The sequence below is a fragment of the Aminobacter sp. HY435 genome, from assembly GCF_027568395.1.
Lineage (GTDB): Bacteria > Pseudomonadota > Alphaproteobacteria > Rhizobiales > Rhizobiaceae > Aminobacter.
Window position 1 is genome coordinate 113,283 of sequence record NZ_JANKZL010000002.1, and the last position, 51,018, is coordinate 164,300.

General features: G+C 62.6%; 62 protein-coding genes (1 of these 62 cut by a window edge). 3 read left to right on the forward strand and 59 right to left on the reverse strand.

Annotated features, from left to right (window positions below; all coding sequences use genetic code 11):
• Window positions 1-298, reverse strand: the 5' portion of a protein-coding gene (locus PCJ21_RS03090; protein WP_269929918.1) for an iron-sulfur cluster assembly scaffold protein. Its footprint begins 143 nt before the window's first position; only the first 298 of its 441 coding nucleotides appear in the window; the start codon lies at window positions 296-298; its stop codon lies off the left edge, out of view.
• Window positions 299-531: 233 nt separating this feature from the next.
• Between PCJ21_RS03090 and folE the strand changes: the two genes are divergently transcribed.
• The 3 genes from folE (at window position 532) to PCJ21_RS03105 (ending at window position 2,721) form a co-directional block, all read left to right on the forward strand.
• Entirely contained in the window at window positions 532-1,173 is a 642-nt protein-coding gene (gene folE, locus PCJ21_RS03095) for a GTP cyclohydrolase I FolE (RefSeq protein WP_269929919.1), read from the forward strand.
• Between the two features lie 36 nt (window positions 1,174-1,209).
• Complete coding sequence (hisI, locus tag PCJ21_RS03100) at window positions 1,210-1,665, forward strand: phosphoribosyl-AMP cyclohydrolase (RefSeq protein WP_269929920.1); 456 nt, start codon at window positions 1,210-1,212, stop codon at window positions 1,663-1,665.
• 84 nt (window positions 1,666-1,749) lie between these two features.
• Complete coding sequence (locus PCJ21_RS03105) at window positions 1,750-2,721, forward strand: patatin-like phospholipase family protein (RefSeq protein WP_269929921.1); 972 nt, start codon at window positions 1,750-1,752, stop codon at window positions 2,719-2,721.
• 21 nt (window positions 2,722-2,742) lie between these two features.
• Here PCJ21_RS03105 and recJ read toward each other — a convergent pair whose 3' ends face one another.
• The 58 genes from recJ to PCJ21_RS03390 form a co-directional block, all read right to left on the reverse strand.
• Window positions 2,743-4,533, reverse strand: coding sequence for a single-stranded-DNA-specific exonuclease RecJ (recJ, locus tag PCJ21_RS03110; RefSeq protein ID WP_269929922.1), 1,791 nt, complete (start codon window positions 4,531-4,533; stop codon window positions 2,743-2,745).
• A 56-nt stretch (window positions 4,534-4,589) separates the two neighbouring features.
• The gene (gene glpX, locus PCJ21_RS03115) at window positions 4,590-5,564 is read right to left on the reverse strand and encodes a class II fructose-bisphosphatase (protein ID WP_269929923.1); all 975 of its coding nucleotides are present in this window, start codon (window positions 5,562-5,564) and stop codon (window positions 4,590-4,592) included.
• Between the two features lie 191 nt (window positions 5,565-5,755).
• Window positions 5,756-7,072 carry a homoserine dehydrogenase gene (locus tag PCJ21_RS03120; RefSeq protein WP_269929924.1) on the reverse strand — a complete coding sequence of 439 codons (1,317 nt, stop codon included), beginning with the start codon at window positions 7,070-7,072 and terminating at the stop codon, window positions 5,756-5,758.
• Between the two features lie 48 nt (window positions 7,073-7,120).
• Window positions 7,121-8,338, reverse strand: a complete 1,218-nt coding sequence (locus tag PCJ21_RS03125) for an LL-diaminopimelate aminotransferase (protein WP_269929925.1) — start codon at window positions 8,336-8,338, stop codon at window positions 7,121-7,123.
• Between the two features lie 48 nt (window positions 8,339-8,386).
• Entirely contained in the window at window positions 8,387-8,734 is a 348-nt protein-coding gene (locus PCJ21_RS03130; RefSeq protein ID WP_269929926.1) for a hypothetical protein, read from the reverse strand.
• 185 nt (window positions 8,735-8,919) lie between these two features.
• Entirely contained in the window at window positions 8,920-9,192 is a 273-nt protein-coding gene (locus tag PCJ21_RS03135) for a hypothetical protein (RefSeq protein WP_269929927.1), read from the reverse strand.
• The gene (locus PCJ21_RS03140; RefSeq protein WP_269929928.1) at window positions 9,182-9,490 is read right to left on the reverse strand and encodes a hypothetical protein; all 309 of its coding nucleotides are present in this window, start codon (window positions 9,488-9,490) and stop codon (window positions 9,182-9,184) included. The genes PCJ21_RS03135 and PCJ21_RS03140 overlap by 11 nt, the downstream gene beginning before the upstream one ends.
• Window positions 9,491-9,605: 115 nt before the next feature.
• Complete coding sequence (locus PCJ21_RS03145) at window positions 9,606-9,968, reverse strand: hypothetical protein (RefSeq protein WP_269929929.1); 363 nt, start codon at window positions 9,966-9,968, stop codon at window positions 9,606-9,608.
• A 345-nt stretch (window positions 9,969-10,313) separates the two neighbouring features.
• Window positions 10,314-10,550, reverse strand: coding sequence for a hypothetical protein (locus PCJ21_RS03150; protein WP_269929930.1), 237 nt, complete (start codon window positions 10,548-10,550; stop codon window positions 10,314-10,316).
• 779 nt (window positions 10,551-11,329) lie between these two features.
• Entirely contained in the window at window positions 11,330-13,309 is a 1,980-nt protein-coding gene (terL, locus tag PCJ21_RS03155; protein ID WP_269929931.1) for a phage terminase large subunit, read from the reverse strand.
• A complete protein-coding gene (locus PCJ21_RS03160; RefSeq protein ID WP_269929932.1) occupies window positions 13,302-13,547 on the reverse strand; it encodes a hypothetical protein in 246 nt (81 codons plus the stop codon). The genes terL and PCJ21_RS03160 overlap by 8 nt, the downstream gene beginning before the upstream one ends.
• Window positions 13,544-13,723 (reverse strand): hypothetical protein, encoded by a 180-nt coding sequence (locus PCJ21_RS03165; RefSeq protein WP_269929933.1) that lies wholly within the window; start codon window positions 13,721-13,723, stop codon window positions 13,544-13,546. Before PCJ21_RS03165 ends, PCJ21_RS03160 begins: the two co-directional genes overlap by 4 nt.
• Complete coding sequence (locus PCJ21_RS03170) at window positions 13,720-13,914, reverse strand: hypothetical protein (RefSeq protein ID WP_269929934.1); 195 nt, start codon at window positions 13,912-13,914, stop codon at window positions 13,720-13,722. Before PCJ21_RS03170 ends, PCJ21_RS03165 begins: the two co-directional genes overlap by 4 nt.
• Window positions 13,902-14,129: a hypothetical protein gene (locus PCJ21_RS03175; RefSeq protein ID WP_269929935.1), complete on the reverse strand. Its 228-nt coding sequence runs from the start codon at window positions 14,127-14,129 to the stop codon at window positions 13,902-13,904. The genes PCJ21_RS03170 and PCJ21_RS03175 overlap by 13 nt, the downstream gene beginning before the upstream one ends.
• A gap of 50 nt (window positions 14,130-14,179) precedes the next feature.
• On the reverse strand, window positions 14,180-14,458 hold the full coding sequence (locus tag PCJ21_RS03180; RefSeq protein WP_269929936.1) for a hypothetical protein: 279 nt from the start codon (window positions 14,456-14,458) through the stop codon (window positions 14,180-14,182).
• 31 nt (window positions 14,459-14,489) lie between these two features.
• Window positions 14,490-14,888: a hypothetical protein gene (locus PCJ21_RS03185; RefSeq protein WP_269929937.1), complete on the reverse strand. Its 399-nt coding sequence runs from the start codon at window positions 14,886-14,888 to the stop codon at window positions 14,490-14,492.
• A 12-nt stretch (window positions 14,889-14,900) separates the two neighbouring features.
• Window positions 14,901-15,206 carry a hypothetical protein gene (locus PCJ21_RS03190; protein ID WP_269929938.1) on the reverse strand — a complete coding sequence of 102 codons (306 nt, stop codon included), beginning with the start codon at window positions 15,204-15,206 and terminating at the stop codon, window positions 14,901-14,903.
• 9 nt (window positions 15,207-15,215) lie between these two features.
• Window positions 15,216-15,755: a DUF4376 domain-containing protein gene (locus PCJ21_RS03195; RefSeq protein ID WP_269929939.1), complete on the reverse strand. Its 540-nt coding sequence runs from the start codon at window positions 15,753-15,755 to the stop codon at window positions 15,216-15,218.
• 1 nt (window position 15,756) lies between these two features.
• The gene (locus PCJ21_RS03200) at window positions 15,757-17,544 is read right to left on the reverse strand and encodes a phage tail fiber domain-containing protein (protein WP_269929940.1); all 1,788 of its coding nucleotides are present in this window, start codon (window positions 17,542-17,544) and stop codon (window positions 15,757-15,759) included.
• Between the two features lie 32 nt (window positions 17,545-17,576).
• On the reverse strand, window positions 17,577-21,287 hold the full coding sequence (locus PCJ21_RS03205; protein WP_269929941.1) for a hypothetical protein: 3,711 nt from the start codon (window positions 21,285-21,287) through the stop codon (window positions 17,577-17,579).
• Between the two features lie 15 nt (window positions 21,288-21,302).
• Entirely contained in the window at window positions 21,303-24,110 is a 2,808-nt protein-coding gene (locus PCJ21_RS03210) for a D-Ala-D-Ala carboxypeptidase family metallohydrolase (protein ID WP_269929942.1), read from the reverse strand.
• 38 nt (window positions 24,111-24,148) lie between these two features.
• A complete protein-coding gene (locus tag PCJ21_RS03215; RefSeq protein WP_269929943.1) occupies window positions 24,149-24,652 on the reverse strand; it encodes a virion core protein, T7 gp14 family in 504 nt (167 codons plus the stop codon).
• Window positions 24,653-25,102: 450 nt separating this feature from the next.
• A complete protein-coding gene (locus tag PCJ21_RS03220) occupies window positions 25,103-27,472 on the reverse strand; it encodes a phage nozzle protein (protein ID WP_269929944.1) in 2,370 nt (789 codons plus the stop codon).
• A 9-nt stretch (window positions 27,473-27,481) separates the two neighbouring features.
• Entirely contained in the window at window positions 27,482-28,078 is a 597-nt protein-coding gene (locus tag PCJ21_RS03225) for a hypothetical protein (protein WP_269929945.1), read from the reverse strand.
• Window positions 28,079-28,276: 198 nt separating this feature from the next.
• Window positions 28,277-29,257, reverse strand: a complete 981-nt coding sequence (locus PCJ21_RS03230) for a hypothetical protein (protein ID WP_269929946.1) — start codon at window positions 29,255-29,257, stop codon at window positions 28,277-28,279.
• Window positions 29,254-29,625, reverse strand: a complete 372-nt coding sequence (locus PCJ21_RS03235) for a hypothetical protein (RefSeq protein WP_269929947.1) — start codon at window positions 29,623-29,625, stop codon at window positions 29,254-29,256. The genes PCJ21_RS03230 and PCJ21_RS03235 overlap by 4 nt, the downstream gene beginning before the upstream one ends.
• Window positions 29,622-30,578, reverse strand: coding sequence for a hypothetical protein (locus PCJ21_RS03240; protein WP_269929948.1), 957 nt, complete (start codon window positions 30,576-30,578; stop codon window positions 29,622-29,624). The genes PCJ21_RS03235 and PCJ21_RS03240 overlap by 4 nt, the downstream gene beginning before the upstream one ends.
• Window positions 30,579-30,592: 14 nt before the next feature.
• Window positions 30,593-32,221: a portal protein gene (locus tag PCJ21_RS03245; protein ID WP_269929949.1), complete on the reverse strand. Its 1,629-nt coding sequence runs from the start codon at window positions 32,219-32,221 to the stop codon at window positions 30,593-30,595.
• 224 nt (window positions 32,222-32,445) lie between these two features.
• The gene (locus tag PCJ21_RS03250) at window positions 32,446-32,724 is read right to left on the reverse strand and encodes a hypothetical protein (RefSeq protein ID WP_269929950.1); all 279 of its coding nucleotides are present in this window, start codon (window positions 32,722-32,724) and stop codon (window positions 32,446-32,448) included.
• Window positions 32,724-32,999: a hypothetical protein gene (locus PCJ21_RS03255; RefSeq protein ID WP_269929951.1), complete on the reverse strand. Its 276-nt coding sequence runs from the start codon at window positions 32,997-32,999 to the stop codon at window positions 32,724-32,726. Before PCJ21_RS03255 ends, PCJ21_RS03250 begins: the two co-directional genes overlap by 1 nt.
• Before the next feature lie 95 nt (window positions 33,000-33,094).
• On the reverse strand, window positions 33,095-33,310 hold the full coding sequence (locus PCJ21_RS03260; RefSeq protein WP_269929952.1) for a hypothetical protein: 216 nt from the start codon (window positions 33,308-33,310) through the stop codon (window positions 33,095-33,097).
• Window positions 33,303-33,725 (reverse strand): DUF3310 domain-containing protein, encoded by a 423-nt coding sequence (locus PCJ21_RS03265; protein WP_269929953.1) that lies wholly within the window; start codon window positions 33,723-33,725, stop codon window positions 33,303-33,305. The genes PCJ21_RS03260 and PCJ21_RS03265 overlap by 8 nt, the downstream gene beginning before the upstream one ends.
• The gene (locus tag PCJ21_RS03270; RefSeq protein ID WP_269929954.1) at window positions 33,712-34,272 is read right to left on the reverse strand and encodes an AAA family ATPase; all 561 of its coding nucleotides are present in this window, start codon (window positions 34,270-34,272) and stop codon (window positions 33,712-33,714) included. The genes PCJ21_RS03265 and PCJ21_RS03270 overlap by 14 nt, the downstream gene beginning before the upstream one ends.
• The gene (locus tag PCJ21_RS22100) at window positions 34,259-34,744 is read right to left on the reverse strand and encodes an HNH endonuclease (RefSeq protein ID WP_442865949.1); all 486 of its coding nucleotides are present in this window, start codon (window positions 34,742-34,744) and stop codon (window positions 34,259-34,261) included. The genes PCJ21_RS03270 and PCJ21_RS22100 overlap by 14 nt, the downstream gene beginning before the upstream one ends.
• A complete protein-coding gene (locus tag PCJ21_RS03275; RefSeq protein ID WP_269929955.1) occupies window positions 34,714-35,577 on the reverse strand; it encodes a hypothetical protein in 864 nt (287 codons plus the stop codon). The genes PCJ21_RS22100 and PCJ21_RS03275 overlap by 31 nt, the downstream gene beginning before the upstream one ends.
• Entirely contained in the window at window positions 35,574-35,729 is a 156-nt protein-coding gene (locus tag PCJ21_RS03280; RefSeq protein WP_269929956.1) for a hypothetical protein, read from the reverse strand. The genes PCJ21_RS03275 and PCJ21_RS03280 overlap by 4 nt, the downstream gene beginning before the upstream one ends.
• A 250-nt stretch (window positions 35,730-35,979) precedes the next feature.
• The gene (locus tag PCJ21_RS03285) at window positions 35,980-36,717 is read right to left on the reverse strand and encodes a hypothetical protein (RefSeq protein WP_269929957.1); all 738 of its coding nucleotides are present in this window, start codon (window positions 36,715-36,717) and stop codon (window positions 35,980-35,982) included.
• Window positions 36,718-36,839: 122 nt separating this feature from the next.
• Window positions 36,840-39,020, reverse strand: a complete 2,181-nt coding sequence (locus tag PCJ21_RS03290; protein ID WP_269929958.1) for a DNA polymerase — start codon at window positions 39,018-39,020, stop codon at window positions 36,840-36,842.
• Window positions 39,021-39,122: 102 nt separating this feature from the next.
• On the reverse strand, window positions 39,123-39,869 hold the full coding sequence (locus tag PCJ21_RS03295) for a hypothetical protein (RefSeq protein ID WP_269929959.1): 747 nt from the start codon (window positions 39,867-39,869) through the stop codon (window positions 39,123-39,125).
• Between the two features lie 91 nt (window positions 39,870-39,960).
• Window positions 39,961-40,278 carry a hypothetical protein gene (locus PCJ21_RS03300; RefSeq protein ID WP_269929960.1) on the reverse strand — a complete coding sequence of 106 codons (318 nt, stop codon included), beginning with the start codon at window positions 40,276-40,278 and terminating at the stop codon, window positions 39,961-39,963.
• Between the two features lie 52 nt (window positions 40,279-40,330).
• Window positions 40,331-42,124 carry a bifunctional DNA primase/helicase gene (locus PCJ21_RS03305; protein WP_269929961.1) on the reverse strand — a complete coding sequence of 598 codons (1,794 nt, stop codon included), beginning with the start codon at window positions 42,122-42,124 and terminating at the stop codon, window positions 40,331-40,333.
• Complete coding sequence (locus PCJ21_RS03310; RefSeq protein WP_442865950.1) at window positions 42,117-42,401, reverse strand: DNA ligase LigA-related protein; 285 nt, start codon at window positions 42,399-42,401, stop codon at window positions 42,117-42,119. The genes PCJ21_RS03305 and PCJ21_RS03310 overlap by 8 nt, the downstream gene beginning before the upstream one ends.
• Window positions 42,398-42,613 carry a hypothetical protein gene (locus PCJ21_RS03315; protein ID WP_269929963.1) on the reverse strand — a complete coding sequence of 72 codons (216 nt, stop codon included), beginning with the start codon at window positions 42,611-42,613 and terminating at the stop codon, window positions 42,398-42,400. The genes PCJ21_RS03310 and PCJ21_RS03315 overlap by 4 nt, the downstream gene beginning before the upstream one ends.
• Entirely contained in the window at window positions 42,610-42,960 is a 351-nt protein-coding gene (locus PCJ21_RS03320) for a hypothetical protein (RefSeq protein WP_269929964.1), read from the reverse strand. The genes PCJ21_RS03315 and PCJ21_RS03320 overlap by 4 nt, the downstream gene beginning before the upstream one ends.
• Complete coding sequence (locus tag PCJ21_RS03325) at window positions 42,957-43,547, reverse strand: hypothetical protein (protein ID WP_269929965.1); 591 nt, start codon at window positions 43,545-43,547, stop codon at window positions 42,957-42,959. Before PCJ21_RS03325 ends, PCJ21_RS03320 begins: the two co-directional genes overlap by 4 nt.
• A 59-nt stretch (window positions 43,548-43,606) precedes the next feature.
• Window positions 43,607-43,825: a helix-turn-helix domain-containing protein gene (locus tag PCJ21_RS03330; protein ID WP_269929966.1), complete on the reverse strand. Its 219-nt coding sequence runs from the start codon at window positions 43,823-43,825 to the stop codon at window positions 43,607-43,609.
• Complete coding sequence (locus PCJ21_RS03335; RefSeq protein WP_269929967.1) at window positions 43,804-44,250, reverse strand: N-acetylmuramoyl-L-alanine amidase; 447 nt, start codon at window positions 44,248-44,250, stop codon at window positions 43,804-43,806. Before PCJ21_RS03335 ends, PCJ21_RS03330 begins: the two co-directional genes overlap by 22 nt.
• 2 nt (window positions 44,251-44,252) lie before the next feature.
• Window positions 44,253-44,540 carry a hypothetical protein gene (locus tag PCJ21_RS03340; RefSeq protein WP_269929968.1) on the reverse strand — a complete coding sequence of 96 codons (288 nt, stop codon included), beginning with the start codon at window positions 44,538-44,540 and terminating at the stop codon, window positions 44,253-44,255.
• Window positions 44,541-44,731: 191 nt separating this feature from the next.
• Window positions 44,732-45,064, reverse strand: coding sequence for a hypothetical protein (locus PCJ21_RS03345; RefSeq protein ID WP_269929969.1), 333 nt, complete (start codon window positions 45,062-45,064; stop codon window positions 44,732-44,734).
• A 79-nt stretch (window positions 45,065-45,143) separates the two neighbouring features.
• On the reverse strand, window positions 45,144-45,818 hold the full coding sequence (locus PCJ21_RS03350; protein ID WP_269929970.1) for a M15 family metallopeptidase: 675 nt from the start codon (window positions 45,816-45,818) through the stop codon (window positions 45,144-45,146).
• Between the two features lie 177 nt (window positions 45,819-45,995).
• Complete coding sequence (locus PCJ21_RS03355; protein ID WP_269929971.1) at window positions 45,996-46,496, reverse strand: hypothetical protein; 501 nt, start codon at window positions 46,494-46,496, stop codon at window positions 45,996-45,998.
• Window positions 46,496-46,798 carry a hypothetical protein gene (locus tag PCJ21_RS03360; protein WP_269929972.1) on the reverse strand — a complete coding sequence of 101 codons (303 nt, stop codon included), beginning with the start codon at window positions 46,796-46,798 and terminating at the stop codon, window positions 46,496-46,498. Before PCJ21_RS03360 ends, PCJ21_RS03355 begins: the two co-directional genes overlap by 1 nt.
• A 2-nt stretch (window positions 46,799-46,800) precedes the next feature.
• Window positions 46,801-47,433 carry a hypothetical protein gene (locus tag PCJ21_RS03365; protein WP_269929973.1) on the reverse strand — a complete coding sequence of 211 codons (633 nt, stop codon included), beginning with the start codon at window positions 47,431-47,433 and terminating at the stop codon, window positions 46,801-46,803.
• Window positions 47,434-47,442: 9 nt separating this feature from the next.
• Window positions 47,443-47,772 (reverse strand): hypothetical protein, encoded by a 330-nt coding sequence (locus tag PCJ21_RS03370; protein ID WP_269929974.1) that lies wholly within the window; start codon window positions 47,770-47,772, stop codon window positions 47,443-47,445.
• Window positions 47,769-48,029 carry a hypothetical protein gene (locus PCJ21_RS03375; protein WP_269929975.1) on the reverse strand — a complete coding sequence of 87 codons (261 nt, stop codon included), beginning with the start codon at window positions 48,027-48,029 and terminating at the stop codon, window positions 47,769-47,771. Before PCJ21_RS03375 ends, PCJ21_RS03370 begins: the two co-directional genes overlap by 4 nt.
• Window positions 48,026-48,298, reverse strand: a complete 273-nt coding sequence (locus PCJ21_RS03380; RefSeq protein ID WP_269929976.1) for a hypothetical protein — start codon at window positions 48,296-48,298, stop codon at window positions 48,026-48,028. Before PCJ21_RS03380 ends, PCJ21_RS03375 begins: the two co-directional genes overlap by 4 nt.
• 85 nt (window positions 48,299-48,383) lie before the next feature.
• Window positions 48,384-48,806: a hypothetical protein gene (locus tag PCJ21_RS03385; RefSeq protein ID WP_269929977.1), complete on the reverse strand. Its 423-nt coding sequence runs from the start codon at window positions 48,804-48,806 to the stop codon at window positions 48,384-48,386.
• Between the two features lie 151 nt (window positions 48,807-48,957).
• On the reverse strand, window positions 48,958-50,847 hold the full coding sequence (locus tag PCJ21_RS03390; RefSeq protein WP_269929978.1) for a DNA-directed RNA polymerase: 1,890 nt from the start codon (window positions 50,845-50,847) through the stop codon (window positions 48,958-48,960).
• Between the last annotated feature and the right edge of the window lie 171 nt (window positions 50,848-51,018).

Sequence of the window (51,018 nt, forward strand, 5' to 3'; positions counted from 1 at the left end):
TGCCATTTTCCTTGAGCATGCGCAGCATGGTTTCGCGCACGGCGCGCAATTCCGCGGCGGTGGCACCAACCACATGCTGGGCCATGATCGACGATGACGCCTGGCCGAGCGCGCATGCCTTGACGACGTGGGCGAAGTCGGTGACCACGCCGTCCTTCATCTGCAAATCGATCGTGACCGTCGAGCCGCAGAGCTTGGAATGGGCCGTCGCCGTCGCATCGGGATTTTCGAGCCGCCCAAGGCGCCCGATGTTCCCCGCAAAGGCAAGGATTTTCGAGTTATAGATATCGTCGATCAACTTTTTTCACTCTGAGTGCGCATTTCGACCATCTCATGTCGATGTCACATCTTTCAATCATCGTCTTCACCCATATATAATGGTGAGGTTCGCGTCCCGACAAGGCACAGAGGAAGCTTCGGGAGCGGACAGAATACGCAGCTTTGGGTACGGCACTATTACGGTGGTCCCTGAAGTGGCTGTGTCCGTTCAACTCGTCCCTGCGTCGACAGGGACTACTGGAGACGCCTGATATGGATGCCGTGATCAAGAAGCTGATGCCCCAATCAGCCTATATGGAAAAGCCTGCCACCGACCGGCCGAGCGAGGCCGAGGTCGAAGCGGCGGTGAGGGTGCTATTGCGCTGGACCGGCGACAACCCGGAGCGCGAGGGGCTGATCGACACGCCGAAGCGCGTGACCAAGGCATTTCGCGAAATGTTCAACGGCTACGACATGTGCCCGGCCGAAGAACTCGGCCGCACGTTCGAGGAAGTGGCCGGCTATGACGACCTGGTCATCGTCCGCGACATCAAGTTCCATTCGCATTGCGAGCACCACATGGTGCCGATCATCGGCAAGGCGCATGTCGGCTACCTGCCGGACGGCAAGGTCGTTGGCCTGTCCAAGATCGCCCGCGTGGTCGACATCTTCGCCCACCGCCTGCAGACGCAGGAAGCGATGACGGCGCAGATTGCCGGTGTCATCCAGGACGTGCTAAATCCGCGCGGCGTCGCCGTGATGATCGAGGCCGAGCATATGTGCATGGCCATGCGCGGCATCCGCAAGCAGGGTTCCACGACCCTGACCTCCACCTTTACCGGCGTTTTCCGGGATACCCCCGAAGAGCAGGTCCGGTTCGTGACAATGGTGCGGGCCGGCGGCCACGGGATCTGATCCCGCTTCGCCGGCGCCCGAATACAGGACCCGGCGATGACCGTGAAATTCACTGAAGCGTCCAAGGACAAGCGCGCGCTCGAGGAAGGCGAGGCCTTCACGCCGCGCTTCGATGCCAATGGCCTGGTCACCGCCGTCGTCACCGATGCTGCCGACGGCATGCTGCTGATGGTCGCGCACATGAATGCCGAGGCGCTGGCGCTGACGATCGAGACAGGCATCGCCCACTACTGGTCGCGTTCGCGCGGCTCGCTGTGGAAGAAGGGCGAGACGTCAGGCAATTTCCAGCATGTCGTGGAGATGCGCACCGACTGCGACCAGGACGCGGTGTGGCTGCGCGTAAAAGTTTCCGGCCACGATGCAACCTGCCACACCGGCAGACGTTCCTGCTTCTATCGGACGGTGGGGCAAAAAGACGGCGTGGCGACCCTCGGCACGGACGGCAGTGCACCGCTCTTCGACGCAGACGCGATCTACCGCAAAAAGCCGTGAACCGACTACCTTTCCTACCACACAAAGATTCACGATTTTAATACGGGTCGGGTGTAGTCTGTTCCTGGGACAAGGGAGATCGCGATGCTCGAATGGGCATCTTTCCATGCGCGCCAGAACGTCCGGGAAGCCAACGGCTTTTCTTCCGGCACCGGCTCCGACAACTCCGAAAAAGCCAAGCAGACCGGAATATCCCTCGCGCTAGGCGGTGGCGGAGCGCGTGGCTGGGCCCATATCGGCGTGCTGCGGGCGCTGGATGAAGCAGGCATCCGCATCGACATGATCGCCGGCACCTCGATCGGTGCGCTGGTCGGCGGCTGCTATCTCGCCAACAAGCTCGACGAGTTGGAGGAATTCGCGCGCAGCCTGACCAAGCGCCGCATCTTCGGGCTGTTCGACTTGCAGATCGTCGGCAACGGGCTGTTCGGCGGCATGAAGCTCGATTCGCGCATGCAGCAGCACATGGCCGGCGTCACCTTCGAGGATCTGCCCAAGCCGTTCGTCTGCGTTGCTGCCGAGATCCGCACCGGCCATGAGATCTGGCTATCGAGCGGTTCGCTGATCAAGGCGATGCGGGCCTCCTATGCCCTGCCCGGCGTGTTCGAACCGGTGACGTGCAATGGCCGCGTGCTGGTCGACGGCGCGCTGGTCAATCCGGTGCCGGTATCGGTCTGCCGCGCCAACGAGCAGCCGCTGGTGGTCGCCGTCAACCTGCACTACGACCTGTTCGGCCGCGCCGCCGTGATCAAGCACAGCGCAGGCGAACTGATGGTCGAACGCGACGCCAAGCCGGCTGAGCAGCATGACGCCAATCGCAGCGCGCGCGAATCGCGGCTCGGCATCACCGGCGTGATGGTCGAGGCCTTCAACATCATCCAGGACCGAATCTCGCGGGCGCGCCTCGCCGGCGATCCGCCTGACCTGTCGCTGCAGCCAAGGCTCGGCCACATCGGCCTGTCGGAGTTCTATCGGGCCGACGAGGCGATCCGCCTCGGCTATGAGGCGACCAAAGCCCAGATGGAAGAAATCGTCAGGCTCCAGGCAGTTCTGGGCTGAAGTCGCGCCTGGCCGCGGCGATCACGGCCCGGCCAGCGATGCATCCATGACCCGCACCTGCACCGTGCGGTTGCCGTTCCAGTGGTTGACCGACAGCGAACCGGCGACATGGAGCGTGCGTCCGGCGTTGCGGAACAGGAAATCGCCGAGTGGCGTTTCGGCGGCGCGGAACGATATGCCCTGGATGCGACCGCCGCTTTCGGAACGCAGGTCGACACGAATATGGCCGGTGCCGATAATACGGACATCGGCAAGCTTATGACGCGGCAGCACGAATACCGGCGCAACGTGCCCGGCCCCGAACGGGCCAGCCTTTTCGAGCGCCTCGATCAGTGCAAGCGTCGCTCCCTCCGCTGCCAGCGCCCCGTCGATCAACAGGCTTTCTTCATCCTGCAGGCGAAACACGTCTGCTGCGGCGCGCGCCTCGAAGAAGGCGCGAAGCTCGCCGAGCTTGGCGCGCTCGACGGTGATGCCGGCAGCCATGGCATGGCCGCCCCCCTTGATAAGCAACCCCGCCTCGACCGCCTCGCGCACCAGGCGGCCGAGATCGAAACCGGAAACCGAACGTCCCGATCCTGTGCCGATGCCATTGGGATTGAAGGCGATCGCGAAGGCCGGGCGGCGGGCATGGTCCTTGAGCCGTGAGGCGATCAGCCCGACGATACCCGGGTGCCAGCCTGTGTTTGCGGTTACAAGGACGGCAGGCCCCGGCCCCGCACCGATCTCCGCGTCGGCTTCGGCGCGCGCCTCCGCCAGCATTTCGGTTTCCATCGCCTGGCGCTCCTGGTTCAGGCGGTCGAGCGTTTCGGCAATCGTTCCGGCTTCGACCGGATCGTCGGTGGCAAGCAGCCTGCTGCCGAGGGCGGCGTCGCCGATACGGCCGCCGGCATTGATGCGCGGGCCGAGCAGGAAGGCGAGATGGAAGTTGTTGAGCGGTTCGCCGATGCGCGCCACCCGGGCCAGGGCGGTCAGGCCATCATTGTGCTGCTGGCGCATCGCCTGCAGGCCCTTGACGACGAAGGCCCGGTTGACGCCGATCAGCGGCACGACATCGCAGACCGTACCCAGCGCGACGAGGTCGAGCATCTTGAGCAGGTCGGGGCGCGGCGCGTCGGGCTGCCTTTCGCGCAGCACCTTGGCCGTCTGCACCAGCGTCAGGAAGGTTACGCCCGCCGCGCACAGATGGCCCTGCCCTGAAAGATCGTCATCGCGATTGGGATTGACGACCGCGACCGCATTGGGCAGCGGTCCGCCGACCTGGTGATGGTCGAGAACGACGACGTCGGCGCCGGCTTCGTTGGCGGCATCGATGGACGCGGCCGAATTGGTGCCGCAGTCGACCGTGACGATCAGAGTTGCGCCGCGGCCGATCAGTTCGCGCATCGCATCGGGGTTCGGCCCGTAGCCTTCGAAAATGCGGTCGGGAATGTAGATCTCGGACTCTATGCCAAAATGCCCGAGGAAGCGCTTCATCAACGCCGACGACGATGCGCCATCGACGTCGTAGTCGCCAAAGATCGCCACCTTTTCGCCGCGGAACACCGCATCGGCGATGCGGGCGGCGGCCGGTTCCATGTCCGTCAGCGAAGCAGGATCGGGCAAAAGATCGCGGATGGTCGGATCGAGGAACCGTTCGGCATCCTCCGGCATCACGCCGCGCCCGGCCAGCACGCGGGCGACGATATCGGGCACGCCGTGCCCCTGCGCGATGGCAAGGGCCAGCATGTCCTGACGCTCGGTCAGCCGGTGCTCCCACGAGACACCGGTGGCCGAACGCCGCACACCCAGGAAATTACGCTTTTCAATCGCCATTCAGAAATGGTCCACCCGCTTCGGGTCGACCATAGGCGACCGGAACAGGCGCGTAATCAGAATTTTTCCAGATCCTGATGGCGCGCCTTGATCTCGCGCACCGTCTTGGACGACGAGCGCAGCACGATGGTGTGGGTGGTGATCGAGTCGCGGCCGAACTTGACGCCGGCCAGCATGTTGCCGTCGGTGACGCCGGTGGCGGCAAACAGCACGTCGCCACGCGCCATTTCGTCGGTGCGATAGACCTTCTTCGGATCGGTGATGCCCATGGTGGCGGCGCGGGCGACCTTGTCAGGCGAATCCAGCAGCAGGCGGCCGAGGATCTGGCCACCGGTGCAGCGCAGCGCCGCTGCCGCCAGCACGCCTTCAGGGGCGCCGCCGGTGCCGAGATAGATGTCGATGCCGGTCTCTTCCGGATTGGTGGTGTGGATGACACCGGCCACGTCGCCGTCGCCGATGAGGCGGATGGCGGCGCCGGTCGCGCGCACGGCTTCGATCAGCTTGGCATGACGCGGACGGTCAAGAATGCAGGCAGTGACTTCGTTCACCGGAACGCCCTTGGCCTTGGCGACACTGGCGATGTTTTCGGCCGGCGATGCGTCGAGGTCGATCACGCCCTCGGGATAGCCCGGGCCGACGGCAATCTTGTCCATGTAGACGTCGGGTGCGAACAGCAGGCTGCCCTTTTCGGCAATGGCGATGACCGCCAGCGCGTTGGGCAGGTTCTTGGCGCAGATGGTGGTACCTTCGAGCGGATCGAGCGCGATGTCGACCTCGGGGCCGCCGGCGCCGACTTCCTCGCCGATGTAGAGCATCGGCGCCTCGTCGCGCTCGCCTTCGCCGATAACGACCGTTCCCTTGATGGCGAGGTTGTTCAGTTCCTGGCGCATGGCGTCCACGGCCACCTGATCGGCGGCCTTTTCGTCACCGCGTCCGCGCAGCCTCGCGGCAGCCACAGCGGCGCGCTCGGTGACGCGCACGAGTTCCATGGTGAGAATCCGGTCGAGGCCGGCAACAACGCTTTTCGCCATATCAGGGTCCTGAAATCGATGAGTTCGGGTCGCCCGAACCGGGCTGGGGCTCTTATTGTCAAACACTTATGACAACGGCAAGACCCATGGCCAGCTTTATCGAAAGCGAAACAATATCAATCGATTGAAAGGGAAACGTATGATTTCGCGCTGTCGGGGAGCGTTACCGCTCCCTAGGCTTGGACAGCCAATCAGCCGGCGCGTTCGATGCGGATGACCTGCGGCTTGTCGGTCAGGTGACCGTCCTTGGTCACGCCGTCGACGGCCTTGCGGACCGCAGCTTCGGTGGTTTCGTGAGTCACCAGGATCACGGTCTTCTGGGCAACGCCACCTTCGGTGCCGTTGGCATGCTGGACGATCGATTCCAGCGAAATGTCGTTGTCGGCCATGCGCTTGGCGATCGCCGCAAACACGCCGATGCGGTCATGCACGGTCAGGCGGATGAAATAGCCGCCGGCGTGGCTGCGCATCTGCGCCTTCTTGTAGGGCTTCAGTTCCTTCGCCGGATAGCCGAACACCGGACCATGCTGGAAGCCCGGACGGCTCTTGGCGATGTCGGCGATGTCTCCAACCACGGCGGATGCGGTGGCGTTGCCGCCGGCGCCCGGGCCTGACAGCAGCAGTTCGCCGAGAATGTCGGTTTCAATTGCAACGGCGTTGGTCACGCCATGCACCTGCGCGATGACGGAGGCCGTCGGCACCATGGTCGGATGCACGCGCTGCTCGATGCCGCTTTCGGTGCGCTGGGCGACGCCGAGCAGCTTGATACGGTAGCCGAGTTCACCCGCGGCGCGGATGTCGGCCTGGGTGATGTTCGAGATACCTTCGAGATAGATCGCATCGGCGGCGATCTTGGTGCCGAACGCCAGGCTGGTCAGGATCGCCAGCTTGTGGGCCGTATCGTTGCCTTCGATGTCGAAGGTCGGGTCGGCCTCCGCGTAACCCAGACGCTGCGCGTCTGCCAGGCAGGCTTCGAAGGTCAGGCCTTCGGCTTCCATGCGCGTCAGAATGTAGTTGCAGGTGCCGTTGAGGATGCCGAACACGCGATTGACGCTGTTGCCGGCCATCGCTTCGCGCATCGTCTTGATGACCGGGATGCCTCCGGCTACCGCCGCCTCGTAGTTGAGCAGCACGCCCTTCTTTTCCGCGACCTCGGCAAGGGTCACGCCATGCTTGGCAAGCAGCGCCTTGTTGGCGGTCACGACATGGCGACCGGCGTCGAGGGCCGCGCGCACGCAGGCACGAGCCGCGCCTTCGTCGCCGCCGATCAATTCGACGAACACGTCGATGTCGGCTTTTTCCGCCATTTCAACCGGATCGTCGAACCACTTGGCGCCACCGAAGTCGACGCCACGGTCGCGCGAACGATCGCGCGCCGAAACCGCGGTGACGACGATTTCGCGGCCGCACTGACGCGTCAGTTCGGCTGCCTTGTCGCGCAGCACACGCGCCACCGAAGCACCGACCGTGCCAAGACCGGCAATTCCAATACGCAATGCTTCAGCCATGGTCGTCGGCGCCTCTTTACTTCGGTATTTCAGGATTTCGCGGTGCGCTCAGCGATGGGCTGCGAGCGGAACCACGTTGTTGGGATGTTTGGACGTGGACGTCAGGAAGCGCTTGATGTTGCGCGCCGCCTGGCGGATCCGGTGCTCGTTTTCGACGAGAGCGAGACGGACATAGTCATCGCCATGTTCGCCAAAGCCGACGCCAGGCGCCACGGCCACATCGGCGTGCTCGATCAGGAGCTTCGAGAACTCGAGCGAACCGAGATGCTTGAACTGCTCGGGGATCGGAGCCCAGGCGAACATCGTCGCCGCCGGGGCCGGGATATCCCAGCCGGCGCGGGCAAAGGAATCGACCATGATGTCGCGGCGCTTGTGATAGACCTCGCGCACTTCCGCAATGTCGGCACCATCGCCGTTGAGGGCCGCTGTCGCCGCCACCTGGATCGGCGTGAACGCACCGTAGTCGAGATACGACTTCACGCGCGTCAGGGCGGCGATCAGGCGCTCGTTGCCAACGGCAAAGCCCATGCGCCAGCCCGGCATCGAGAAGGTCTTCGACATCGAGGTGAACTCGACGGTGACGTCGATGGCGCCCGGCACCTGGAGTACCGAAGGCGGCGGATTGCCGTCGAAGTAAATTTCCGAATAGGCGAGATCCGACAGGATGATGATGTCGTTCTTCTTGGCGAAGGCGACGACGTCCTTGTAGAAATCGAGCGTCGCGACTTGCGCCGTCGGGTTCGACGGATAGTTGAGGATCAGGGCCAGAGGCTTGGGGATCGAGTGACGGACGCCACGCTCGAGCGCCGGGATGAAGCCGTCGTCGGGCTTCGCCTGCAGCGAGCGGATGACGCCGCCCGACATGATGAAGCCGAAAGCGTGGATCGGATAGGTCGGATCGGGGCACAGCACCACATCGCCAGGCGCGGTGATCGCCTGCGCCATGTTGGCAAAGCCTTCCTTGGAGCCGAGCGTCGCCACGACCTGGGTATCGGGGTTGAGCTTCACGCCGAAACGGCGGGCATAATAATTGGCCTGAGCGCGGCGCAGGCCGGGAATGCCGCGCGACGACGAATAGCGATGCGTGCGCGGATCGCGCACGACTTCACACAGCTTGTCGACGATCGCCTGCGGCGTCGGCAAGTCGGGATTGCCCATGCCGAGATCGATGATATCGGCTCCGCGCGAACGGGCCGAGGCCTTCAGCCGGTTGACCTGCTCGAAGACATAGGGCGGAAGGCGACGGACCTTGTGAAATTCTTCCATGTCAAATCCAGGTAAAACGGGGGGCGCTTTTGCGTGCGCGGTATATACTCAATTGCAGGCGGGGTCGATAGGGTCGCACTTGCCTTCGATTGCCTTCAGCGTGTCTTCGCCGTGCTTCCTCGCCAGCGTCGTCATGGCACCCGGGTCGGATGCCGCAGCACCGGCGCGGCCGCCCTGGCGCTGCCTGGCGCCCTGGAGCGCCGCCAGCTTCGCAGCCTTCTGGTCTTCGGTGAACTGCGGCGCCGCGACCTTCGGCGCGATGTTCAAATTCGGATAGGTACCCGTGTCCTGCGCGCCACGCGTGCCGGACGCGAGGGGAGCCGTGTCGACGGTGCTCGTGCTCGAGCAGCCGGCGACCGCGAGCGGCAACACGGCAACTGTCGCGGTCAACATCATGCGCGCGCAGAAAAAAACATGCCGACCAACACTATATGTCATAAAGTTTCCCCGACAGGCGCGGTAGAGCGCGTTGGACCCGGTAAGACGTCACATGATAGTATGTCAATATCCCGGCGTGGCGGCGTAACGTTGATTTTGTTGCATTAAATAGGGTCGCAACAGCCCCGTGTATGACAGTCCCGTTAGACAGGCGTTTGAGCGGCCCTAAGCTCCACCTGGGCATTTGCCAACAGGCGCATAACCTCGTTCAACTCGGCCACGGTAGGTTTGGCCCGCGCACCCATAGTAGCACGCTCGCCTAGGATGCGATGCGCCGCCGCCACGTTGCCGAGCGCTTCACTGAAGGATACCGCAATCATGAGCATACCGATTAGCTCTAGGAAGGTAAAGAGAAAATCCCAGGCCCATTCCTTGGCACGCATGAGGCGCGACACGTTGCGGGGCTCAGCGCTCATTGGTGGCGGCCTCCGCCCGCTTGTCGGCAATCGTGAAGTGGTGCGAGTAGACCCCAGCGCGAACCCAGACATAGAAGTCGCCGCCATCCGCCATATGCCAGTCGCCGGCCCAACCCAGGCGCTCCGCCAAGGCCTTTGCGGCGGCCTCATGGTTGCCTACGCTGTCTAACAGATGATCCCAGTTAAGCGTTAGCGTGCGCTGTTCACCTGGACGGCCACTGTCCATCACGCTGGCCTTAACGCGACTGCTACGTGTGTTCGTATAGCCTAGATAGGCGGTCTTGATTGCAACGGGCATGGCTTGAAGTCTCCTCAACATGCTGCCCCGCTTGATTGCCAGGCAGTGGCGCACAGTGGCCATGTAGAGGGCCGCGCTGGGCCCTCCTCAAAGCGACTGAGGCGGTGTTGTTGGGTTAGGCGTGGATTAGGCCATCATCGCCTATGTAGAGGTCCACGTTGCCGAAGCGCTTGGCGGCCTTGGTGAGCTTTGCGCCTTGCTTGTCAGGCCAATCGCCGTCCCAGAAACCAGCGCCATGGCCGCACCGCGTGAGCCAAAAATCGTGGCCCGCTTGTGCGAAGTCCTCACAGTCGGCCAGCGTGTCCTCTGTGGCTGCATAGAAGGCGTCACAATCGGCCCGCATCTTGGTGAGCGTATCAGGCGCGATGTCGCTGGCGTCGTGGTTTTCGTCCAGCGGCCTGGCGTCGTCGCCTGTTGAGGACCATAGGGCGGCCCCCACGTAGGCATCGAAGAATTCTTCAGGGGCGGCCATGGTCATGCCCTCCCCATGATGTCGGCACGGAGGGAGTGCGGAACCAGATTAAGGCTGGCCGCGACTGTGTAGGCTTGAACCTTTGGGCCCGTGTCCCTTACCAGGGCGTCCGCAACGCTGTCGTCTGTGCCCCTGTTGAGTAGGGCGATGGCGTCCATTGCGGCCCTGTGTGCGGCCCTAGCGCCTGCCGCGCCTGGGCTGTTTGCATGGTCGCGAGCGTAGACCCTGTGCGTTTCAGCAAGGTTGGCCAGCGCGTCGGCAAATAGCGACGGATGACACGCAAGAGACCGCAAGATAACGTCGCGGGCTGTGCATGTCGTGAAGTCGATAGGATACATCGTCGCGGCCTCCTCAATAGCCAAGCCACTGGCGGACATCACGCCCAGCCACATGGGCAACCGCAAAGCCGTCAATCGGGTCTTGCTCAAAATACACAGGGAACACAGTGGCCTCCTCAAAGTACCTGTCATCACTATGGTCGCCGCCTGTTGCCGCCATGCAGGGCATAAGGCCAACCAAGCCTTCCGGCGTGTCGTACACCTGGAAGCCATTGGCCACGATGAAAGCCTTAGCGCGTTCTGCAAGCATGTCCTTAGTCCCTCTCTATCTGTGTTGAACCTTGTGGCCAACCACATGCCGAACCACAAGCCCAACTGTAAGACTGAGTGCATTGCGGTTGTCAAGTGGGCGGCATGAAGAAAAGCATGCGGGTGGCACAAGGGCCGGTAGACCCCATGCGCTCAAAGTGACCTAGTTGCTAACCATGGATGAGATCATAAGGGCGACCACATGGCCAACCTAATGGGCAACACTCCATGTTGGCGACCAGGTAGCGGCCCAATGTCCTCCGGTAAGGACATGGGAGCGGTGCGATATCAAGCACTTAGGCACTAGGTTGGCCCCATGGCGGCCCAGTGCCGGCGTCCAGGTGGCGTAGTGCGGGCCTTTGGTGCGGCAGGAGGGGCACGGGGGGAATGCTCGCCGCAGCCCACACGAGAGTACGTCTCACGTGGGTGACCCCTAGTTTCATTGGGTGGGCATCAAGGGTCTAAGTGAAGTGGGGCCGGTATCCCCTCCCTCCCCACTGTCTCCTTATGGGTAGGCAGTAAGTAGGTCACTTTGAGCACAAGAGCAAAGCGAAGAGAGACGCTGCCTCCACACTGCAAGCATAGTGGGCACCCAAGGGAGGGCATAAAGTAGGGGCATGAAGTTTGGCATCAAGGGAGCCCTCCAAGGGATGATGGGGAGAGCAGGGGTGGTCTATATCTCTCTATAGAGGCACGGAGGGCTCCCCTGGCTATAGTCCGTCCTATTGGCTTCTGAGCAAAAGCGCATAGATGCCGCTATGGACACCTACGCGCTCTCTTTCATCTGTTGGTGGGCCGAGTGGATGCAGGCCGACCATCAGGCCTTTTGGAGCCCCCACGGCCGACCGCTTCTTCCGTCTCGTGAAGCAGCCGCTCAAGCTCATCCTCGTAGCGGTCCTCACGGGCCCGTACAGCCATCCCCAGTGGGTCAACACCAAGCCGGGGCGCAAAGATACCGCAGGCACCCGAGAGGCTCTCCAAGCGGTCATCATGGCCCAGACAGTCACGCTCTCGCGTAAGGTGGGTGTACTGGTAGCCCCACGCATAGCGGTGGCGGCTGTCCTCGCCCTCGATCTTCTGGAGGGACGCATGGTCCCACTCGATGACCGCCCGGGAGACAACAAGCCGGTGCTGCTGGGTGATCGGCTCAAGCACACTGAGGATGCGCTTCTCCTTCTCCACCCTGCCGGACTTCACCTCTTCGATGACGGTGCCGCCGTGGTCATCCGCTCGGGCACCCTTGTTCGCCTTCTCCCACTCCTTGAAGAGAACAGGCTTCAGGAGGGCCACAAGCATGCCGTCACCGTAGTTGCTCTCCACGTAGAGAGTGGTGACGCGGAACCTTACGCAGGCCTTGGCGATAGCCGTGAGCGTCTCTATGCCGTAGCCATCGGTGTTGGCCCAGAGGTGGAGCCAGTAGAGGCGGCCGTAGAGTTCCGCCACGATGCTCAGGGAGGTTTCATCCGCCCCGCGCCCCGAGCCGTCCACGTAGCCGATGACCTCGGTGTACTTCTCGTAGACCGCCCTCTCCACTGGCACAGGGCCATAGTAGAAGTCGCCATCGTGGCCCATCACCGGGAGGTCGCGCTGGAGGTTCGTGGACCCCCATATGACCTCATCAGGGCCCATGCGGTCGTCCAGGTCCATGACGGTGAGGTCTTTGAGGCGGAGCGGGAACTTGTCCATGAAGGAGCCCGAAAGGTCCAACATGAACTGGAGCCGGAACTCCGAGTTGCCCATTGCGGCCCTGCGGCCCTCAAGGTCCTCGTCGGTAAAGCGGAAGGGCATCGTGGAGTGGCCCACAATGCTCGGCCCCTGCTTGCGCAGCTCAGCCGTGATGTACGGTGCCAGCCACTTCCCGTAGGCCTTAATCTCATCCTCGGACGGGAACAGGGCGGGCCAGATGCGGGCATCGTAGACAGGCTTGCCGTGGACATCCTTGAGGCGGAGCAGCTTGAGATACAGGCTGTCCACGTCGTGCGGGGTGCCAAGGTACTTGATGACGCCACCGGGCGTGAGGACGGACTCAAACTCCTTGACGGCCTCTTCGATCTTCTCCCGCATGACCACAGTCAGGGAGTTCGTCTGGGTCTCCACGTCATCAGGGATGATGCAGGAACCACGGAAGCCGACGAGCTGGCCACCAATACCGAAGGCCGTGAAGGAGGCCGACTGGCCGGGGATGCAGTTGCCCACATCCCACATCTGGCTGGACTGTCGGTAGTCCGTCTTGGGCCGCATGTGTGCCAGCAAGGGCATCGTCATGACTAGCCCGAGGCACCAGTTGGAGGTAGCCACAGCACGCTTCAGCGAGCCCGAGACCACCATCACCTTCTCGTCTGGGTCACAGTACAGACGCCACAGGGCATAGGCCCCGGTGATCCACGACTTGGAGAAGCCACGGAAGGCCATGATGATGGCGCGGCTGGGCCCATGCTGGAGCCAGTACGCCATGTCGAGCTGGATGGGGTTCGGGTCATTCCCGAGGAGGTGCCGCCAGATGAGCGTAAGGAAGACCCGGAAGTCTGCCTTGATGCGGGCCTCCAGGCTCACCGCTGGGGTGTGCGCGGTGGAGCTTAGGGCAACCTGCTTTATAGGCTGCGTGTCTGGCTCTGGGAGGGGTACAGGAAGGTGGGTAACGACATCCGCCGATGACGGAGCCTTGGCGGCCTTACGGTCCTCCTTGAGGGCCCTGCGAGCCGCCGCGCGTGGGTCTAGGGGCTCGCCTCCGACTAGGAGCGGGTCAACGAGTTTAACCACGCTTGTCGTCGTGCTCCTTGGCCTCGCGGAGATACGCCTCGCCCGACTTGCCGAAGCACCCATCCGGCCACTGGAAGTTGGACATGCGGATACGGGTGCGCCGCTCCGTGGGGCCCTCCATCTTGTCCGCGATGCGCTTCAGGCTGATGGCGATGGACACAAGCGCGGCTTGGTTCTGGTCGAACTCCTCGACCGCCTCCGACTCAAGCAGGTGGCCAACGTTACGCATGCTGCTCATGCCGCCACCTCGATCCTTGTAGGCTTCTTCGTGTAGACCTTGCCGTCCGCCCTGCGCACCCGCGCCCAGCCGTGGCCGAACACCGTGATGGTGCCTTCGTGCTTGCCGTAGCGGACCTTGATGCCGGGCGTGAGGAAGCGGCCGTTCTTGTCGGTCACAGGCGCAACCGCCGTCATTTGGACACCGCTGTAAGCAGGGCCTTGGCAAGCGGACCATATTGGCGCTCATCGGTGAAGGGCTTGGTGCCATCACGGCCCGCCCCCACCCAAAGGCCCTGTGCCCTCGCTGCCGCAAAGAAGTCGCGCACCTGACGTTTAAGGGCCTCCAACTCGGCCCCCTCGTGCGTTCCCCGGTTCAAGTCGTACATGCCGGGTCCACCAGCAAGACGCTCTCGGGCTGCTTCAGGCCCCCATTGGAGCCGTCCTCACCCTTGACGCGAATGTAGAGGTCTCCCCACTTGTCCAGCTCCGGGACCTTGTGGGGGACGATGATGCCGAAGCGCAGATGTGCCCGCTTGTAGGAGAGCGTGGCGTAGGCCACACGGTCCCCGAGCTTCAGGGGCTTCCCGAGCTTATCCTTCAATGCATTCTCCAGAAACGAAAGACCCCTCCACTAGGGAGGGGCCTAGGGGGTTAGCCGTAGTTCGGCGTCTCGAAGTCCGGGAGGTCCAGCGGAGCGACTTCCTCACGCGGGGCATCCGGGGGAATGCCGAGGGTAAGCCCGTTATCCTTCAGGATGTTGCGAAGGATGGCCTTCTCCTGATGATTGGCTTTGCCCGACCTGACCTTGCCCACGAGGTTGGCGAAAAGAGCCTTCTGGCCTTCGCGGAGAATGTCCTCGACGGACATCCCCATGAGCCGGTCGAACTCCCCCGCCTCCACGTCCGGGGCGTTAGGGTCTTCCTCGTCCAAAGGCGAGCCTCCGTTGTGCCCTATGCCGGCTTTAGGCAGCGGGCAGAGCCGGGGAAGTGTCGGACGTGTCGATGTACAGGAAGCCGTCCACAGCGCCGCCCGTGGCGAAGCTGGCAGGCTTGACCTGGATGCGGTCGCCCTTCTTGACGAAGCGGGTGGCCGAGCCCCCGGTTGCCGCATCGTTGTTGCGGGTGCCCTTGGTCGCACTGTTGGCGACTGCCACGGAGAGACCCGTAACGGTGACAGCACCGGCCGGGCCAGTCAGGACCGTAAGGGTGCCACCCGTGGTGATTGCGGCCTGGACGATGGTGTCCATTTCGTTGATATAGCCATCGGCCGGGGCCACGACTTCAACGGAGGTGTTGGCAATAAGGATTGCCTGCGGGATGAAGAAGGCGACCGGGAGCCGGAAGCCAGTTTTCAGGGACATGAAGTTCCTTTCCTATTTTGCGAGATAGGCCAACAGAGAAATGACAACGGCTGCTGCTGGCCAAACAGCATGCCAAAGACTTGATGCCATCCCCGAGCTGGCCCCAATGCGGGCGTGGCTCAGCTCAAGGGCCCTTATGCGGACCTCATGGTCATCATGGGTTTTCGTCATGGCCGCTATGTCGTCGGCCACGGTGTCCATCTTGGTGTCCAGCCGCGTAAGGGTGGAGAAGATGGAGTTGACTTCCCGGTACGTGAGGATGGCATTACGCCGGTCTTCACGGGAGGTCTCGGAGGCGTCCTCGGGGACTACTGCCAACTAGCCGGCCTAACTGTTCGGCGGCCAGCCGGCGTTGATGTCGATAGCCGCAAGGGCCGTCTTGTCGAGGGCCGAGGCGATGGCGCTGGCCAGAACGTCGAAGCGGTCAAAGCAGGCATCCACATGGCCAAGCATCGCGTCAGAGATTGCAATGATGGTCGTGGCGTCTACAGCGGTGCGGGTTCCATCGGCCGCCACCCACTTGGTCGTAAAGGCTGGGTCTGCGTCCGCCTTGATGCGGGCCCCGGTGACCATCAGCTTGGAGCGGTCATCGGTGTAGATCGGGAAGCCACCGACCACGATACCGCCCGTTTCGACCGCCCAACGCTTGGCAGCAAGCGCGACAAGCTTGGCCGCGCGGAGGTCCTCAAGGCTCGTCGGGGGTGGAGTGTAGACCCCACCAACTACCGTGCCCCCCGCTTCCCACTCGGGTTGCGCTATGGCAAAGGGTACTTCCGGCCTGTAACCTATCTCTTCCCCGAACTCCGAGAGTTCCTCCAGATAGAGAATGGTCCCCTGGTCATCCAGCTTGGCAAAGTACACGGTCATGCTACTGCCTCTTGCGCCCGTAAAGATTAATGTCAGCGGTAATGTTCCCCGCTGATGCAGCTAATCTGATGTTGTTTACCGCGCTCGCTGTCACGATGTAGCCGTTGGCAGCAAGGTTGCAGACGAACGACCCTGAGAACCAGCCAACACTTTCGTCAAACTGGAACATGGTGCCGTTGCACACGAACCGAATGTTTCCGCGAACGGCCCCAGTGGAAGTATTCTCGGAGTCGTTCGTCAGGGCGAAGGCGACCGCATTTGCCGCCGATTGGGAGCTAAGCGCATTGCTGCCGGAACTGTTCGCCGCAACACCTGCGTAGTTGTAACCGGTCGCTATGTAGGACGAGCCATTGTTCAAACTGACAGTCATATGCAACGCGCTGCCAGTTGTTGCTGGATGGGCGCGTGAGACCACCATATCAAACACTTCGTAGCCATCTGCAATGAACGCCGCCAACGAGATGCTGAGACTAGCAGCGTTAGTCGCGCTGAAGGTTCCGAGGAACTTCATGTCCGGCTGCGCCCACCCGGGGGCGGTGACGGCATCGTTCTGGGTCAGAACAGCTCCAGCCGTACCCTTAGGGAGACGTGCGGGAATCTTCGTGCCCGAGTAGTACGGGATATCACCCTGGACGAACGGGAGTGCCCCAAGGCCGCTCGCGGTGATTTCGACCCACGACTGCCAGGTAGACCCCGTGTACCAGCGATGCCGCCTGTATACGCGGGGACCATTGGCCTCGAAAGCAAACTGGATGTTCGCAAGGTTTGTGGGGCCTGCAATTGCCTGCTGGATCACCATTGCATAGAAACTGCCCGCAGCCGGTGCGTTAGCTGAGCCGTCTACGGCAAAATACCAACCGCTATCTAAGAGGGTATCCCAATCATATGTGCCGCCTGCCTGCTGCTTGCCAAGGCGCTGGTTAAAGCCCAACTCAAGGTTGGTCTTCATCTGAGCAAGCGTAATGTTCTTGCCCAGCCACGCAGCGGCGCTGTCCGCGACCACGAACTTGTCGGCATCTACAAGCGTGGCCTTGCTGCCGAAAGCGTTGATCGCAGCCCCGATGTTCGTGGCTATATAGCTTGCCGCCTTGGCCGCATAATGCAGCGCCGAGCGGAGAGCCGGAAAGCCCGTGATCGGTTGATCTTCAGCCTTGGTGGCAAACTCTTGGGCAAGCGCAGCCGACGCCGTTGCGCTGTTGGCCTGCGTGGTCGCAATGCCGCCCTGCGTCGTGGCGATCCCGGCTTGGGTTGTCGCTGTGGTCGCCCCTGTGGTCGCAATGCCAGCCTGAGCGGTTGCTGTGGCCGCCGCCGCCAAGGCCGCATCCATGTATCCCTCAAGGGTGTTGACGTTGGGGCCGAACGTAACGTTACCCTCCGCGTCCCACACGAGGGTGTCCCCGGCTGCGCCGACCTCAATGGTGCCCCCAGCTTGGAAGTTCTTGGTGAACCAGCCACGGGCCAATATGTCGGCCGCCTGGTCTGTCGCCTCCTGCGCCTTGTAGAGCGGCTGGAGGACGCCAACGTTGAGGTCTGCACTGTCCAGGTTGCCGGGCTGGAAGTTGGTGAGTGGCCCGTCTGGCGTTTGCCGCCTGCGCTCCACCACAGTGCCCACACTCGGGGCCCCCGCTACAAGCTGGACTTCGCCGTCCGACAGCCATGTGTATTGATTGGCCGCAAGGAGGACACCGGCCACGCTGACCTTGGTGTGCGTCTTGTCGAGATACGGAAACGGCACCGAGAAGTTTGCAGTGCTTCCCGATGCCGTGCTCCGTGCGATACTGGAGACCAAGTGTGCTCCTTCCGCTAGAGGTTGTCGCCTACCTACAGGCTGTTAAGGTCCACGCCGAAGCTGGTGCCCAGTTTCTTCATTGGGGTGTCTGCCCCCGCCGCCTGCCTGTTGGCCTTCCACTGGGCTCTCGCCTTGAGGTCGGCCGCACGGAACGCATCCCGTATCACAGGGTCACGCTTCAGGAGCTTCATCGCGCGGGTGCGGTAGGAGTTGACGATGGGGTGGAGCAGCCAAAGCTTGGTGCCCTTTACGTCCATCGCCCCATCGGGAGCCAACTGGTAAGTCTCGGACGCCATGCGCTTGGCAATGAGCGTCTTGAGGGCTGGCCCCTTGGGAGGATGACCCGCCCACTTCTGGTATTGCTCGTAGGCGTTGGCCCCGTCTGACAGCGTGATTTCCCTGAGGTCCACACCGTCATGGTTGGGCTGGGGGGCGCTGATGGCTGTGCCCGTCTCCACAAGGAGGCGCTGCATTTCCCGGTCCACAATCTGGTCCTCATCGCTGGACCACAGACCTTTGCGGGCCCGTATCGGATCACCCCAAGCATCGTGCCTTGCGGGCACTGTCTCGGAGAGCCCCGGCACGGTGGCCAAGAGCTTGTCCGTAATGTCCCGAGCTTCCCGGAGATACGGGTCGGGGTTGGACTGGCGGAGCAAGGAAGAGTACGGGATGAAGCTTGCAGCCGTGCCGCCCGCGTAGCCCGTCGCCTTGCTCTCGGGGTCCATCATCGCATCCATCATCTGGCTCACCCCGAGCAGGTAGGTCTTGGAGGTGAACTGCTTGGACATGGCGATGAGGAGGCCCCCGACAGCCGCCGAGAACTCTGGCGTTTCCTCGCCGTTGAGTGCCTCGTAGGCGTCCATAAGGTCCGCGATGATGCCCATGGGGACTGCCACGGGATCGTATCGACCCCATGGGAGGTAAGTCTTGGAGCCGTCCTCGTTGACCGACACCACGGAATACTCACGCCACCCCGTTGCGAGGAGCGCTTGCTTGGCCTTGTAGTCACGCGGACCGCCCCCCGTGATGGTGCCCTGAGATACCATGAAGGCAGCGGACCCCATGAAGAGCCCACCCATCATCATCTGGCCGGTGGCCTGGGCCTTGGCTTCAGCCCCCATAGCCCCGCGCAGCATGTCCCGATATTCGGTCTGCGCAACGTTGAGGATGGGGGTCATCTTCCAGCCGTACCGGATGACGTTCGTAGGGGTCTTCACGAAGGGGAGCATGAGGCGAAGGCCCGGGTGGGCGTTGACCCCTGTCTGTATCCATTTGCCGAGGGTGTTGGGGTTAAGCTCCTGCTGGAAGGTCGCGATGTGCGCCTCCCGCAGTGCAACCGCGTCGGTGCCCCTGCCCATGTCATCAAAGGCAACATCAAGCTTGGACTTTACGGCCGCCCGCACATAGTCCTTGAGGGCCTTGCCCGAGAGGCCTGCCTCAGCGGCCTCATCCATAGCCTGGACGTGAGCGTTGGCCATGACCTTCGAGCGGTAGACCACCTGCTTGACCATTTCGTCGGTCGTGCCGAGCACCCGTGTCGGGAGCCCAACGGGCAGCATGGCCACCTTCAAGGCATTGTTGAGGATGTTCCCCGGATTGGTCCACGGCTTCCACCCGCCAGTCGCCGCCCCCAAGGCCTGATTGCCCGCGTAAAGCTCCGTCCGGTGGGGCGCAATCACGCTGTCGTTCTGGAGGAAGGCTTGGCGGGCGAACTTGAAGCCGTCCACGAAGGCGGCCCCGAGGTAGGTGTATTGTTTGGTGCTCTCACGCATGATGCGTTGGGCAACCACATCGCCCCGCATAGCGCCGCCTGCCGAGCCCAGCATCCTCTCAAGGGGGCGAGCGCCCACCATGTAGGAGTTGGTCACGAGGTTGACCACCTGCGTAGTCCACCCGGAGACGAGGCCGTTGATGCGGAGGAACATGGCGAAGTCCACGCTCTTCGACCACCACCCCGGATTGACCACCTTGGCCATGTTCTTGGGGTTGCCCCCGGTTGCCAATAGGACATCCGTAAGCTGGTCGGCGTTCATGGAGTTGAGCCCCTCGACGGCCTTGGGGTCCACCTTGAACTCCATCCGCATGCGCCTCATCGACCGACCAGAAGCCGCCGTCATGCTCCTTGAAGCCCCATAGACAGAGGCAGCAAGGGACATACGCTTCTTGAGTTCCATCTGGGCGGCCTCGCGACTGCCGAACGCCGAATAGTCGCCCAGCTTGATCCGAGCGGCCAAGGCATAGGTGTCCTGAAACATGCGATTGGAGACCAGATAACCGGCCTCCATCTTGGCGACCATGGAGCTGGCCTCCTTGCCCGCCTGCTGGACCATCCCGATGACCTGGGCGGGGTCGGCATTGTAGAGCTGGGCCATCTGGTGGGCGACCTTGGAGAGCTTCTCATCGGTCACCACAGCGCCGCCCTTGAGCCTATCCAGGCGCTCCTCTGCGACATCCACGACGCGGGCCATGAAGTCGTCCACGTCGCTGGGCATGTTGAGCTTGGCGTAGGGGACCCCCTCACCTCTCCCGAAGACGTGCCCCCCCTCAATCGCCTCATACCAACCGCCGTGCTGGCTGATGGCATCGGCGTCGGCTTCGAGACCCTTGAGGACCTCCTCGGTGTTTTCGTCGGAGAGCCTGATGCGCGGCTGGGCGGGACCCGTTACGACTGCATCGGCGGCTTTGGCGTCCGTGGTGGAGGCGACAATCTGCGGCCCACCCACGGCCTCCGCCATGGCGGCATCGTGCTCAACTCGGGATGGGCCATCGGGGATGCCGCCCGCTGACTCAGGGGAGCCCGTAGAGAGGCTTTGTGCCTCCGCTAGTGCCACCGACTCATCCACCACCATTGGCCCTGTAGGAGCCTCTGTGCCCGGCTGTGGGGCAAGCTCTTCGGCATCCTCTAGGGCCTGTCGCTCCATGGCCGCAGCCTTCTCCGCCTCAAACTGGGTAATCTCCTGCCCGGCCTTCTCGGCATCCCCCATGCGTAGCCACTTCCACGCCTTGGTGGAGGACACGAAGGTGCCCAGAATGGCGGCATCAAGCCCAATGCTCTCAAGGGCGGCCTTAATGCGGCCCTCTGCGGCGCTGTCACTGGGGTCGGCTGCAAGCCAGGCATTGACCGGGTTGGCCATGGGCGTGTTCTGGATGAGATTGCTGAGGCGCTCCTCGTGGGGATCGAAGGCGATAGCCCCAGCCAGCGCAGCCTTAGCCGTACCGGCCGCCACGGGGAAAGCCTCACGGGCAGCGGTGAGCCCCTTGCCAAACCAAGGCAGGGACTGGGCGACCTTGGTGGCCTTGCCTAAACCCACCATCGCCAAGGCAAACTGACCGACACCCGAGGAGAAGCCGCTAAGCATGCTGCTCTCGTCAAGCTGCTTATCGCGGGCCTCAATGGCGGACCTGAAGTTGGACTTCTCGCCCTCTACGGGTTCACCGAAGAGGAAGTCCTTCGTCTCGAAGACGGACTTGAGGGCTCCCGTCATGCCCGCCTCCATGACAGCCGGGGTGCCCGCAGGTGCTAGGGAGCCTTCCTGCTGGGCGAAGGGGTCCTTGCGGGTTGCCTCCGAGAGGGCCCGCACCCCAGCCTGTACGCCCGGGTTGTCCGCGAAGGACGTGCTCACGGGCTCCTGCTGGGGTGCCTGCTCCTGCTGGACCGGCGCTTGGGCTGGGGCTTGCTGCTGGCTCTGGCGGATACGCTCATCCGCACGCTTCATCAGAGCCTCAAACTCTTGCTGGTCCATCAGGTTCCTTTCTGGTTAGACCCCCAGCGCCGCGTATACTTCGGCTGCGCGGGCGGAGGATCGGTTACGCCCTACCCCCGCATAATAACTTCTGCCGGTACGTGGGTTGGGCAGCGCTGCCCACTCTTGGCTCAGCCGCAGAGCGAATTGGCGCTTGGATAGGCGGCCGGCTTTGTAGAGCTGGTAGCCCCGGCGATTAAGGAGGGCCAACCCAAGGCGGTCCTGAAGCTTTCTGTTGAACGGCTCGTTGCCACTCAGCTTGAGTTCCCGCTTCAAGCCGCTCAGGGTCTCATACACGATCTGGTATTTGCCAACCGCCGTGCTCTCCACCCCACGCCGCCTTGCGACAACCTGGGTGGCGAGTATCTGGTTGAGGGTGAGCTTCGACAGGTCGCGAGCGTTCCCCGCGTTCCCGGCAATGGCGTTGTAGTTCCCGGCCGCCTCATGCCCCCCAATGAAATTGAGGATGCGGGCTGCCTGCTGGTCACCATCGGGAAGCTGGGCGCTGCCCTCATACTCGGTATCAAGCGGGTTGCCCTCAAGCGCATCGTCAAGGAAGGCCAACGCGGTCTTGCTGTCAAAGCCCCGAGGCCCATCTTTGGCGCGTGCAACATCCTGCCGCCCCATGTGTTCCCCGATGGCAGCCTTGGCCCAGCCGGGCAGGCTCTCCTTGCCGTAGCTCGGGCCCCATGCCCGCCGACCGCCTTTGTCCAGGTGCAGGCTTGTGGCGTACACGCCGATGCCCGTGAAGCCCTTCTCGGAGGCCATGCGGATGAGGTTGACACGCTCGGCCTTGCTCAGATCGGACACGTCAATGTCCACCGCGTTGCCGTGTTTGTGCTGCGACTTCTTGGCCCCGCCCGCCTTCTTGTTGCGGGCAGCACCCCGGAAGCCCGAGACGATGGGCAGTGAGCGGCCCCACGCAGTCTGAAGGTCCTCGACCCCCGAGACTATCTCCGGGCGGAGGTTCTCCAGATCGGGCGAGTAGCCGCGCTTATCGGAGGACACAAGGGCCGCAAGGCCCCTGCCCGGTGCGGCCGTGAGGGCTGCATTCTGCGCCTCCGCACCGCCGCCCGGGGTGTAGTTGATGGGGCTGGCGCTAGCGGGGTCTTGGAGGACGAACTGGTCAACGAACTGCTCAGGCGTCAGGCCCATCGCCTTGGCCCGTTCCTCCATGGCTTGGCGCTGGGGAGCCTGGAGCCCATCCAAGAGGTCCTGCGCCTCGCCCTGCTTGTCGCCCATGGGGTCGGCTTCAGGTTCGGCGCTGGGCTCCTCCACCTCGGGGACCCCGGTGCCGTCCGTGAAGGGGTTGTCAAAGCCGAGGTCCTCGGGTCGGCTGTAGGTCCCCGAGTTGAACTCCATTGCGTTCGGAAGCTCAATGCGGTCCATAAGATCCTTGCCGATCTTCGACACGGCGTCCTCAAGCTCCTGTGCGGAGGCATCGGGGTTCTTGATGACCCAATCCTGGACCATGCGGCGGAAATCGTAGGTGGCCTCAAAGCCCTCGTTGGACATGCCGCTGATGGGCTCGCCGCTCATATCCGAGATACCCTTGGTGCGAACGTCGAGCATCTTCAGGATGTTCTCAGCGGCGGGGTTGGTCAGGGCGGCGGTGATGCGGTCCTTGTTGTCCTCGTAGCTCTTCGCGAAGGCGTAGGCCTCACGGACATCCTCAATGCGCCCAAAGACGCCAGCCGAGAAGGCCTCTTGAACAGCCTTCGCTCCCTTGCCCGAGAGGATGTCCGCGTAGACATCGCGTATCTTGGCGGGGTCGGAGAAGCCGCGCCCGAGAGCACTGCGCCACTCCTCAATGCGAACCTTGAAGGTCGGGTCCACCTCACCCAGCTTGAGGACGCCATCAGGAATTGGGGCACCCGGGTTTTCGGAGAGTAGCTCAATGGCCTGCCGGTGGGCATCGTCCTTGCGCTTCTCCTCCAACGCCTTCTGCTTTGCGGCATCTTCGGTGAAGTTGCGCCGAGCGATGACCTCAAGGCTGGCCTCGGTCTCCAGCTTGACCTTGGCACCGTAGGGGCTTTCCCCATAGGTGTAGTCCTTGCCGGGGACCTTCTGGTCAAACCAAGCGAGGAGGCCCGGGTCGCGGGTGGCAAGCACCTTGGCGGACATCGCGTCAACCATGGTCTTGTCGAAGTCTTCAGGCTTGCCACCAGACGCCACGAAGGCCGCCCGCTTCTCCTCGATCTTCTTGAAGACCACCGGGTAGTTGGTCCCCTCCTCTGTGGAGAGGCCCTCCCGGTTTAGCTCCTCAATGTCCTGGTTGGCTCCCGCCACGGCTGCATCAAGGGACCCCTGATAGGTTTGCTGGTGGCGGTACTCGGTATAGCGAGCTTGGCCATTCGCGTCAATTTCCTTGATGTGGGGCATCAGGCCCCTAAGGACCTCGGGGTCTTCGCTATTGATGTTGGAGGCGAGGAAGTCAGCCACGAACCTGTCGTAGGCCTCGGGGTCATCCGAGTTCTTCCCATCCCAAGCGTCGAACGCAGCGTTGAACGTGGAGCGGAGCTTGTTGCCCGCCACGTTGCCCTGTGAGTTCTTGAAGCCCTTCACAAAGGCCGGGCTGTAGTGAGCCGGAAGTTTACCCGAGCGAACTGCCTCAGCGATGTCCCCGGAGTTGTCATCGTAAAAGGCCGCCTCGCCCCGGATACGATCCTCCTCCGCCTGCTTCTCGGCCCGCCTGTCCATGAACTGGCGCAAGGGCCGATCAATCTTGGCGAGAGCATCGGCAAAGTCTGCGAGGGCAGGACGTGCGGGTTGCACGTAGGTGTCAACTTGGCGAGCCTGCGGCTGTAGAAGCTCGGTGCTCATTCGCATGTCAACCGGGGCGCGAGCCATATGGGCCTCCTTTAGGCTACCATCTTGTCGTAGGTGTTATAGCCATCCAGCATGGCTCCCCCGATGCCCGCCACAAGGCTAAGGGCACTGGGCCGGGGTGCGGAGTTGATGCGGCTCTGGGCGTTGGACCGCGAAGCCTTCTTCTCCATCTGGAGCTGGGCTACGGTCATCTTGGTGTTCTCGAACTGGGTCTGGCGATTGGTAGATGCCCGCCGCCTGATGCCCGCCACAAGGTTGCCCACGCTGATGCCGGTGACGTTGGCAGTGGATGCAGACACCTCCACCTCGGCCACCTTCTCGGCTTCCTCAAGGTTCTGGAGCTTCTGCTTCTGTGCAAGTGCGTCGGCCTCCTGTATCTGGCGGAGGGACGCTTGGTTCTGGTCATTCTCGAAGGCCTGTATGGCATTCTTTTCGACCGCCTTGGCTTGCTGCTGCTGGGCTGCAAACTGGGCAACCGACTGTGCAACGCCAATAGCGGCCGACATGACACCCATGGTCACGGGGTCAAAGCACATTGCGTCTCCTTACGTAGCGCAGGAAGGGCACCCGAGACCCCGGAAAGGTAACGGTGCGAACCTTCTTGAAACCGAAGTGCTCAAGCCAGCGGTGATGCACTGTGTTCTTTGAGGAGGGGTAGGCCTGTAGAACAGGGGCAAGCGCCGCTATGGGAGCCCACTCGTTGGCGGAAAACTCCCGGTGAATGAGGGGGGCAAGGCTGAGGTCATAGTCAGACGCAACAAGCCACAGGGTCCCCATGTCGCCGTCCACGTTACAGCCCCACAGAAGCACACACCCCACCCCCGCAATCGACAGGGCCCGGGCATAGTGGCCCGGCCTGAGGACGACCGGGAGGAGGTCACGGGGGTGACCCCCGAGCCCGTCTTGCCACTCTTGGGCATCAGCCTCACGTATTGGCTTGGACAGGAACTCCTGGATATGCTCCGAGGTCATGTCCTCCACACGCATCACTTCTGGCCCGCCTTCCCGATGGCCGTGTAGTCGTAGCTGGCACTCTGCCAGTGGGATGGGAGGAAGCTGTCGTTCACGAGGGTAATCTCCGCGTTCTCCGCCAGCTCAGACACCGAGGCGGTGAGCTTGTCGGTGCCGATCACGGGGGGCCCAAGGTCAGACCCCGGGAGACCCGCTGTGCGGCCTTCCCACCCATAGGAGCGCGTGGGCTTGTTGGGGGTGGCCACCTCAATGCGCGTGTAGCCGGTATCCGCGAACTCGACCGTATAGGTGTTCACGGTGAGCCGGTCGGCGTCCAAGATGCCCTTCTCGTTGCGCACGTAGAAACGGCTATCCAGGCGACGAGCCGAGATACGTTGGCCCGCATAAAACTTGTAGCCGGTCAGGTTGCCCTCTACGGTCACCGTGTAGTTGGTCACGTCGGTGACCTTGAACTCCCGGCCCCGCGAGTAGCCGCCTGGCTTGTCCTCACGCACGATCACGCGGAGGTCGGGGCCAGTTGGCTTGTAGGGTAGCACGAAGGCGGTGGTGTTGGTTCCAGCCATGTAGGCCAGCCCCGTCACCTGCGCCTCAGAGACCCGCATGTCCAACCTTGTGGCGTACTTTGCGCCAGCTACGGGGTCCACAACCTTTGGCGTCAGGTTGAACTTGAGGAGAGCCACACCCTCCGGGCGCTGCTGGAGGATACGCAGCTCGTTGTTCCGCAGGCTTGCCCACAGGATGGGCCCACCGGGGATACGCCACTTGTTCCATGCGCTCTGGAGGAACTCATCCTGCTGGACCAAGAGGTTGTACAGGAAGATGGCATCGGGCTCTCCATCGCTCACCACGAACACGCAGCCATGGGTATCCGACCCCGCCAGCCACCGCACCCCGGAAGGGATGTATTTGGAGACGTGGGCGGTGACGAGGATGTCGCCTCCGGGCTTACCCGTCTGGAAGCGAACCGACCGCATGGTTGCATAAGGTCCGACATCCGTGGGGAAGTAGAGGTAGGACCCCAAGGCCAGCGGGTTGCAGCCCGTGGAGTATTCGTAGGCCGTGCTGGGTGGGGCCTCCACCGTGTCCTGCTTAAAGGGGTCTTGCCCCGACGACACCCGGAACTGCGCACGGGTGGCCCACAGGAAGAGGCTCTCATCGATCTGGACAGCAAAGTCCATTTCGGCGGCACCTCGGGAGGTCCCTGCGGCCACAAGCGCGATGTCCACCGGGGCCGTCGCTAGGACGGTCTGCACGGTGTCCGGGAAGTAGGTGAAGGGGAACCGGGACTTGGACCACACGGCACCACCGCTGTAGAGCAGCCCGAGCCGGTTCTGGTGGTAGAACACGTCCCGTATCTTCTTGCCGACGAAGCTGGGGTCCTTGGCGCTCTTCTCATCACCAGCAATGCGGGTGCTCCAGTCGCGGCTCCCATACGTAAAGGCATTGGGGCCGGTGAGCGTGAAGGTGTGCGGCATCGTGGTTTTCTTGAGGGTGGTCTTGATGCCCGGCTGGACGATTTCCATCCAGGTCCCCGTGGCGGACGGGCCTGTAAAGCGCACATAGAAGTCATCGACTGCCGTCCGGCTCTCGCCCTGCACCGCAATGGTGAAACCATCAAAGCCACGTGCCGGCAGCTTGGAGTAGGCCGTCACGCGGTCCTTGAAGCCATAGAGGTATTCGTCGCCGTTGCCGTCAACAGTCTCAATGTCAAAGTCCGCGTTGTCGCCTCGGCTGACCTTGAAGGATGACCCGGATTGGACGGCCAGGTAGCCGCTATTGCCGTTGATGTCCGCACGCAGATCATTGGCGATGGCCAAGGAGTTAGCCTGCTCCCACGCATCCGAACTGCCCGAGGGCGTCGTATATGAGGCGGTCAGCGCGGCCGGGCCAGAGAGCTTCACTTGGTAGAAGGTGTCATAGGCTCCCGAACGGCAGAACACCAAGGCTGCTGGCTGCACTGCGGGGGATACAATCGCGGGGTCCATGATGGGGGCCACATCGCGGTTGATGATGAAGGTTGTGTCCTCGACCACCTGCGCCCGGAACTGGTCACGGGGGGACAGCGCAGAGGCATCCAAGTAGCCGTCCGCGTTGCTTCCCGTTATGGCCGCGTCAACGCCCGTGTCCAGGTTGATGCCGAACGGTGCCGCATTGTAGACCCCAATCGCGTAGTTCTCTTCCCCTCGAATTATCTCCGTGAAGAAGGCACCCGTGAGGACCCTTGATGGCCACACCTTGACCACCTCCGCGCAGGGCCGAGCACCCGCCCCATCAGCCACCGAGTTGAAGCAGTCGAGCTGGTCCTCGCACTGGGTATCACGGCGCTGTTGAGCAGCCTGCTGGCTGACACCTTGGATAAGATTGGGGACGGGCTGTGTGGCCATATGGGCTCCTTAGCGTCTGCCCATGCGGGCGAAGTGCGGGCTTGTCTGTTTGAGGTCCGTATCCCCAAGCGCAGTGTCTTCCTGCTCCAGCAGGGACCTTGCCCCCAACACCAACTCCTCGGTGTACTTGAAGCTAGACCCGACAGGCAGGCGTGGGAGACAGAAGCGGCGTGCTGCCATGGCGGTGACGTAGAAGCGCCCCGCAGGCGTCAGCTCTGCGAACTCAAGAGCCAACACGAGGTTGACCTTGACGGCCTCCCCGATGTTGTAGGTGCGCTTCTTGGGATCGTAGAGGCGGCCCTCACGCGGCACCAAGCGGTTCTTGCTGGAGTACCTGTAGGAGGTGACCTGGAGCGTGTTGCTCGGGAGGCTGACCTCACCCGTGGGCTCGGGGTCCAGCGTCACCTCACGCTCTGTGTTGAACTCCCAGCCCTCCATCTGGACTTCGCGGGAGACATCATCAATGGCCTTCTTCGCCGCCGCCGCGTCCTCGTTGAGGTCCACCGTAGCGAGGGACGTAACGGAAGCCACGCGGATGGCATTAAGCAGGGTGTTCACGGCATCCAACAATGTGGACGGCGTGGTGGGGGTCGTGTCGATGGGCATAGGGTCTCCTTGGGAGGGTGGTGACTACGGGGTGTTCCTGTGTGGCTGCTGGCGTCCGGGCTATTATAGAGCCTAAGGCATAAGCCGTGCGGGATTGGGCTTTCCCCTTTGGGTCACCACCCACCTAAAGAGACCCCCGGTGCGAGAGGGAGGACTAACACCGGGGGCCCGCTTAGCGACTAACCGGGAGGAGGACGGTTAGGCGCGAACTGCCGTGGCCAGTTCGAAGGATGCTTCAGGGCGAAGCACGTCGTGGCCGTTGAACTGCGAGGCAATGATGATGGTGCCGAGGCGTTCTTCCTGGTCCTTCATCACGATACGCATGGCCTTGCGCTCCAGGGAGCCAACCGCCATCTTGGTGGACACGTGGCCGACCGAGGTGGTGAAATTGCCCTGATACTTGGCGAGGCCCGTGGTGATGTTGGTCTTGGGGAGATGGTTCGTGCCCTTGACCGCGAAGCCGACAACCTTGCCCAGCTCACCCTCAACGCGGTTGCCCGAGCCAGCCTGCGGGTTGGCCGCAGTGCCGTCAGCGGCGAAGCCGAAGTTGCGGGCCAGCATGAGCACCTGCTGGTGCGGAAGCATGCACACAGGCTGCTCGCCGGAAATCTCGTTGACGAGCAGGTATTCCTTGGCCGCCCAGAGGCCGCCTTCGAGTTCCGCCGCCGAGGTCTTCATGTTCGCATGGAAGGCATAGCCCGGTGCAGGCTGGCCCTGCGGGACATCGGTGGGGGTGTTGCCGACATAGTATTTGCGCGATGCCAGGATGTGCATGATGGCCACACGGCGGGCCTGGAGCGAGCCGAGGGACTGGCCGAGCTGCTTGGCGTAGGGCTCGCGCACCGAGAAGTGCGCAATGAGTTCGTCAATCTCGGGGATGAAGACGGCGTCATAGACCATCTTGTCCAGCGAGATTTCAATCTCATTGCTCTCGATCTTGCCGCCAAGGATCAGCTCGCCGGCTTCATGCTCGGAGGCATCACGCTTGCGGCCGATAATCGGGAAGGTGTCGCTCTTGCCCTGCGTGATGTTCTTGACCCAACGCAGGTCCATGTAGTCCATGGTCTCATCATAGGTGTTGATGACGAGGCCGCCAAATTCGGTCAGGAAGAGTGCGCGATCATCGCCAGTTCCGGCCTTTTGGCCAAAGCGCGATGCGGCATCTGTGTACTCACTCATGCGTGTGGTTTCTCCTTGAAGTTGCCGCTTACCGTTGTGGTTGCCTCTATGGCGCGGCGCATCTGTTGCTGTTTGACTTCCCCGAGGTGATGGCGGAGAAGGTTTTCGACGGTGAGGACATCCGCAAGAGCGCCTGCCGTCCACTCGTAGAAGGGCCCACCGTTCGCGGTGCGCACCTTGATGTTCCCAACCTTGACGATGGCGTGGAACTTTCGCAGGACACGGGGGTCCTTCTGGCCCAAGCTGCAGCGGGCGTAGATGCGTGCCCGGTTGCCTGTCAGCCAGTGGCTACGGAAGTTTGAGGTGCAGCCCTCGCCGTCAAAGAGCCCGCAAGCCCATGCGACGTTAAGCGCGAACTCTTCAGTCACTTCCAGAAGGTCGAAGCTGCCAGCCGCTTGCGCACAAGATCAAGCTGGGCAACGCGATCACCGGGAGCTGCCCGCTGGGCTTCCTTTAGGGCCGCCCGGTGTTCGTCCCCATTGGCGAACGGCTTGACGTTGCCGGTGCCTCCGGGATTTTGTGCCGCCTGGGTGGTCTTGGCGGGGCTTGCCGGGCGCTTGGTGGGGAGACCCTTGCGGACCTCTTCACGCTTGGCCTCGGGTGCCTTGTTGCCGGCCTTCTCCCAACGGGTATTGAGGAGTTCAAGGGCTTCTTCAGCCTCCGAACCGCCTGCCTTGATGGCCGCGTTAAAGCGGGCCTTCTGCTCAGGCGTGTAGTTCTCCTTGGCCCACACCTGTTTCTGGGTGTAGACCTCCTTGCCGCCGACGCGGGTGTAGAAAGCATCCTCGTTCTGCTGGCGTAGCGCGAGCTGGCCCTTGATGATGCTGTCGGCATAGGTCTTCGAGACGCCCATGCGATCCTTGAGCCAACCGTAGGTCGCCTCGTTGAGCACCGGGGTGCCGCCCTCCTTGGCCGCATTGGCTGCGACCTCGGTGGTGAAGGCATCCATGTTAAGCTCGGAGCCCTCCTTGAAGTAGCGCTCGTCAAACTTAGCGCCAACCTCCGTGTTCTCCGGGTCCCACTCACCAAGGTCCGAGTTGTCGCCCTCTGTGGCTTCCGTCTCGCTTGGCTTGTCGCCGCCCTCGTTGTCTTCCTCGGTGGTCTCCTCGGAGTTCTCCTCCTTGGGCTTCACCTTGTCCAGACCGGTGGCGGTGATTGAGCCATCCGTTTCGAAGTCGATGCCCTGCCCGCCGTCTTCCGTGGACTTGACCTTGTTGCCTCCGCCACGGACGGCATCAAGGCTGTCTGCCCCGCCGCCGCCCACGCTCAGCTCAAGGCGGGAGGGGTCCACGCTTGGTTTGGTTCCGTCTGTGTCTGCCATGTGTGTCTCCCTTTCTACTGGAGCGTTTGGGCTGGCTGCTGGGCCATCGCATCAGCGAAACCCTTCACGGCCGGGCCCGTGGCCTTGTCGATAAGCTGGCCCCCAAGGGCCTCCTGCTTCTGCTGCTGGATGTCTTCGGCCACCTGTTGGTCTGACTTGATGAGGCCATCAGGCTTGACCCCACGCAGGGCCGAGAGCCGCCTTGCGAAGTCGCCCGCGCTAAGCTGCACTTGGGCGGCCTGCGGGAAGAACTTGACGGTGGTCCCGACCACTTCCACGAGGTTGTCCGCCTCGGTGCTGTCGCCCAGCGCGTCCTTGCCGGTGATGACCTGGACCTCCACAACGCCCTTCGGCAGTTGGGGAAGCCTCGGGTTCTCTTCCTCATTGAGCCTTACGGCCCGCATGATGATGACCCGCTGGTTGCCTTGGGCGATCTGCGTGTAGAGGCCGCCGAGGGCCTTATCCAGCTCCTGCCCGAGCCGACGCACCTCCTCCGCCGTGACGCGTTCGCCACTGCGCTGGACCGAGGACTGGAGCAGGAAGGCTGCACTAAGCCGCCTTGCCGCCGCCTCCTCACGGGTGCCCACGAAGCTCAGGTCCGCCGTCTTGTCGGAGCGGAAGACAGAGAGGTCCTCAGCCTGCCCGGAGAGGATGGACAGGTTCTTGGCCTCACGGACCTGCTTGATGCTCGTCTGGGAGCCAGGCTTGTTGAAGATCAGGGCGAGTGCCGCAAGGGCCGCACCGTCGTTGCCTGCGGAGGCCAAGGCTTCAACCTGATAGAGGTCACCCCGGTACTGCTCGCAATAGCCTTGACCCCAATCCTGCCCCCAGACGGGGATGAGCCACCCGGCGTGCATGGGTGGGGTCTCGTAGTCCGTCTCCACGTGGGTGTCCGGGAGCACATGGCCCTCCCACTCTTCCCAGTAGAGCCAGACCTTCTCACCATCTTCGGCAAGGGAGAGCTTCTGGACGGAGTAGATGTCCACCTCACGCTCCCACTCAGCCTTGTCCTTGAACAGGTCGCTTGGTGCGTGGGCCATGATGAGGTCCACATGGTCTTGGTCCATGCCCTGAAGGTTGACCGTTTCCTTGTGGATCACCAGAAGCTGCTCACCGGCCTTGTCCCGCTTGACCACATAGGAGGGGGGGCGGTGGGCGGTGGGTGAGGAGAGCTTCAGGTGTTTCCATAGACCATTGCCACCCACGAGGAGTATCTTGAGGTACTCCACATAGGCGGTCTCAATGGGTGTGGTCTGGAGGCGTTCGCGGTGGCTCAGCTCCAGGCGGGAGAGAGCGGTGTTAAGCCGGGTCCATAGCTCAGGGTCCTTGTCCACCTCCTCCTGCACCATGTACTCAAGAGCCTTGAGCCGCATGATGGGTTGGTTGGAGGGGAACGCCATGAACATCAGGGCGGAGGCCAGCGTGTTGAGGCACTGGGCCCCAATCGACTGGTTGTTGCCGGGGATATCGTCGCCGGTCTGGTAGCCATCGGGGGGGAAGACAGAGGGGACCGTAAGCTCGGCCATAAGCCTGCCCATGTCCACCACAGCTTGGCGCTTGGTGGTCAGACGGTTGTAAACGTCTTCGGCCTTTACGTCTGTCCCGAGGCTATACTTGGTGATGCCGTCCGTGTCGTCCGCCACCTTGGCGGGCTACTCCAGGTTTAAGCCAGTGCCCGAGGCACCAGCGCCGCCGTCCGTAAGGGAGCGGTCAACGCGGAGGTCTGGCACGCCGCCGAAGAGGGCTTCATCCTCGGCAGCACGGCTTGCCCCAATCTCGTCGGGTTCCGCCACCTTCTCGGGCTGCGACATTTCCTTCGCGACCGCTGGCGGCTTCTGTCCAAAGCACATTCTTGTTGTTGTTCCTTCTAACGTGCGGGCTCGCCATCCAAGATGGGGTCGCCCTCTTCGGGGTCCGTCCGCACCTGCTCGAAGCGGGCGCGAAGGTTGGCCACGAACTCCACCATACCGGCGTACCGGAGGTGTTCCTCAACGGTGTCCGCCCGGCCAAGGCAGCGCGGGGGGTAGAGGCGTTCCAAGCGTTCGATCTGCTGGCGCTCAAGGACCGGCAATTCGGGGAGCACATCGTGGCCCGAGAAGGCGGCCTCCATGGCGCGGGTCACATGGTTCTGCGGTTTGGCCTGCATTAGGCGAGCCCCCTTTCGCGCGTGGAGTAGCCCACGAGTTGGCCCGTATTGGCCTCCACCTGGACCGCTCGGTCGTCGTAGAGTTCGACCATATGGAAGTCCTTGACGTTGGTGGCCTTGAGTTCGGGAAGACCAGCCCCCAGAAGCCAGTGGGCAAGCACATCTGCAAAGTCTGCCGCTGTGTCGCCGTACTCATCCATCCCGGCCGACATGCGAGCGGTGAAGATGCGGACCTCGTAGCCCTCGGCCAGCCAACCCTTGATGCGCTCCACCATGGGCACGATAGGCTCCCCGATGTGGGCTAGACCCCGCCACCCATCGTAGTGCGCAAGGGTCCCATCAAGGTCCACCCCAATCCAGCCTTTGGCCGTCATGGGAAGATGTCCACGAAGGCGATGGCGGAGGCTGGCCAGACACGCAGGCGATCAGGGCGGGTTTCGCTATAGCCGTTGCGGAGTACCTTGTCAGCGAAGGCCGGTGCCTCTGCCAAGCCCACAGTGTCATCAAAGGTGAGACCATTGTGCAGCCCCACGACCACCCGGGCATCCACCGGCTTTGGTTTGCGGTCGGGGATAACCTTACCCAATACGGAAGTCCTCAGGCTTGCCCGCACGCCACCAGTCAGGATCATCCCTCAGGTAGCGGTCGTACATATTGGCGTAGCGGATGACCTTGGCGATATCCTCAAGGCCGTTCTTGGCGTCGTGCCGACAGACGTACTTGACGATGTTGCCTTGGAACCAGTCCAGCTTGTTCTCCCCGATGAACCGGATGGGTTCGATCTTGAAGCGGGCATAGTGCGGCGGCAGGTTGACCATATCGACGCCACGGGACTTGGCCGTCATGACATTGAGTGCAACGGCTTCCTCGTGCTTGGTCATGGCTTCGTCTAGCCCAGCATCGGAGGGCACACCGGCATCCAGTGGCCACTCCAGTCGGGTCAGAGAGCGCTTGCGGGCGGGGTCGGGCATACCTGCCTTCTCCCAGTCAAGAGGCTCCATCGTCCTCGTCTTCTCCATCAATGAGTTCTTCAAAGACCCGGTAAGGGGCCTCGTGGTCCGACAAGACTTCCATCGCAAAGTCTTCCTCGCCGTCTCTGGCTTGGTCGAACAGGTGGCCAATCTGGGTGTCCAACGTCATGGCCTCCGCAAGGGTCTGGCTGCGGCCATAGGTTTGATAGGCGCGGTCCCCACGGCTGATGAGCACGTGGAAGTTCTGGTAGCGCCTGAAGGCACCCCATACGGCGGGCACCAGCCACTCCTCGTATTCTGGCGTCATGTAGACGATGCCGAGCGGGAGGGGGCTGTCGGTGATGACCCAATCCACCTGGCCCTCCAACCGACGAAGGCGGCGGTCCTGCTCAGCAAGGATGGCAAGCTGGTTTTGGAGGAGCCCAAAGTTGCGCTCATATGTCGTGTCCTTCGCGAACTCGGTGACCAACTCCACCCTGTATCCGAGGTTCTTGAGCAGGTTGAACAGGCCAGCCGCAAGGGTGGACTTGCCCGCACCGGGGCCAGCATAAAGGTTCACAACCTTAAGGTTGAGCATAGAACTCTCCATGGTTTTGACGGCGGAAGCTCTCCGCAATTGCCGATGCCTCGGCCACCGTGTCGTAAGTCCCGAGGCGGTGTGTATGCCCGTTGTGTGTCACGGCAGCATAGAAGCGTCCCGGGGTTTCCTGGTATACGCAACGGGGCAAGACTCTCCGGGAGCGCCTAGAGTTCTGCATGTTCTGCTGGTGGGTGGCGGCCCTTAGGTTGGCCCCAGCGTTGTTCGCGGGGTCCCTATCTGCGTGGTCTACCTTGGCTGGGAGGGTCGTATGGATTAGCGCGTACTTCAGCCGGTGGTAGTCTAGCCGCCATTCGCGCCCAAGGGCTCGGCCTAGCCATACACTGTGGTAGTGAGACCCACAGGTTGGCGTGACGGCCCTACCGTTGGAGACACGGACAACCTCTTCACCCTCTAGCCGAAATGCAGATAAGGCTAACTCTAGGACTGCCTGATTTGGTCTGGTGTCCATAGCGTGATGCTCTGGGTTTCCCTGTCGTAGTCCTCATGCTGGAGGATGTGGGCGAGCCGAGCGGTAACCAGCGCTTCGGCTTCGCCTTGCCCGCCCTTGCGGTAGTGGCTGACCACCATCGCCCAGAGGTCCCGCGTGGGCTCAGAGACCCACTTGGTCGTGGAGTTGCCCTTGTTGACCCCGCGAGTGATGACGCCCTCCTGAGGGGTCAGCCTTACGGGATTGTTGAGCAGCTCCTCGGCCCGCGTCTTGCCGATGCCAGGGCACCCCGGATAGCCATCCACCGCGTCACCCGTGAGTGTCTGGAAGAGGTGGAAGCGCTGGGCCTCCCATGCGGTGGTCTCCCAGACGACAGGCTTGCCCCGGGGGTCCAGCTCCTTGAGGACGTGGTAGGAGCCCGGCAACGTGCGGTAGTCCTTGTCCTTGCCCACGAGGATGCGCTTGCCGGGGAAGTCCTGTGGCTCCGTATTCAGGATGCCAAGCACGTCGTCCGCCTCCAGGCTGGGCCAGTGGAAGGCGGCGTACTTCTCCCGCATGTAGTCCTTGAGCTTGTCCAGAAGGAGCGGCCGGGCGGTGTCCTTGCGGTTGGACTTGTAGGCCGCGTAAAGACCCCGCCGCCAGTTCTCCACCGGGTCGGTCAGGACGATGCGGTAGTGGGTGGCCGAGAAGAGCTGCTCAAGGCCGATGATGATGTTATCCACCACAGCCTCCCCCTCCCTCCGATTGGCGAAGGGGGTGACGAAGCCGAACTCATCCTCGTGTATCTTCTGGACAGCGGAGGCGGCCGTAAAGGCTACCACGTCGCCGTCGATGAGGAGGGTGACTTCGGTCACTTCCCGGTCTCGCACTCCGAGGCATCCTCCACGAGGCGGAAGATGATGGTGAACTCGGGGCTTGACCAGATGTCCGTGAGGGTCCCGATGTCGGGCGTAAGGCCATGCTCAATGAGCGTCCCTTCGCCAGCGCTTACGGCAAACTCGTACATTCTCATCGCGTCATGAGGTCCTTGTGCTGGAGGGCGTAGAGGCCAGCGGCCGTAATGCGCCATCGGTTGCTATAGGCGGACCCATCGGGGTCCACGTTGCTTATCCACCCACAAGACGCCGCAAGGGCGACCTCGGGGGCACAGGCTCGGGCGAAGTCCCCTTGTATGGCGATGCCGTGCTCCCACGCTTGGAGGAGGACCGGCCAGAGGCCATCAGGGTATTCACCCCGGTAGCGCTCGGGGACTAGGTTCAAGGATTGGCCGCTGCGAACGCTCGGGAGAAACCGGTGGGCGTCATGGACCGCAGCTCCTTTGTACGCTCCGACTTCCCGCCAAACTTCTGGCTGATGAAGGATTGCGTCTTGCCGCTCTTGTCCTTGTAGACGATGGGCTCCACCGGCTTGCGCTCCAGGTCGGTGTTGAACTCCCCGTAGAGGCAGGTGAACTTGGTGTATGCCTCAGCGCTTGGATCGTCCGCCCAGCCTGCATAGAAGCAGGGGTCGAAAGTGAGGCGCAATGGTCCGACCTCGGGGACGAGGGAGGAGAGCCGACCTCGGGGGTTCTCTAAGACCCACCAATCAGGCTTCACAAAGTCCTTGATCCAGAGGCAGTGCTTGGCGATTGACACGGAGACAGCCGTGCGGCCGTCCGCATCCTTGACTTTCCACAGCCGACTACAAGCCACCGTAAAGTCCGTGCATGGGGGAGCCATGAGGACCCCCACCACGGGTAGCTTGAAGAAGTCGGGTTGCGCGTGGAGTACGTTGAGCAGCGCGTGGACGCTGTAGGAGAGACCGAAGCCGCCATCCGCCATGGGCACCATTGTGCCGTTGCCGACGATGCGGTCAGTCATTCCCCTGTCGTTGTAGTGTTCTCGCCACTCCCCGAATTTGGGGTCCACCCGGATGACCAGGTAGCCTTGGGCGATGTACGGCCTACTCCACGCTCCGCTCATTTCACAGAGGGAGAGGATGATGCCTTTGTACAAGAGCTAGTCGCCGCGTATTTCCCGAATGAGTGCCTTCCAGAACAGGAGAGCACCAAGCCCGAGTACGGCTGCGCATCCCACGAAGATGATGGCCAATAACACATACTGCCCATACACAACGGCTAGTGGCATTCGGCCCAGTTCTTTCCCGTCTTGGCGTCCCCACGGTACTGCCCACGGAGCCCGAGGATTTCCCCGGCTTCCTTGATGCAGTCCTTGGCGACTTCTGAAATGATTGGCCCGAGGCCGGGCCGGTGGGTGAACTGGAGTTCATCGTGGACCCACAAGGTTTGCTTGTAGTCCACCCCGATCTTCAGCCCCTTCTCAGCTAGGCGGCGATGCACCAGCATCATCCACAACTTACACGTCTGGGCACCCGCTGACTGGAGCAGGGTGTTGAGCGCGGAGTAGGCCTTACGGACATGGAGGCGTCGGCCATCCAGACCCTTGAGCCAACCCCGAGCTGCCGTCTCGCTCACCCTGTCGATAAGGTCACGGAGGCCCTCAATGTTCTTTTCGAACTTCAGGATGATGGTGCGGGCCTTGGCTATGCGGGCCTTCTGGTTGTCGTCCAGCTTGTCCACAAAGTCTTGGTCGAACCGCTTGGCGAGGTTCTTGAGGAGCATGGGGAGGCCCTTGTAGCCGAGATACTCCAGCTCCTCGTGGGGTTCCACGCTCAGGTCCAAGGACAGCTTGTAGGCACCGCCGCCGTAGACGAACAGGTAGATGGCCGTCTTGGCATCCGCTCGGGTCATGTCGGCAATATCAGCGTGCTCTTGGTGCGGGTCCCTAGACGGGTCACACACGCGGGCGCTGAAGGCACCTTCGTCCAGAGGCAACAGGTAATGCCCAAGGTCGATAAGCTCCAAGCTGGAAGCGTCAACACCCGTCTGCTCCCACCCCTCATCTGCGATGAAGAGGGCACGGCATTCCCAGCCATAGCGGCCCTTCAGGCCCTTGACCACAACCTCGGTCTTGGTGCCATCCGCAAGCACCACCTTCTCCTTCTTGACGGAGGGGGTGCCCGAGAGGTTCGGGTCCTTGTGGGTCCCTCGCCCGGTGACCGCCCCCGAGGGGTCCATGCGGCCGTGGATGCGATTGGTGTCCGGGGTGCAGAGGCCGAGCCACGACTTCTTGCCGTTGGCCAAAGTGCCCAGCGTCTTGGAGACCACGAAGTAATCGAGGATGAGCTGTCGGGTGGCCTTCGGCATGACGGCCTCAGGGATTTCCTCAAGCGTCGTCTCGTCCACCGTGGGCTTGCCATTGCTGCCGAACTTCTTGGGCTTCCACCCGTAGACAGCCTGGAGCCGCTGGCCGAGGTGGTCGCGGGAGGACGGCTGGAAGGTCGTCCACACAACAGGCGTATAGGGGGCATCAGGTGCGTAGCGTTCAACGGGCGGGCCTACGTAGGGGGCCAGCTCCTTGCCTGTCTTGCCGAAGCGCCTGCGGGTGACACTAGGTAGGTCGTCCCGCTTGAAGGTCCTGTCGCGGGCGGGGGTGGTGGCCTTCCCGGGTGCCCACCATGAGCCGAATGCCTCCACGAGGAGAGCGCCGGTACGGGCCTGCTCGTTGGCCAGCTCGGCAGAGAGCCGTTCGGCCTCCGCGCGGTCGAAGTGGACCCCGTGCATTTCCTGCTGCTTGATGATGCGAGCAACTTCGTGCTCAACCTCAAAGACCAGCTCGGGCCACACGAGAGCAGCCTTACTGCCCTCGGCCCAGCCCACCCGGTCCTCAATCATCTTCCAGAGCTTCACGCCCGGCCGACAGTCCTGCATCATGTAGGACGCCATCCACGGGTTCCAGGCCTCGAAGCCTCCCGTGTACTCATCCTTGTAGTCGCCCAGACGGTAGCCCCACGCCTTGAGGCTGTGGCGCTTCGCCATGGACATGGGCATGATGCCGGCCTTGACGCGCTTCAGGTCGGGGCCCAGCAGGGTGTCGTAGGGCCAGACCACCTTGGCGGCCACCAAGCTGTCCCATGCTTTCGGACAGCGTTGGAACCACGGGTAGAGCTTCTCGATGGCAATGTAGTCGTAGTCGATGCCGTTGTGGGCGACCGAAAGCTCAGCCTGCTCAAGAGCCCTGATGCCGTCCTCAACGGTCCCGGCTGGGTTGCCGAGGATGGGGGTCCAGAGGTCCTCTCCCGTGACGGGGTGCTTAGCGTCTCTCGGGACAGGGGGGCCGTAGTAGAACTCCTCAAGGGTGTCCAAGTCGATGATGCCGAGGCACCACATGCTATGGAGACCGGGGAGAAGGTCGTTGCCCTCCGTGTCGAAGTAGAGGCGCTTGCCGGGTTGGCTCATTCCCTACCGGAGGAAGAGCGCAATAAGGACCGGGCCAATGACGAAGTAGCCAACGGCAAAGCCAACGATGCAGGAGACAGCGAGGGGCAAGATGGTGTCCATTTAGGCTTCCTTCTGGAGCAAGAGTTTGATGTGCGTCGGGTCGGGCACGTAGATGCCGTACTGCTCCCGCCACTTCCGTTGGAGGAAGGCGAGAGGGGCGTGTTCGAAATGCCGGAGCTTGTAGCCGGTCCCGATGGTGGTGAAGTTGAGCCACTGCTCGGCGGTCAGCGGGAAGTAGTTCTCCCGCAACTCGTTCTCGAAGTTGTCCGCGTAGTCGGCCTTGAGGAGAGCCTGAAGCCAACCAGCTCGGGTTGGACGCTCGTTGTAGACAACCGTTCGGATGCGATCGTTGTCCCACGTGGCTGCATACTCGGCCGGTTCCGGGGACACATGGTGCGCCCTCTCCTCCACAGCCATGTCCCGCACCGCGATGTAGTCACAGCCGAGGAGCCGGATGTTGTGCCAGAAGGCCTCGAACTGGAGGGGGTCCTGAGAGAGGACCTCATGCACCACCGAGGACAGCACGAGGCAGGACTTGCGGCCGAGCCTATGGTGCCTGTCCAGGCGGGCGGCGAACATAGCGAAGTCGCTGGTGAACTCGTAGACCCCTATGGTGCGTCGGGCCTTGGCCTCGCGGATCATGTCGGGGTTGTGGTCGTAGCCGATGAAGTGGCAATCCCACCCACCGGGCCACTCACGGCGCTCCATGTGGAGCTGCCTAAGGAGGTAGCCGTCTGCACAACCGAAGTCGGCAAAGACGGTGACCTCACCCGGGACCCTCTCCACAAAGAACAGCTTGTCCACCATGGAGTGGCGTAGCCTTTCGTTGTAGGCCACGATGTCATTCGGGGTCGCGCATTGGTTCATGCGGAGAGGGTCCTCAGGTCGCCTTGGGAGGCTATTCGGGTTTGTCGGGGTCGGGCTTGAAGTCATGCACCTTGAACTGCTTGCGCCGTATGGCCGCCTTCAGGGCATTCTCAAGCCGGGTGGTGTAGTTGAGGACCTTCCACTGTGCCGCGTGCGGCTTCAGCTTGGCGGCATCCTCAAGCTCCTTCTGGTCCTGCCATTCGGGGAGCTTCATGAAATCCACCCCGTAAGACCTCAGGGCGGAGTACGCATTCAAGAGGAAGTGCCCCATTGCCTGAGCACCCATGAGGCGGGCCACAAGGTCCTGCCTATCCTCCTTGACGAAATCAACCTCATCCTTCAGGCGCATCGCCTGTGGGTATCCTTTTTATTCGAGGTCACCCGGTCGTCTGTCGCCGGGCCTAGTAGTCGGTGCTGCTCACTGGGGAGAAGCCACCGGGCTGGCTCTTGGCCTCCCCATCGGGCTTGCCGATTGGTGGGAAGGGAAGCGGGGATTTGACCAAGCGGCCATCCTCCCCATAATACAGCACGTCTGCCAAGCCAGACTTGCCGGTCCGCCTTGAGGGCTTGATGATGCGGGACTGAGTGACCCGCCATGCTTCACCCGCAGCTTGGTTGTTCCGCTCCCAACCCACGACGTAAGAGGCGAAGTTGGAGAGCCCCCCGGAGGAACGGACCTCGTTAAGGGAGGTTGGTGCGCCCTCCTCGTGGGGGATGCCTTGGGTGCGTCGGAGGTGGTGGGCAACCTGAAAGTGACAACCTGTCTCCTTCGCCTGCTTGGAAAGCTCGGCGGCCACCTTGTCGAGTACCCGCCGCTCATCTGCTGCGAGGTCAATGCCCGCCGCCATGAAGCTAAAGGGGTCGATAACCTGGACCATACAGCCTAGCGCAACGGTGCAATATCGTGTGTAGGTGAGAAGCGCGTCTAGTGACCACTCGGCTGTCTCGGGGTCGAACACCTCACACAGGCCAGAGCCAAAGACTTCGGCGTGCCAACGGAGCATGTCCCTATCATAGGCTTCGAGCGCCTTGGTGTCCGCTATGTCTGGCACGGGGCGGAGCTGTAGGCGCTCGCCTGCTCGCACGGACATGAGGCCCATCATGGCGTCACGCTTGGTATCCTCAAATGAGAAAACCGCGATTTTGACATTCTGCTCAAGGAGGTGGTTCTGTATCTCCCGCATACCGGCCGTCTTGCCAACACCCGTGCCTGCCACGTGGAAGACCACCTCGCCCGGATACATCCCGCCAGTCATCTCTTGAAGCTTCGCCATCGCTGGTGGGTAGCTGTAGGCGTGAACTCTCTCGCGCGGCGCTAGGATGGCCGACGTGCTTTCCTTGGCGTTGACGATGCCCTTGGGCCGCCATGCCTGGGCCGCATAGACAGCCGCCGTTATGTCCCCGGGCCGGTTGGCCTGAAGCATGTCGGAGGCGTCCTTGCACTTCTCCTTGCCGTCGAGCTTGAAGCCCGAGGCCGTGGCGATGCGCACCTTGCCGACCTTGAAGAGCGGGGCACAGTCGGCCACAGCCAGCTTGCCCGCATCGTCATTGTCGAACCACAGAATGATTTCCGTGAAGCGGTCCAGCCAGAGGTAGTTGGCCTTCATGTGCTTGGCGGCCGACTGTGAGCCGGTGCCTACGGAGACCACCGCAACCTTGAAGTTGGTAGCCTGGGCCACGGAGAGGGCATCAAGCTCACCCTCGGTGACGATCACCTGTCGGTCAAACCTGTCGCCAAACACGTGGTGGCCGAAGAGCTGGCATTCGGAGAGGGACTTGTAGCCCTCCGCTTTCAGCAAGGGGAAGTCCTTGGTGGGGGTCCGTAGCTTCTGGGCTACCAGCTCCCCGCCCTGGTCGTAGTAGGGATAAGCTTGGACCGGCTTACCGCTGTAGCCTCCGTGGAAGACGCCGTAGCGCTTCATAGTGTCGGAGGTGAGACCCCTCTTGTTCAGCGGCGCATAGGGGTTGGCCTGCTGCGACGGGTCTAGAAGTTCGCCATAGTCCTGCTTGAAGGTCTCTCTCGGAGCCGAGGCTGTCTCGCCACCAGCGGGCACATAGTAATCGCACCCCGCGCCATAGCAGTGGCGGTGCCCATCCAAGTAGGTTACGCACGACTTCTCCCGGCTACACTTTGGACAAGGCCCCTTAGACACCACAACGTCGTGGCCCTCGGGGCGCTCTTGGTCGTCACTCATTCGTTGAGATTGGCCCTCTTACTCGTTCGAACCATTCGACCGCCGCGAGGCGTTCATCGTTGGCGATGGTAACGGCAAAGCCGGTGCCGGCGTTTAGGTCTTCGCGGGTGACACGAGCCTTGAACCACTCGGGCAGGTGCGGCCACCACTTGAGGAGCTTGTGGCAGTGGTCGTCAAAGTCCTCGTCGGTAAGGACCGCGAGGTCCCACTCGTAGTAGAGCACCGAGGCATAAAGGAACATTTCGCACTGCCACCGCCAGATGGCCTCTGGGGTCACCTACCGGTGAAGAGTTCGACACACCAGATGATGACAGACAGCGCCAGCACGATGCCCAAGATGAGGAGCAGGATGCCGATGGGTGCCCACAGCGGGGCCAGCACCCACCACCAAGGCCACGCGATGTAGCCGGTGAGCTTCAGGGCAATGAACAGGATGGCGAGCAGCGGGAGGAAGATGCCCCCGCCGTTGAAGGTGGTCTTGTGGTTCAAGCTTTGAGCTTCCCTTTTGCGGGCCTGAAGACGGCCTCGATGTAGGCGACAAGGTCCGGGTTATCGCGCCAGACCTGGATGAGCTGGTAGGAGAGTGCGCCCACAAGGCGCTCCTCTGAGACGTGCTCGTGGATAGCCGTCATGCCAGCCGCAGCGTAGGCCGCATGGAGGACCTCATGCACCAGCACGTGGGCCTCCCACTGGGGCGTCAAGCCCTCCTGTATGAGAATGACCAGAGTGCTCCGGTCGCACATTCCGTAGGCCCCCGTGTTGTCGGCGGCCATGCGGTTCCACGGCTTGATGGTGTAGTCGAGGCCGCCCACGCGAACGGTGGCAGGCATCTTCATCCGAGCCACTCCCGATCATGTCCAACGTTGCTGTCGAAGATGCAGAACTCCGTGGACACTGAGGGGTTGATGTCGAAGTGGTCCTTATGGAGCCTCTCCGCCAACTGCATGGCTGCCCATTGGAAATCCTCAAGCACGCCCTCGGTCACCCTGAGGGTAACGTAATGGCGCGTGCCATCTTCGCGGGAGGAGACCCCTGCCCCATGGACGTTCGCCACGCGGACCAGCTCGGCGTAACGGTCGGTGGACAGCTTGCCGAGGACCTTGACGTGGGCTTCGAAGTAGCGGCCCGCGAGGATAGCCAACCCGTTCCGCTTAGTGGGAGCCTCGGGGTGCCACGGGGTCGCTTCGATCTTCATCCGGGTGACCGTGAAGCCGCTGACCGCAAACACGAAAGCAGTGTGGTGGAGCAATGCCCCCGGCGAGCCATGCAGGCTAGCGGTGGAAGAGGTCAGCCACTCGGTGACCAGCACACCGCCCAAAGTCCGGTTCTTGAGGAACACAGGCTTGGCACCGAGTTCCCGGCACAGCTCGGAGAATGCCTCTTCGCTACCCGGCTTTGGCTCCACGGTAACATGGAGCTGCACGAGGTGGGCCTTGTCGGGCCCCGCCCCCGCAACCTCGCAGTTGTCGCAGTCAGCGCAAGTCACGGGGCGAGGTCGTACTTCTTGAACTCACGGCCGAAGCCATCGGTTTCGCGCCGGTCCACAATGTTGTGGCCCATGCGGCGAAGCTCAGCGATGCGGCTGGAGAGCGACCCCACGCCGAGCGCGGTGATGGCCACAAGGTTGGTCAGAGTGCGGCCGTGCTTCAGGTAGTCCAGCACGATTTCCTGCTGCTTGGTCAGTTTGGGTTCGTCACCCATGCTCTTGCCTTCTCCATGTTGATCGCTGGGCACTGGCGTGAGTGCCGGGGGTACGCTTCCGAGTGGCCAACCAGAGGCAGCGGCCCATAGAAGTCTGCGAGGTAGGCCATAAGCCCCCTCAAGGTCTCGCCCTGCTCGGGCGTGAAGTTGCCTTCGGGTTCCCCCGCCTCATCGACGCCACCACCAAGACAGACCGCGATGCTGTCCGCGTTGCGGTGGCGCATATGGGCACCCCATGCGTTGTGCGGTCGGCACTCCAACAAGCGCCCATCACGGAGGATGAGGTAGTGGTAGCCGACAGCCAACAAGCCCTGGGCCCTGCCCTTGACGGCGAGGAAGTGCTTGAGGTTGGTCTGGGAGGGGGGCGTCTGGCTGTCGTGAAGGACAACCTTGGTGGTGGCTTCGCGGGGCCTAAAGGTCAGCACGACTAGAGCCGCGCGTTGACCCTGTCGAGTTCATCACGCAGTGACTTGGTAAGCAGCGCTAGGCGGTCCGCTTGGATGGCCACCTTGTCCACGATGGGGTCTGCCGCAACGGTGGCGAAAGGGGATGGGCCGGGGTTCGAGGGTGACGAAGCAGGGTCGTCGGTGGCGTAGCCTACGAGACGGCGAGCCAGCATATAGACATCCGCCATGGTATCCACGAGGTCATCCACGCGGCGCTCAAGGGTGTCGAAGGGGGATATGCGGGTAGCCTGCTTAGGGGCGTCGAGCATCGGGTGTCTCCAGGTTCTTGTAGAAGGCGAGGAGCCGCTTGCCGCATCGCGACTTGGCAACCTCGGATGTCCGAAGGTCAATGATGAGGTCCTGCACCTGAGCCTTTGTCAGGGGCTGGCCACGCTCGCCGGGGATGGGGGTCAACCAAGCAAAGCAGTGTTGGAGGTCGGCCGGTGCCTCCGGGAGGTGCCTAGTCCTGATGCCAGAAAGTATCCCGCAGCCGGTCAGCATCCATGCTGTCAAACACAACAGCATCACGGTCCTTAAGCGCACTCTTCAACTCCTTGGTTTTGGCGGCCACTGCCACCTCGTCCTCCCTGTCTGTCTTGGCCTGCATGGCATCCAGCACGCGAGCGTTGTGCTCCGCCGCCATGTCAGCCTCAAGCCCCCTGATGCGCTCTTCAAGCTTGGCTCGTTGGGCGGCGTGGGTGGCATCAAGCCTGCCCTTGGCATAGAGCCCAGCCACCCCGGCAAGTGCCAGGATGGAGAGCGCCAAGTAGACGTAAGGGCGGAGAACGGTCACGGCTGGAAGAGCAACCAGATGATGAAGCTGACAGCGAGCAACATGACGATGAGGTCGATGGAGAGGAACAGGAGGTCCATTACGCCCCTCCCCCTTTTGCCTTCTTGTAGGCGAACCACAGGCCCACCCCGATGATGACCACGGCGATGGCAATGCGGACGCCCTCCCCGCTAGTCAGCTCGTATTGCTGGGCCGCAATGCCATCCACGAGGTTGGCCAAGGGGTCAGCCGCAAGGGAGCCACCAAGGGTGACCGAGCCGCCCGCACTGGCGACTGCCTTGTAGGCGGCGGACTGGTCGGTCTCATAGTCGGTCGGGTGATCGCTCATGACCTCCTCGGAGAAAGCGCCGAGGGCGGCTACGCTGTTCGCACCCTTGGGGTAGACGGCAAAAGGCAACTGCCAGTGCGGCCCGTCCTTGAACTTGCGCCAGTCACCGCCCCATTCGAGAGCCACACCGACTTGCCGGGCGGCCTCCTTCATGGCGGCTGCGAGCTTCCGATAGAGCGGCCATGCGAACATTTCGGCCGAGCTAATCTTCCCGTCGCGATTGAGGTCAACGAGCGGCACAATGTCCACCGCGTGGCCAGTCAGATGGCGGGAGTTCATGGTCGTGGACGCGCCGATACGGACAAGCTCACGCTGGCGCTCCACTGAGCGAAGGCCTTCAATGACCTTGAACGGAATGTCCGAGAGTTCGGCGGCCTTGAGGACCACCTTGACGAGGTCCGGGTGGACCCCCTTGAGCAGCCGCATCGAGGCGGCCGGTAGGGCAAGGGTGATGGAGGTTACTCCTTGACAGGGCGGTGGGTCCGCTTGTCGATGGGCGGGAAGACCTCCTCCACACGAGGGGTCTCCAGCGGGATGACGGTGGGGTTGGCGTAGTCGCTGATGCCGTGCTCGTCTCGGGGCCACAGCAAAGTGGCGAAGCGCTCAACCCTTATGGGCGTAGCCATAGGGCCCCTCCTTGATGAGGTCCCTTGGGTCCTGCTCGGGGCCCTGCTCGTGGAACCAGCTCTCAGGGATGAGCTTGTCTGCAAACTGGTAGCCGTATCGGATGCACCAATCGGCCAGCGTGGTCTTGGAGCCGGGGTTGATGGGGGCCTTGGACCGCGTGAAGACGAAGCGGATGTCCAGCCCGGGGAACTGCGCCTTGACGAACAGGTGCTTGGCCCGGTCGGTGCTGTCGAAGATGCCTTTGACTTCCACGAGGATGCCATTGGGCAACAGGAAGTCGGGCGTGTAGAAGTGCCGTTTCTCAGGCACCATGTAGGGGAGCTTGAAGGTCTCGTAGACCACAGGCATGGAGTGGGCGGCGATCTGCTCCCCCACCCTCACCTCATCACCCGACCTGAAGCCGTGCTTGAAGCCTGCCTTCTTGCCTGTCGTCCCCTGCTTGGCCTTGCGGACCCAATCGGGGATCACGCGGCCCATCAGCTCAGCTCAGTGACCTTGGCGTCCCCGTTGGCGGAAGCCCACAAGCCCGTGACCACGCCGACATAGCCAAAGGGCAGCTCGTAGGACGCGGGGACGCCTGTCGCCGAGGGCGCAAGCTTCACGGTGTAGTCTGACTGCGAGGCCCCGACACCCAGCTTGATGGTCAACACTGCGGTGCTGTCGTTGGTGATGACCGCGCCGAGCCGGTTACGGTTGGCCGCAAGGAGGGTCACGAGGGTAGCCGACGAGGCCACCACCGAGACCGCCCCCACGTTCGCCTGTACGGCGACTTGGCGCATGGCTAGTAGTCCGCGCCGGGGTTGGAGGGGGTCTCGTCTGCGGACCCGAAGCCGTCGCCCTGCTGGCCATCGTCCTGGTAACCCTCGACAGCACCGAAGCCGCCACCGTTACCTTCAGACAGCTTGCGGACCTGGACGCGGGAGAAGTCGAGGCGCACGCCGATCTGCTTGAGGGACTTCATCGGGATGGGCCGCATGCAGTAGTTGATGCGGATTTCCGAGCCGCCCCGGACCAGCTTGTGCATTTCCTTGCCGGCCGCATCGTAGAGGCCGATAACGACATCCTTGACCGTGCCGTCCTTGAGGCGGATGCGGGCGTTCTGCTTGAAGTCGAACACGATGGCACCCGTGGGGTTGCCGTCGCTGTCCTCCTCCACCTCGTAGGGGTAGTAGACGGCGAACTTCTTGCGCTCGCCGGGCGTGAGGCTCTTGCCGTCGCCGTTCTCGAAGTAGTCGTCAAATGCCGCCTGTGCGGCAACGTCCACCTTCTCCTTCTGGCGCTGGGCCGCTTCACCTTCGAGGCGGAGGCCGGTCTTGAAGAGGGGGTTCTCGGCATTGAACTTGTTGTCGGGCCTGTTGAGGTGCGGGTAGACCGCGATGCCGAAGGCGCTGTCGTAGTACGTGTGTTTGGCCAAAGAGTTCTCCTAGTTGGCGGTGACTGTGTAGGTGTCCGTCTTGGGGTTGTCCCCGAGGACCACCGTGGCGGTGAACGTGAGGCCGCCCTCAGGCAGGGCGGCTCGCTTGTTGTCTGCGAGGTGCCGCTGGCGCTCGTCTGCAATGAGCATCTTGAGGCTGTCCTCAATAGCTGCGGGAACCTCGTGGAGGTCTTCGAGCTTGCAGACACGCTTCCAAAGCGGCTCTTCGTATCGCGCCCACAGCCAGCCGCTCAGCGATGTGCCCACCTGTCGGTAGAGGGAAAGCGGGTAGAGGTCGTCCCACGGCCGAGCGCAGACCTTATAGGTGTAGACGGTCATGCCATCCCCCGGCCGATGAGGCGGAGGATGTCGAAGGCAAGCACCACGGCCAGCGCAATGGTGAGCAGCCAGCCTTTGGTGATGAGGGTGAGGACCACAATAATCGTCGCGACCAGGCAGGCGAGGATGAAGATGACAAAAAACATGGCGTGGTCGTCACCATCCATTGGGTCCTGCCCGAGGAGCTTAACGACAGCCTTCACGCCCCGCCAGAGGCGCGGTAGCGTCCATTCGAAAGGCTTGGGGATATCGCTCACCCTATGGTCACCTCCTTGGCCATGACGCGGGCCCCAAGGAAATCCCTGAGGCTCTGCAAGCTGTCGTCCGTGGGTCTGTCCCCATCCTCGGGCGCAAGGAGGACCTTCCTACCCATGCCGAACAGGGCGGAGGGTTCCAACCCGCAGCGCAGGCACATGGCCGCGAACAGGACGCCGACCCCGAGCACCTGCTCCTCGGGGACCATGATGTCCTGGAGCTGGAAGAGAGCCAGATGCGCAGCCCTTGCGGCGGCATCACGCGGCACCATGCTCAGCTTGTCGCGGTCGAGGGGCCGATGGCCCAATAGGTGGGGGGGGAGGTTGAGCCCATGGTCGTGCTTACGGACCCGCATACTATGCCCCCATCGCCGTATGGACGGGGCGGCGCTCAACGGTAGCTTCCCGGTGCGCCATAGTCAGTTGCGTGTCGTAGCCCATGGCGTTCGCCGCCAAGCTGTCCGCAATGCCCTCGGTTATGACGATGGGCTTCTTGCCGGATGCCTGCTGGAGCGCCCTGCGTTCTCTCCACCTGGCCTTGCGCTCGGCGGCCTCGGCCTTCTTCTGCTCGTGATACTTCGACCACTGCTTGCGGGAGCCGATGCCGTGGAGTTCACAGAGGGTCTTGGCGAGGTGCTCGCGCCCGGCCGGGCTGGTGTTGGCGAGGGGAATATGAATGACTTCGCCGGTATCGTTGTCGATGGTTGACATATCGAATGCCGCAGAGGTCATGCGGATGGTGGTGGATACGTTGCGGCGGGCAAGGCGGTTGCGTGACATGGTGTCTTCCCTGATGATGTTGCCTTGGGGTCTGGGGTGTGGCTTGTCGTGGGGGCTGGCGGTTACATGGCACCCTCCTCTGCTCCAGAAACACAAAAGCCCGCCGATGAGGGCGAGCTTCTGTTCTCAAAGGTCCGTCTCATTGGAGCGGCTAGGCGAAGAAGTAGTCACTCTCCAGCACCAGCCTTAGGTCCAGCGACCCCTTTGCCAGCGGTTCGGGCAGCATCCCGTCCGCCTTCTCGCTGGCCGCAAGCGGGTCCAAACCTTCCTCAACCACCAGCCAATCCACCAGCACCCTTTGGCAGTCAGCCCTAAAGTTCGCCAGCACGTCCACCTCATGGGTCGCCACGAAGGCCTCACGCAGGAACACCGAGAGCGCCCCCATGTTGGCCGCATGCGTGCCGTAGGCATCATGGACTGACACGAACTCCTCAATGCCCGCCTCACGGCAACGCTTGATGCACTCCACCAAGCACGACGCATCAAGCGAGTGGATGAAGTTGGGCGCTATGCCCTGTGTCTGTTCCCTGGTGGAGAGCTGGGCGGTCTTCTCATTCCGCGTCACCTCCACTCGTTCACCGTCCAGCATGATCTTGTGGACTATGGAGCGGTCCAGACCATAGAAGTGGCGCACCACGAAGCCCGAAGGCACCGTCCAGTAAATCGGCTGGTTGGCCACAGCGACCGCCTTTGAGCAGTCCTGAAGCCACTTCATGACCTTCATGCCACTCTTGACCACCTCATTGACGGTGTCCCAGAGGTGGGCGGCGAGGAAGACCACACGCTTGGTGCGGAGGTCCCCTAGGAGGTCGTCAAGCTTCCTTGGCTTCTCCTCGCCGTCGATGAGCGTAACGCCGTTGGCCTCAAACTCCGCGACCTGGGCGGCCGAGGGGAACTCATCGTCGGTCGGTTCGGGGGCCGGTGCGTATTCGTCCAGCCACTTCCTCGTGTAGGTGAAGAAGCTGTCCTTGGTGCCGCCATAAGGAAGCACCATGACTTGCCGCTTGGTGAGGGTGCGGGGGAGATTGCGCTCGCACAGCTCCAGCCAATAGGTGGCCTTCTCGCCCTCTGCGCCGCCCGCCCGTTCGATGCGCTCAAGGGTGTGCTGGAGGCCGAGCACGGCTTCCTGCGCAATCCTGTCAGTCTCCGTCTCCTCAGGCACAGCGGGGGCACCTGTCGCCACCACCTTGTAGATGTCCTGCGGCTTGTCGGCGGGCACGAGGTTGACATAGCGCCCGGCCACCTCGTCCCTGAGGATGGCGCTAAGGTGCTGGATACCATTGCAGGTGCCGTCCACCATGACCGGGAGGTGGGAGATATAGCCGTAGCCCTCACCAAGGAACTCGACCCACTCGAAGATGGCGGCGAGTGCCTGGAAGGGCTTGTCGGCCTTCTGCCACTCGGTGTTGGTGTAGGGGTCCGCAGCGATACGCCGCCACTGCTCCTCGTGCGCCTCCACCCACTCAATGCGGTCACCCATGGCCACCTTGTCCACGCCGCAAGCGCTCGCCAGTTGGATGGCCAACCAGCCCGCACCCCCGTTCTCCTCCGTAATCGGCAGGCCTTCCGCAAAGGTCAGTAGACCCCGCGCAAGGTCGGAGCCTTGGGGCTGCAAGAAGTTGGCTATGGGATAGATGCGCCCCCGGAAGTCCAGCATGTGGGGGAAGTAGATGGACGGGAAGCGGGCGTATTCTTGGGCAATGAGGATCGTGGTGGAGGTGGCCCGCATCTTGGACAGGCGCTTGGCGTTGAAGCGGTACACCGGGGCGGCCTTACGCTTCCACGCAAGGATTTCCTTATCGGTCTGCTCATCGCGTGCTGGCTTGGGGAGGCCCTGCTCACGTGCCCTGCGGCTGGCCTCTGCGTGCTCTGCCATCCGGGGTGTACGGGCGGGGAGCTGCTTCTCGTCTATCTGGGGGAGGCCCGCAACGCTGGCGTCACCGGCCTTGGCCCATACGGCTACCGCAACGTCAAGGACGCGGGTGTTGACTTGCCATGCCGTCTCCTGAAGGAGGTGGATGGCGTTGAAGACATTGGGCATGTCGAGAGCATCATACTCATCGGCCGCCCGATCACGCTGGGTCTCCTGACTAGCCCTGAAGCGAACTAGTTGAGGGGTCCGAACGTAGGGCGTCCAATACCCCCCCCCCCGGGCGGCGGGGGGGGGGGGGGGGGGGGGGGGGGGGGGGGGGGGGGGGGGGGGGGGGGGGGG

Excerpts from the sequence above, each read along its gene's own strand:
- PCJ21_RS03370 (WP_269929974.1), bottom strand. The coding sequence starts at position 47,772 with ATGACCGTCTACACCTATAAGGTCTGCGCTCGGCCGTGGGACGACCTC.
- PCJ21_RS03220 (WP_269929944.1), bottom strand. The coding sequence starts at position 27,472 with ATGGCCACACAGCCCGTCCCCAATCTTATCCAAGGTGTCAGCCAGCAG.
- PCJ21_RS03320 (WP_269929964.1), bottom strand. The coding sequence starts at position 42,960 with ATGAAGATGCCTGCCACCGTTCGCGTGGGCGGCCTCGACTACACCATC.
- PCJ21_RS03225 (WP_269929945.1), bottom strand. The coding sequence starts at position 28,078 with ATGCCCATCGACACGACCCCCACCACGCCGTCCACATTGTTGGATGCC.
- PCJ21_RS03250 (WP_269929950.1), bottom strand. The coding sequence starts at position 32,724 with ATGCAGGCCAAACCGCAGAACCATGTGACCCGCGCCATGGAGGCCGCC.
- PCJ21_RS03305 (WP_269929961.1), bottom strand. The coding sequence starts at position 42,124 with ATGAGTGACGACCAAGAGCGCCCCGAGGGCCACGACGTTGTGGTGTCT.
- folE (WP_269929919.1), top strand. The coding sequence starts at position 532 with ATGGATGCCGTGATCAAGAAGCTGATGCCCCAATCAGCCTATATGGAA.
- PCJ21_RS03265 (WP_269929953.1), bottom strand. The coding sequence starts at position 33,725 with ATGGAGCCTCTTGACTGGGAGAAGGCAGGTATGCCCGACCCCGCCCGC.
- PCJ21_RS03340 (WP_269929968.1), bottom strand. The coding sequence starts at position 44,540 with ATGCTCGACGCCCCTAAGCAGGCTACCCGCATATCCCCCTTCGACACC.
- hisI (WP_269929920.1), top strand. The coding sequence starts at position 1,210 with ATGACCGTGAAATTCACTGAAGCGTCCAAGGACAAGCGCGCGCTCGAG.
- PCJ21_RS03355 (WP_269929971.1), bottom strand. The coding sequence starts at position 46,496 with ATGGGCCGCGTGATCCCCGATTGGGTCCGCAAGGCCAAGCAGGGGACG.
- PCJ21_RS03125 (WP_269929925.1), bottom strand. The coding sequence starts at position 8,338 with ATGGAAGAATTTCACAAGGTCCGTCGCCTTCCGCCCTATGTCTTCGAG.
- recJ (WP_269929922.1), bottom strand. The coding sequence starts at position 4,533 with ATGGCGATTGAAAAGCGTAATTTCCTGGGTGTGCGGCGTTCGGCCACC.
- PCJ21_RS03160 (WP_269929932.1), bottom strand. The coding sequence starts at position 13,547 with ATGAGCAGCATGCGTAACGTTGGCCACCTGCTTGAGTCGGAGGCGGTC.
- PCJ21_RS03300 (WP_269929960.1), bottom strand. The coding sequence starts at position 40,278 with ATGCGCCTGAAGGATGAGGTTGATTTCGTCAAGGAGGATAGGCAGGAC.
- PCJ21_RS03145 (WP_269929929.1), bottom strand. The coding sequence starts at position 9,968 with ATGACCATGGCCGCCCCTGAAGAATTCTTCGATGCCTACGTGGGGGCC.
- PCJ21_RS03105 (WP_269929921.1), top strand. The coding sequence starts at position 1,750 with ATGCTCGAATGGGCATCTTTCCATGCGCGCCAGAACGTCCGGGAAGCC.
- PCJ21_RS03385 (WP_269929977.1), bottom strand. The coding sequence starts at position 48,806 with ATGTCACGCAACCGCCTTGCCCGCCGCAACGTATCCACCACCATCCGC.
- PCJ21_RS03350 (WP_269929970.1), bottom strand. The coding sequence starts at position 45,818 with ATGCGGCTGCTCAAGGGGGTCCACCCGGACCTCGTCAAGGTGGTCCTC.
- PCJ21_RS03380 (WP_269929976.1), bottom strand. The coding sequence starts at position 48,298 with ATGGTGCCGCGTGATGCCGCCGCAAGGGCTGCGCATCTGGCTCTCTTC.
- PCJ21_RS03185 (WP_269929937.1), bottom strand. The coding sequence starts at position 14,888 with ATGTCCCTGAAAACTGGCTTCCGGCTCCCGGTCGCCTTCTTCATCCCG.
- PCJ21_RS03215 (WP_269929943.1), bottom strand. The coding sequence starts at position 24,652 with ATGTGCTTTGACCCCGTGACCATGGGTGTCATGTCGGCCGCTATTGGC.
- PCJ21_RS03360 (WP_269929972.1), bottom strand. The coding sequence starts at position 46,798 with ATGCGCCAAGTCGCCGTACAGGCGAACGTGGGGGCGGTCTCGGTGGTG.
- PCJ21_RS03210 (WP_269929942.1), bottom strand. The coding sequence starts at position 24,110 with ATGAGCACCGAGCTTCTACAGCCGCAGGCTCGCCAAGTTGACACCTAC.
- PCJ21_RS03140 (WP_269929928.1), bottom strand. The coding sequence starts at position 9,490 with ATGCCCGTTGCAATCAAGACCGCCTATCTAGGCTATACGAACACACGT.
- PCJ21_RS03135 (WP_269929927.1), bottom strand. The coding sequence starts at position 9,192 with ATGAGCGCTGAGCCCCGCAACGTGTCGCGCCTCATGCGTGCCAAGGAA.
- PCJ21_RS03150 (WP_269929930.1), bottom strand. The coding sequence starts at position 10,550 with ATGCTTGCAGAACGCGCTAAGGCTTTCATCGTGGCCAATGGCTTCCAG.
- PCJ21_RS03170 (WP_269929934.1), bottom strand. The coding sequence starts at position 13,914 with ATGTACGACTTGAACCGGGGAACGCACGAGGGGGCCGAGTTGGAGGCC.
- PCJ21_RS03390 (WP_269929978.1), bottom strand. The coding sequence starts at position 50,847 with ATGCCCAATGTCTTCAACGCCATCCACCTCCTTCAGGAGACGGCATGG.
- PCJ21_RS03130 (WP_269929926.1), bottom strand. The coding sequence starts at position 8,734 with ATGATGTTGACCGCGACAGTTGCCGTGTTGCCGCTCGCGGTCGCCGGC.
- PCJ21_RS03165 (WP_269929933.1), bottom strand. The coding sequence starts at position 13,723 with ATGACGGCGGTTGCGCCTGTGACCGACAAGAACGGCCGCTTCCTCACG.
- PCJ21_RS03240 (WP_269929948.1), bottom strand. The coding sequence starts at position 30,578 with ATGGCAGACACAGACGGAACCAAACCAAGCGTGGACCCCTCCCGCCTT.
- PCJ21_RS03120 (WP_269929924.1), bottom strand. The coding sequence starts at position 7,072 with ATGGCTGAAGCATTGCGTATTGGAATTGCCGGTCTTGGCACGGTCGGT.
- PCJ21_RS03290 (WP_269929958.1), bottom strand. The coding sequence starts at position 39,020 with ATGAGCCAACCCGGCAAGCGCCTCTACTTCGACACGGAGGGCAACGAC.
- PCJ21_RS03255 (WP_269929951.1), bottom strand. The coding sequence starts at position 32,999 with ATGGTGGAGCGCATCAAGGGTTGGCTGGCCGAGGGCTACGAGGTCCGC.
- PCJ21_RS03230 (WP_269929946.1), bottom strand. The coding sequence starts at position 29,257 with ATGAGTGAGTACACAGATGCCGCATCGCGCTTTGGCCAAAAGGCCGGA.
- PCJ21_RS03295 (WP_269929959.1), bottom strand. The coding sequence starts at position 39,869 with ATGGTGGACAAGCTGTTCTTTGTGGAGAGGGTCCCGGGTGAGGTCACC.
- PCJ21_RS03280 (WP_269929956.1), bottom strand. The coding sequence starts at position 35,729 with ATGTACGAGTTTGCCGTAAGCGCTGGCGAAGGGACGCTCATTGAGCAT.
- glpX (WP_269929923.1), bottom strand. The coding sequence starts at position 5,564 with ATGGCGAAAAGCGTTGTTGCCGGCCTCGACCGGATTCTCACCATGGAA.
- PCJ21_RS03330 (WP_269929966.1), bottom strand. The coding sequence starts at position 43,825 with ATGGGTGACGAACCCAAACTGACCAAGCAGCAGGAAATCGTGCTGGAC.
- PCJ21_RS03205 (WP_269929941.1), bottom strand. The coding sequence starts at position 21,287 with ATGGACCAGCAAGAGTTTGAGGCTCTGATGAAGCGTGCGGATGAGCGT.
- PCJ21_RS03270 (WP_269929954.1), bottom strand. The coding sequence starts at position 34,272 with ATGCTCAACCTTAAGGTTGTGAACCTTTATGCTGGCCCCGGTGCGGGC.
- PCJ21_RS03195 (WP_269929939.1), bottom strand. The coding sequence starts at position 15,755 with ATGACCGTGTACTTTGCCAAGCTGGATGACCAGGGGACCATTCTCTAT.
- PCJ21_RS22100 (WP_442865949.1), bottom strand. The coding sequence starts at position 34,744 with ATGGACACCAGACCAAATCAGGCAGTCCTAGAGTTAGCCTTATCTGCA.